Annotated in this window: 59 protein-coding genes (2 of these 59 running past the window's edge); all 59 read right to left on the bottom strand. The window is 34.1% G+C overall.

The annotated features are described in order from the left end of the window. On the bottom strand, positions 1-2,000 hold the 5' portion of the coding sequence (gene infB / locus D8M03_RS02085) for a translation initiation factor IF-2 (RefSeq protein WP_121213022.1). The gene continues 214 nt to the left of window position 1, outside the view; 2,000 of the gene's 2,214 nt are visible here — the first part of the coding sequence; it begins with the start codon at positions 1,998-2,000; the stop codon falls past the left edge of the window. Positions 2,001-2,014: 14 nt separating this feature from the next. Continuing rightward, complete coding sequence (locus D8M03_RS02080) at positions 2,015-2,320, bottom strand: YlxQ family RNA-binding protein (RefSeq protein ID WP_121213021.1); 306 nt, start codon at positions 2,318-2,320, stop codon at positions 2,015-2,017. After that, positions 2,317-2,595 (bottom strand): RNase P modulator RnpM, encoded by a 279-nt coding sequence (gene rnpM / locus D8M03_RS02075; protein ID WP_121213020.1) that lies wholly within the window; start codon positions 2,593-2,595, stop codon positions 2,317-2,319. Before rnpM ends, D8M03_RS02080 begins: the two co-directional genes overlap by 4 nt. 51 nt (positions 2,596-2,646) lie before the next feature. Continuing rightward, a complete protein-coding gene (gene nusA, locus D8M03_RS02070; protein WP_121213019.1) occupies positions 2,647-3,795 on the bottom strand; it encodes a transcription termination factor NusA in 1,149 nt (382 codons plus the stop codon). 26 nt (positions 3,796-3,821) lie between these two features. After that, entirely contained in the window at positions 3,822-4,298 is a 477-nt protein-coding gene (gene rimP / locus D8M03_RS02065; RefSeq protein WP_121213018.1) for a ribosome maturation factor RimP, read from the bottom strand. A 305-nt stretch (positions 4,299-4,603) separates the two neighbouring features. Then, entirely contained in the window at positions 4,604-8,926 is a 4,323-nt protein-coding gene (locus tag D8M03_RS02060; protein WP_121213017.1) for a PolC-type DNA polymerase III, read from the bottom strand. Positions 8,927-8,990: 64 nt separating this feature from the next. Next, the gene (locus D8M03_RS02055) at positions 8,991-10,706 is read right to left on the bottom strand and encodes a proline--tRNA ligase (RefSeq protein ID WP_121213016.1); all 1,716 of its coding nucleotides are present in this window, start codon (positions 10,704-10,706) and stop codon (positions 8,991-8,993) included. Between the two features lie 170 nt (positions 10,707-10,876). Beyond that, a complete protein-coding gene (gene rseP, locus D8M03_RS02050; protein ID WP_121213015.1) occupies positions 10,877-12,136 on the bottom strand; it encodes an RIP metalloprotease RseP in 1,260 nt (419 codons plus the stop codon). A gap of 49 nt (positions 12,137-12,185) precedes the next feature. Then, positions 12,186-13,331 carry a 1-deoxy-D-xylulose-5-phosphate reductoisomerase gene (dxr, locus tag D8M03_RS02045; protein WP_121213014.1) on the bottom strand — a complete coding sequence of 382 codons (1,146 nt, stop codon included), beginning with the start codon at positions 13,329-13,331 and terminating at the stop codon, positions 12,186-12,188. 42 nt (positions 13,332-13,373) lie between these two features. Continuing rightward, positions 13,374-14,165, bottom strand: a complete 792-nt coding sequence (locus D8M03_RS02040) for a phosphatidate cytidylyltransferase (protein ID WP_121213013.1) — start codon at positions 14,163-14,165, stop codon at positions 13,374-13,376. Further along, complete coding sequence (locus tag D8M03_RS02035) at positions 14,162-14,953, bottom strand: isoprenyl transferase (protein WP_121213012.1); 792 nt, start codon at positions 14,951-14,953, stop codon at positions 14,162-14,164. The genes D8M03_RS02040 and D8M03_RS02035 overlap by 4 nt, the downstream gene beginning before the upstream one ends. A gap of 331 nt (positions 14,954-15,284) precedes the next feature. Continuing rightward, a complete protein-coding gene (gene frr / locus D8M03_RS02025) occupies positions 15,285-15,842 on the bottom strand; it encodes a ribosome recycling factor (RefSeq protein WP_121213010.1) in 558 nt (185 codons plus the stop codon). Beyond that, the gene (gene pyrH / locus D8M03_RS02020; RefSeq protein ID WP_121213009.1) at positions 15,842-16,567 is read right to left on the bottom strand and encodes a UMP kinase; all 726 of its coding nucleotides are present in this window, start codon (positions 16,565-16,567) and stop codon (positions 15,842-15,844) included. Before pyrH ends, frr begins: the two co-directional genes overlap by 1 nt. A 121-nt stretch (positions 16,568-16,688) precedes the next feature. Continuing rightward, on the bottom strand, positions 16,689-17,573 hold the full coding sequence (gene tsf / locus D8M03_RS02015; protein ID WP_121213008.1) for a translation elongation factor Ts: 885 nt from the start codon (positions 17,571-17,573) through the stop codon (positions 16,689-16,691). Between the two features lie 208 nt (positions 17,574-17,781). Next, complete coding sequence (gene rpsB / locus D8M03_RS02010; RefSeq protein WP_121213007.1) at positions 17,782-18,504, bottom strand: 30S ribosomal protein S2; 723 nt, start codon at positions 18,502-18,504, stop codon at positions 17,782-17,784. A gap of 157 nt (positions 18,505-18,661) precedes the next feature. Continuing rightward, positions 18,662-19,198 carry a hypothetical protein gene (locus tag D8M03_RS02005; RefSeq protein WP_121213006.1) on the bottom strand — a complete coding sequence of 179 codons (537 nt, stop codon included), beginning with the start codon at positions 19,196-19,198 and terminating at the stop codon, positions 18,662-18,664. Between the two features lie 9 nt (positions 19,199-19,207). Beyond that, entirely contained in the window at positions 19,208-19,513 is a 306-nt protein-coding gene (locus tag D8M03_RS02000) for an RNA polymerase subunit sigma (protein WP_121213005.1), read from the bottom strand. 11 nt (positions 19,514-19,524) lie between these two features. Next, positions 19,525-20,295 (bottom strand): FliA/WhiG family RNA polymerase sigma factor, encoded by a 771-nt coding sequence (locus D8M03_RS01995; RefSeq protein ID WP_121213004.1) that lies wholly within the window; start codon positions 20,293-20,295, stop codon positions 19,525-19,527. A gap of 266 nt (positions 20,296-20,561) precedes the next feature. Next, on the bottom strand, positions 20,562-20,927 hold the full coding sequence (locus tag D8M03_RS01990) for a hypothetical protein (protein WP_245987407.1): 366 nt from the start codon (positions 20,925-20,927) through the stop codon (positions 20,562-20,564). Then, positions 20,924-21,427, bottom strand: coding sequence for a chemotaxis protein CheD (locus tag D8M03_RS01985; RefSeq protein ID WP_121213003.1), 504 nt, complete (start codon positions 21,425-21,427; stop codon positions 20,924-20,926). The genes D8M03_RS01990 and D8M03_RS01985 overlap by 4 nt, the downstream gene beginning before the upstream one ends. Before the next feature lie 2 nt (positions 21,428-21,429). Continuing rightward, positions 21,430-22,062 (bottom strand): chemotaxis protein CheC, encoded by a 633-nt coding sequence (locus tag D8M03_RS01980; protein WP_121213002.1) that lies wholly within the window; start codon positions 22,060-22,062, stop codon positions 21,430-21,432. A 38-nt stretch (positions 22,063-22,100) separates the two neighbouring features. Continuing rightward, positions 22,101-22,544 (bottom strand): chemotaxis protein CheW, encoded by a 444-nt coding sequence (locus D8M03_RS01975; protein WP_121213001.1) that lies wholly within the window; start codon positions 22,542-22,544, stop codon positions 22,101-22,103. A gap of 27 nt (positions 22,545-22,571) precedes the next feature. Further along, a complete protein-coding gene (locus D8M03_RS01970) occupies positions 22,572-24,668 on the bottom strand; it encodes a chemotaxis protein CheA (protein ID WP_121213000.1) in 2,097 nt (698 codons plus the stop codon). Between the two features lie 15 nt (positions 24,669-24,683). Next, positions 24,684-25,841, bottom strand: a complete 1,158-nt coding sequence (locus D8M03_RS01965) for a protein-glutamate methylesterase/protein-glutamine glutaminase (protein ID WP_121212999.1) — start codon at positions 25,839-25,841, stop codon at positions 24,684-24,686. Then, a complete protein-coding gene (locus D8M03_RS01960) occupies positions 25,842-26,717 on the bottom strand; it encodes a MinD/ParA family protein (protein ID WP_121212998.1) in 876 nt (291 codons plus the stop codon). Next, positions 26,714-27,865, bottom strand: a complete 1,152-nt coding sequence (flhF, locus tag D8M03_RS01955) for a flagellar biosynthesis GTPase FlhF (RefSeq protein ID WP_121212997.1) — start codon at positions 27,863-27,865, stop codon at positions 26,714-26,716. The genes D8M03_RS01960 and flhF overlap by 4 nt, the downstream gene beginning before the upstream one ends. Continuing rightward, the gene (gene flhA / locus D8M03_RS01950; RefSeq protein ID WP_121212996.1) at positions 27,862-29,895 is read right to left on the bottom strand and encodes a flagellar biosynthesis protein FlhA; all 2,034 of its coding nucleotides are present in this window, start codon (positions 29,893-29,895) and stop codon (positions 27,862-27,864) included. The genes flhF and flhA overlap by 4 nt, the downstream gene beginning before the upstream one ends. Before the next feature lie 21 nt (positions 29,896-29,916). After that, positions 29,917-31,005 carry a flagellar biosynthesis protein FlhB gene (gene flhB / locus D8M03_RS01945; RefSeq protein WP_121212995.1) on the bottom strand — a complete coding sequence of 363 codons (1,089 nt, stop codon included), beginning with the start codon at positions 31,003-31,005 and terminating at the stop codon, positions 29,917-29,919. A 1-nt stretch (position 31,006) separates the two neighbouring features. Then, positions 31,007-31,783 (bottom strand): flagellar biosynthetic protein FliR, encoded by a 777-nt coding sequence (gene fliR / locus D8M03_RS01940; RefSeq protein ID WP_121212994.1) that lies wholly within the window; start codon positions 31,781-31,783, stop codon positions 31,007-31,009. Between the two features lie 4 nt (positions 31,784-31,787). Next, on the bottom strand, positions 31,788-32,057 hold the full coding sequence (fliQ, locus tag D8M03_RS01935; RefSeq protein WP_121212993.1) for a flagellar biosynthesis protein FliQ: 270 nt from the start codon (positions 32,055-32,057) through the stop codon (positions 31,788-31,790). A 13-nt stretch (positions 32,058-32,070) separates the two neighbouring features. After that, positions 32,071-32,736 (bottom strand): flagellar type III secretion system pore protein FliP, encoded by a 666-nt coding sequence (gene fliP, locus D8M03_RS01930; RefSeq protein ID WP_121212992.1) that lies wholly within the window; start codon positions 32,734-32,736, stop codon positions 32,071-32,073. Continuing rightward, positions 32,736-33,401 (bottom strand): flagellar biosynthetic protein FliO, encoded by a 666-nt coding sequence (locus tag D8M03_RS01925; protein WP_121212991.1) that lies wholly within the window; start codon positions 33,399-33,401, stop codon positions 32,736-32,738. Before D8M03_RS01925 ends, fliP begins: the two co-directional genes overlap by 1 nt. A 4-nt stretch (positions 33,402-33,405) precedes the next feature. Next, positions 33,406-33,768, bottom strand: coding sequence for a response regulator (locus D8M03_RS01920; protein ID WP_121212990.1), 363 nt, complete (start codon positions 33,766-33,768; stop codon positions 33,406-33,408). 22 nt (positions 33,769-33,790) lie between these two features. Then, positions 33,791-35,026, bottom strand: a complete 1,236-nt coding sequence (fliY, locus tag D8M03_RS01915) for a flagellar motor switch phosphatase FliY (RefSeq protein ID WP_121212989.1) — start codon at positions 35,024-35,026, stop codon at positions 33,791-33,793. Continuing rightward, positions 35,019-36,014: a flagellar motor switch protein FliM gene (fliM, locus tag D8M03_RS01910; RefSeq protein ID WP_121212988.1), complete on the bottom strand. Its 996-nt coding sequence runs from the start codon at positions 36,012-36,014 to the stop codon at positions 35,019-35,021. Before fliM ends, fliY begins: the two co-directional genes overlap by 8 nt. A gap of 30 nt (positions 36,015-36,044) precedes the next feature. Beyond that, on the bottom strand, positions 36,045-36,473 hold the full coding sequence (fliL, locus tag D8M03_RS01905) for a flagellar basal body-associated protein FliL (RefSeq protein WP_121212987.1): 429 nt from the start codon (positions 36,471-36,473) through the stop codon (positions 36,045-36,047). Then, the gene (locus tag D8M03_RS01900; RefSeq protein ID WP_121212986.1) at positions 36,460-36,684 is read right to left on the bottom strand and encodes a flagellar FlbD family protein; all 225 of its coding nucleotides are present in this window, start codon (positions 36,682-36,684) and stop codon (positions 36,460-36,462) included. Before D8M03_RS01900 ends, fliL begins: the two co-directional genes overlap by 14 nt. 90 nt (positions 36,685-36,774) lie before the next feature. Continuing rightward, positions 36,775-37,989 (bottom strand): flagellar hook-basal body complex protein, encoded by a 1,215-nt coding sequence (locus tag D8M03_RS01895; RefSeq protein WP_121212985.1) that lies wholly within the window; start codon positions 37,987-37,989, stop codon positions 36,775-36,777. Positions 37,990-38,080: 91 nt separating this feature from the next. Then, a complete protein-coding gene (locus D8M03_RS01890; protein WP_121212984.1) occupies positions 38,081-38,464 on the bottom strand; it encodes a TIGR02530 family flagellar biosynthesis protein in 384 nt (127 codons plus the stop codon). A gap of 15 nt (positions 38,465-38,479) precedes the next feature. Beyond that, positions 38,480-39,145 carry a flagellar hook assembly protein FlgD gene (flgD, locus tag D8M03_RS01885; RefSeq protein ID WP_121212983.1) on the bottom strand — a complete coding sequence of 222 codons (666 nt, stop codon included), beginning with the start codon at positions 39,143-39,145 and terminating at the stop codon, positions 38,480-38,482. Positions 39,146-39,147: 2 nt separating this feature from the next. Beyond that, positions 39,148-40,596: a flagellar hook-length control protein FliK gene (locus D8M03_RS01880; protein ID WP_121212982.1), complete on the bottom strand. Its 1,449-nt coding sequence runs from the start codon at positions 40,594-40,596 to the stop codon at positions 39,148-39,150. A 20-nt stretch (positions 40,597-40,616) separates the two neighbouring features. Continuing rightward, the gene (locus tag D8M03_RS01875) at positions 40,617-41,216 is read right to left on the bottom strand and encodes a MotE family protein (RefSeq protein WP_121212981.1); all 600 of its coding nucleotides are present in this window, start codon (positions 41,214-41,216) and stop codon (positions 40,617-40,619) included. Positions 41,217-41,220: 4 nt separating this feature from the next. Further along, positions 41,221-41,670 carry a flagellar export protein FliJ gene (gene fliJ, locus D8M03_RS01870; RefSeq protein WP_121212980.1) on the bottom strand — a complete coding sequence of 150 codons (450 nt, stop codon included), beginning with the start codon at positions 41,668-41,670 and terminating at the stop codon, positions 41,221-41,223. Next, positions 41,670-42,995 (bottom strand): flagellar protein export ATPase FliI, encoded by a 1,326-nt coding sequence (gene fliI, locus D8M03_RS01865; RefSeq protein WP_121212979.1) that lies wholly within the window; start codon positions 42,993-42,995, stop codon positions 41,670-41,672. Before fliI ends, fliJ begins: the two co-directional genes overlap by 1 nt. 4 nt (positions 42,996-42,999) lie before the next feature. Beyond that, a complete protein-coding gene (fliH, locus tag D8M03_RS01860; protein WP_342768776.1) occupies positions 43,000-43,800 on the bottom strand; it encodes a flagellar assembly protein FliH in 801 nt (266 codons plus the stop codon). Further along, positions 43,784-44,797 carry a flagellar motor switch protein FliG gene (gene fliG, locus D8M03_RS01855; protein WP_121212977.1) on the bottom strand — a complete coding sequence of 338 codons (1,014 nt, stop codon included), beginning with the start codon at positions 44,795-44,797 and terminating at the stop codon, positions 43,784-43,786. Before fliG ends, fliH begins: the two co-directional genes overlap by 17 nt. A gap of 14 nt (positions 44,798-44,811) precedes the next feature. After that, positions 44,812-46,404, bottom strand: coding sequence for a flagellar basal-body MS-ring/collar protein FliF (gene fliF, locus D8M03_RS01850; protein WP_121212976.1), 1,593 nt, complete (start codon positions 46,402-46,404; stop codon positions 44,812-44,814). A gap of 58 nt (positions 46,405-46,462) precedes the next feature. After that, positions 46,463-46,750, bottom strand: a complete 288-nt coding sequence (gene fliE, locus D8M03_RS01845; protein ID WP_211330850.1) for a flagellar hook-basal body complex protein FliE — start codon at positions 46,748-46,750, stop codon at positions 46,463-46,465. A 48-nt stretch (positions 46,751-46,798) separates the two neighbouring features. Further along, positions 46,799-47,254, bottom strand: a complete 456-nt coding sequence (flgC, locus tag D8M03_RS01840; RefSeq protein WP_121212974.1) for a flagellar basal body rod protein FlgC — start codon at positions 47,252-47,254, stop codon at positions 46,799-46,801. Between the two features lie 2 nt (positions 47,255-47,256). Further along, positions 47,257-47,649, bottom strand: coding sequence for a flagellar basal body rod protein FlgB (gene flgB / locus D8M03_RS01835; protein ID WP_121212973.1), 393 nt, complete (start codon positions 47,647-47,649; stop codon positions 47,257-47,259). A 336-nt stretch (positions 47,650-47,985) separates the two neighbouring features. Next, positions 47,986-48,765, bottom strand: a complete 780-nt coding sequence (gene codY, locus D8M03_RS01830) for a GTP-sensing pleiotropic transcriptional regulator CodY (protein ID WP_121212972.1) — start codon at positions 48,763-48,765, stop codon at positions 47,986-47,988. 86 nt (positions 48,766-48,851) lie between these two features. After that, positions 48,852-50,249 carry an ATP-dependent protease ATPase subunit HslU gene (gene hslU / locus D8M03_RS01825; RefSeq protein ID WP_121212971.1) on the bottom strand — a complete coding sequence of 466 codons (1,398 nt, stop codon included), beginning with the start codon at positions 50,247-50,249 and terminating at the stop codon, positions 48,852-48,854. Beyond that, on the bottom strand, positions 50,246-50,791 hold the full coding sequence (gene hslV, locus D8M03_RS01820; RefSeq protein ID WP_121212970.1) for an ATP-dependent protease subunit HslV: 546 nt from the start codon (positions 50,789-50,791) through the stop codon (positions 50,246-50,248). The genes hslU and hslV overlap by 4 nt, the downstream gene beginning before the upstream one ends. A gap of 17 nt (positions 50,792-50,808) precedes the next feature. Next, on the bottom strand, positions 50,809-51,732 hold the full coding sequence (gene xerC / locus D8M03_RS01815; RefSeq protein ID WP_121212969.1) for a tyrosine recombinase XerC: 924 nt from the start codon (positions 51,730-51,732) through the stop codon (positions 50,809-50,811). Positions 51,733-51,980: 248 nt separating this feature from the next. Next, a complete protein-coding gene (gene trmFO, locus D8M03_RS01810; protein WP_121212968.1) occupies positions 51,981-53,294 on the bottom strand; it encodes an FADH(2)-oxidizing methylenetetrahydrofolate--tRNA-(uracil(54)-C(5))-methyltransferase TrmFO in 1,314 nt (437 codons plus the stop codon). Between the two features lie 22 nt (positions 53,295-53,316). Next, positions 53,317-55,395 (bottom strand): type I DNA topoisomerase, encoded by a 2,079-nt coding sequence (topA, locus tag D8M03_RS01805; protein ID WP_121212967.1) that lies wholly within the window; start codon positions 55,393-55,395, stop codon positions 53,317-53,319. A gap of 208 nt (positions 55,396-55,603) precedes the next feature. Then, positions 55,604-56,494 carry a DNA-processing protein DprA gene (gene dprA, locus D8M03_RS01800; RefSeq protein WP_121212966.1) on the bottom strand — a complete coding sequence of 297 codons (891 nt, stop codon included), beginning with the start codon at positions 56,492-56,494 and terminating at the stop codon, positions 55,604-55,606. Between the two features lie 91 nt (positions 56,495-56,585). After that, positions 56,586-57,488: a succinate--CoA ligase subunit alpha gene (gene sucD, locus D8M03_RS01795; RefSeq protein ID WP_121212965.1), complete on the bottom strand. Its 903-nt coding sequence runs from the start codon at positions 57,486-57,488 to the stop codon at positions 56,586-56,588. Between the two features lie 19 nt (positions 57,489-57,507). After that, positions 57,508-57,671, bottom strand: partial view of an ADP-forming succinate--CoA ligase subunit beta gene (gene sucC, locus D8M03_RS01790; protein ID WP_121212964.1) — the end only. Its footprint extends 997 nt past the window's final position; only the last 164 of its 1,161 coding nucleotides appear in the window; its start codon lies beyond the right edge, outside the window — the gene reads right to left on this strand; the stop codon is at positions 57,508-57,510.

Here is a 57,671-nt window from a genome sequence, read left to right as displayed (position 1 = left end):
ACATAAGAACCAGCAATTGTACCAACTTTAGATACTTTAATTGTTTGACGAACTTCCGCTTGACCAATAATTTTTTCTTCATACTCTGGATCAAGCATACCTTTCATAGCAGCTTCGATTTCTTCAATTACTTTATAAATAATACGGTGTAGACGAATATCTACGCCTTCTTCTTCTGCAGCACGTTTTGCATTAGCATCTGGTCGTACGTTAAATCCAATAACGATTGCATTCGATGCAGCAGCTAATGATATATCTGATTCTGTAATTGCACCTGCACCAGTGTGGATAATTTTAACGTTAACGCCTTCTACATCGATTTTCATTAAAGATGCAGCCATTGCTTCTACTGTACCTTGAACATCTGCTTTAACGATTAAGTTTAATTCTTTTACGTCACCTTGAGACATTTGCTCAAATAAGTTATCTAATGTAACACGTTGTTTTTCTGAACGGCTTGCTTGAATCGCTGTCATTGCACGTGATTCACCAACAGAACGAGCTGTTTTTTCATCTTCAAATACAACGAAACGATCGCCCGCTTGAGGTACTTCATTAATTCCCGTAATCTCAACCGGAGTAGCTGGACCCGCTTCTTTAACACGACGACCAATATCATTCACCATTGCGCGGACACGTCCATACGCATGGCCAACAACAATTGGATCTCCAATACGTAAAGTACCATCTTGAACTAGTAATGTTGCAACTGAACCTCTACCTTTATCAAGTTGCGCTTCAATTACAGTACCAATAGCTGAACGCTTAGGACTTGCTTTTAATTCTGCTACTTCAGACACTAATAGTATCATCTCTAATAGCGTATCAATACCTTCACCTTTTAAAGCAGAAATTGGAACAAAAATTGTATCTCCGCCCCAGTCCTCTGGAACTAATCCATGTTCCGTTAGCTCTTGCATTACACGATCAGGGTTTGCTGATGGTTTATCCATTTTATTAACTGCAACGATAATTGGAACTTCAGCGGCTTTAGCATGGTTGATAGCCTCAACAGTTTGTGGCATAACACCATCATCTGCAGCTACAACAATAATTGCTATATCTGTAATACTTGCCCCGCGCGCACGCATTGTTGTAAATGCAGCATGCCCTGGTGTATCTAAGAAAGTAATCTTCTTATCATTTACAACAACTTGGTATGCACCGATATGTTGTGTAATCCCACCTGCTTCACCAGCAGTAACTTTTGTATGACGGATTGAGTCAAGTAAAGTTGTTTTACCATGGTCTACGTGTCCCATAATTGTTACAACAGGAGGACGTTCTTCTAATTCGTCTTCACTAACTTCTGCAGACTGTTCGAAGTAAACATCTAGATCTGTTATATCTACACGTACTTCTTCTTCAACTTCAACACCGTAATCTGCACAAATTAGTTCAATTGCATCTTTATCTAATTCTTGGTTAATTGTTGCCATAACACCAAGCATAAATAATTTCTTAATGATTTCAGATGGTTCGCGATGAAGTTTTTTGGCAAGTTCTGCAACTGTTAAAGATTCATAAAATGTAATTTTTTCTGGTAGTTCTTTCGGTGTTGCAGGAATTGTTGGTTGGTGAGTTTTCGGATGACGTCTTTTCCCACCATGAATTCCTGGTTTTTTACGTTGGTTAAATCCACCTTTTTTATTTTGATCCATATTTTTATTATTTTGGCTCACTTTCTTATTCGATCCTTGAGTAGATTGTTTATTTTCGTTATTTGAGTTATTTGTAGGTTTTTTTTGTTTAGTCATTTGTTGTTCTTTCGATGTATTTTTTGGCTTTGGTGCTACATTTGTAGCAACTTTTTGAGTAGTCTTTGCATTACCTGCATTAGTATTAGAATTAAATACAGTATCTAATTTCGAAACTGCATCACCTTCTAGCATAGACATATGGTTTGTTACATTAATATTTAATTTATTCAGTTCTTCGATAACTTCTTTACTCGATTTATTTACTTTTCTTGCATATTCATGAACTCTGATTTTGGTCATCTGCTCACCCCCGATTATATTTCGTTGAGTAGATTAGACATCTTTCTCGCAAACCCGCTATCTGTAATTGCGATAACGACACGTGCTTCTTTGCCAATAGCATTTCCGAGCTGGTAACGATCACCAAAGACATGATACTCAACGTTGTAAAACGTACACTTATCTTGAATTTTCTTACTTGAATTATGAGCGGCGTCATTAGCTAACAATACAAGTTTTGCATTATTGTTACGTATTTCTTTTACAACTAACTCTTCGCCAGAAATTATTTTTCTTGCTCTTGCAGCGAGACCTAGTAATTGGAGCACTTTTTGACTCATAAAATAGACTCCCTACGAATCAATTTAATAATTTCATCATAGATTTCGTCTGGTATTTTAACTTCTAAATGGCGCTCTAATATATTTTTCTTTCTTGCTAATTCTACAGCTTCTTCAGACTTTGAAATATAAGCACCACGACCTGATTTTTTCCCTGTTTGATCGACTGATACTTCACCTTCTTTAGAGCGAACGATTCGTATCATTGATTTTTTAGGCAAGCTTTCTCCAGTTACGACACATTTTCGTAATGGTACCTTTCTTTGAGTAGCCATGAGAACTTCACCTTCCCTCATAAAACAAAAATCTATAGCGTATGTCGTTTTTTATTCCTCATCGTCTTGATATAGATCGTATTCTACATCTTCATCATATAAAGAATCATTGTCATCTTCTTGTGCTTGAATGAGTCTGCTTGATTCGGAAGGATAAATACCTAACTCACGAGCATCAGTTTCACTTTTAATATCAATTTTCCAACCTGTTAATTTCGCAGCAAGTCTTGCATTCTGACCGCGTTTTCCAATTGCGAGGGATAGTTGGTAGTCTGGCACTACAACAGTTGTAGACTTTTCTTCTTCATTTACTTGTACATCTAAAACTTTAGAAGGACTTAAAGCGTTGGCAACAAAAACAACAGGATCTTCTGACCATTCTACGATATCAATTTTTTCACCATTTAGTTCGTTTACGATTGTTTGTACGCGTGCGCCTTTTGCTCCGACACAAGCACCAACAGCATCAACTTCTTCGTTATGAGCATAAACAGAAATCTTAGAGCGGTCCCCAGCTTCACGAGCAATGGATTTAATTTCAACAATGCCTTCATAAATTTCCGGCACTTCCATTTCGAATAAACGACGAAGTAGACCTGGATGTGTACGAGAAACAATCACTTGCGGTCCGCGAGTAGTACGTTCTACTTTTGTAATATATACACGAATTCTTGATTGTGGTTTATAAACTTCGCCTTGAATTTGTTCATTTACTGGTAATGCAGCTTCTACTTTACCTAAACTAATATAAATGTTTCTAGAATCTTGGCGTTCGATAATACCATTTACGATATCATCAGTACGGTCTACAAATTCCTCAAAGATTAGTCCGCGTTCTGCTTCACGTACTCTTTGTGTAACCACTTGTTTCGCCGTTTGTGCAGCGATTCGGCCGAAATTACGAGGAGTAACTTCTTGTTCTAATACATCCCCAACTTCATAGGCAGGATTAATTTCTTTAGCGTCTTCAACAGATATTTGAAGGCGATCATCTTCAACTTCTTCTACAACATCTTTACGTGAATAAACGATCATTGAGCCATTCTCTAAATTTAAATCAACACGAACATTCTGTGCTTGATTAAAGTTTCGTTTATAAGCTGTTACTAAAGCCGCTTCGATTGCTTCAACTAGTACCTCTCTAGAAATTCCTTTTTGCTGCTCTAGAGCAGTTAAAGCATCAAGTAAATCACTACTCATTTTGTTTTCACTCCTAAATATATGCGTTATGAAGAAAAATCGATGGCAAGTCGTGCTTTTGCGATTTTTTCTTTTTCAATTGTAATATTAATTTTACGTGTTTTTATACGAACTTCTAGCTCTATATCATGTTCATTATATGCTTTTAGATAGCCTTGGAATTCTTTCATATCTTTTATTGGCTCGTATGTTTTTACATAAATAAATTTACCAACTGCTTTTTCAAAATCAGATTCTTTCTTTAACGGTCGTTCTGCACCAGGAGAAGACACTTCTAAATAATAGTTTTGCTCGATAGGGTCTTTTTCATCCAAAACGACACTTAAACGCTCACTAACTATAGCACACTGGTCGATATCTATTCCGCCTTCAGGTGTATCGATATATACTCGAAGGAACCAGTTACGACCTTCTTTCAAAAATTCTATGTCGACTAATTCAAGTTTTAGCTCTTCTAAAATAGGTGTAACAAGCTCTTCAATTACTGACGTTACTTTACTCATAGTATCCTCCCAACGTAATTTGGCGCTTATTAAAATTGAATGTTGCAAGCTTGCTGCAAATATGCAATATTAGCTTCTAACTTTACTATCCCCTATAAACGCAAAATTCCACCATAAATGGTGAAATTAAAATTTGAACACAGTTCAGTGGGATAATTTGGATAATCTTACAAACAGAAAAGAGCGGGAAAATAACCCACTCTTTGCTGTAAAAACTATCAACAAATTATTACAATAACAATAGCATAAACTTTTATTAAATGCAAATTTACACTATTTTGTGTCTTAATTGACATTTACAAAACTTAGAATAATGAGAGTTGGTTAGCATCTGGAAGTCCATCTAAACAACCAAGCGTATCTAAATATTCAATAATTGTTTTAGAAACCCTACCGCGCTGTTGTAAATCTTCCTTCGATAAAAATTCTTTTTCCTCTCTTGCTGCAACGATTGCTTTGGCAACGTTTGTACCAAGTCCAGGGATTGCATCAAATGGAGGAATCAATGAATTTCCATCAATTATAAATTCACTCGCTTTAGAACGGTAAAGATCCACTTTCTTAAAGCTCATTCCACGCTCACACATTTCTAGAGCTAGTTCTAGAACCGTTAATAAGTCTTTTTCCTTTTTCGATGCTTCTAGCCCTTTTGCGTTAATCTCATCAATTCGTGAACGTATCACCGCAGAACCTTGTGTCATTGCTATTAGATCAAAGTCACTTGCACGAACAGTAAAGTAAGCAGCGTAATATAAGATAGGATGATGCACTTTAAACCAAGCTATACGTACTGCCATTAAAACATAAGCAGCTGCATGGGCTTTCGGGAACATGTACTTGATTTTTTTACATGAATCAATGTACCATTCAGGAACTTTTTGTGCACGCATTTCAGCTTCCATTTCTTCTGTTAAGCCTTTCCCCTTACGAACAGATTCCATAATTTTGAAGGCAAAACTTGGCTCTAATCCTTGATAGATTAAATAAACCATAATATCATCACGACAACCGATTACTTCAGATAATACACAAGTTCCGCTATTAATCAGTTCCTGTGCATTTCCAAGCCATACGTCTGTACCGTGTGAAAGTCCAGAAATTTGTACAAGTTCACTAAATGTTGAAGGCTTTGTTTCTTCTAACATTTGGCGAACAAAACGAGTTCCGAATTCCGGTATCCCTAAAGTTCCCGTTTTACAACCAATTTGTTCTTCTGTAACACCTAATGACTCCGGTGTAGAGAAAATTTTCATTACCTCTGGATCATCTGTTGGGACAGTTTTCGGATCAATACCTGATAAATCCTGTAACATCCTAATCACTGTCGGATCATCGTGCCCTAGTATATCAAGTTTTAATACATTATCGTGGATAGAATGGAAATCAAAATGAGTTGTTCTCCACTCCGCATCCTGGGCATCAGCTGGATATTGAACCGGGGTGAAATCGTAAATATCCATATAATCTGGAACAACAATAATACCACCCGGGTGCTGTCCTGTTGTTCTTTTTACCCCTGTACATCCTTGTACAAGTCGATCAACTTCAGCCCCACGATATGTAATATTGTTATCTGTTCCATACCCTTTTACATAACCATATGCTGTTTTCTCTGCAACCGTACCAATCGTTCCTGCACGATACACATAATCTTCACCAAACAACACTTTTGTATAGTTATGGGCATGGGGTTGGTATTCCCCAGAGAAGTTTAAATCAATATCTGGTACTTTATCTCCTTTGAATCCTAAGAAAGTCTCAAACGGGATATCTTGTCCATCTTTCTTATATTGCGCACCACATTTCGGACACTCTTTATTTGGCAAGTCAAAACCACTACCAACTGAACCATCATCAAAGAACTCCGCATTTTTACAGTTTGGACAAATATAGTGCGGTGGCAATGGATTTACTTCGGTAATTTCCATAAACGTTGCCACAAGGGATGAACCAACAGATCCACGAGAACCTACTAAATAACCATCTGATAATGATTTTTTTACGAGTTTAGCAGAAATTAAATAAATAACTCCAAAACCATTACCTAAAATAGATTTTAATTCTTTTTCAATTCTGGCCTTCACAATTTCAGGTAATTCTTCACCATAGATTTTATGTGCCATTTCGTAGGTTAAATTAGTTACCTCTTCATCCGAACCTTCAATTTTAGGTGTATACAATTCATCTTTAATCGGTTTAACATCGCCAACCATATCCGCAATTTTTTGAGTGTTTGTTACGACGATCTCTTTTGCCAGATCTGGTCCTAAAAAATCAAACTCCTTTAACATTTCATCTGTTGTACGGAAATGAACAGCAGGTAATTTATAGCGATTTAATGAATTGGCCCCACCTTGAGAACCAACTAAAATTTGTCTAAATACAGAATCAGTTTCATGTAAATAATGGACGTTACCAGTTGCAACAACAGGTTTCCCCATTTTTTTGCCTAGTTTCACTAATTTACGAATAATATCTTCTAAGTTCCATTCATCATGAATGACTCCACCTTCAATTAATTGGGAGTAAACCGGCTTTGGTTGAACTTCAATGTAATCATAAAACTCTGCTACTTTTTCCGCTTCTTCTGGTGATTTGTTCATCATCGTTTCAAAAAGCTCACCATTACTACAACCAGAACCGATAATCAATCCTTTTCGAAGATTAATTAAATCAGATCGTCGAATTCTCGGAACCCGGTAATACGTTTGTGTATGGGCAATAGAAATAAGCTTAAATAAATTTTTCAATCCATCATTATCAGTAGCTAAAATTGTACAGTGATATGGACGAGATTGTTTGTAACTTTCATTTTTATTAATCTGCTTATTAAATTCATCATGATAATGAATTCCTTGTTCTTTTGCATCCTTCAGTAAATGTAGCATTAATTCACCGGTTGCTTCTGTATCATAGATAGCGCGGTGATGTTGAGTTAATTCTATACCATAACGTTTACAAAGCGTATTTAAACGATGACTTTTCAACGTAGGATTTAAAAAACGAGACAATTCTAACGTATCGATAACAGGGTGTACAACGCCTGTAATGCCCGCTTTTTCATATGCCGTATATAAGAAGCCAATATCAAAAGATGCATTGTGGGCTACTACAATAGCGTCTCCGATAAATTCTTTAAACTCTGTTACAACTTGATCCACTTCTGGTGCATCTCGAAGCATATCATCTGTAATATGTGTTAATTCGATAATTTTCGCAGATAAAGGTCTATGTGGGTTAGCAAATCGTTCGAATCGTTCAATAACTTTTCCCTCTTTAATTTTTACTGCTGCAAGCTCTATGATTGTATCGTATGCAGTTGAAAGACCAGTTGTTTCAACATCAAATACAACAAATGTTGCATCATCTAAATTAATATGCTGTTCGGCATAAGCAATGGGTGACCCATCATCCACTAAGTTTGCTTCCACACCATAAATAATTTTAATGCCATGTTTTTTCCCAGCAGAATATGCTTCTGGGAATGCCTGTGCTACTGCATGATCAGTAATAGCGATGGCAGGGTGCCCCCATTTTGCAGCTTGGCCAACCAGCTGATCAACAGGAGTAACTGCATCCATTTGACTCATTGGAGTATGAAGATGTAGCTCAACTCGTTTTTCTCCTTCTGGTGCTAAATCCTTTCTCGACTCCTTATGAATCTCGTTAATATCATTCGCCATAATTACTAAGTCACGAACAAATGTATCGTTTTGAACAGATCCACGAACTTTAATCCACATACCCTTTTTCAATTTATTCATCATTTCAGGATCTTCTTTATCCCTAGAAAACATTTTAACTAAAATGGAATCGGTATAATCTGTCATTTTAAGTTCTAATAATGAACGACCACTCTTTAATTCTTTTATTTCAACCGCAAACACATAACCTTCAATGACTACACGACGCTCTTCTTCAATAATACTTCGAATTTCTCGAATTTCAGTATCTTTAATATGTTGACCAAGTTGGAACGGCCCAGTTGGTACAGCTTCAGGTGTATCATTTTTAACTTGTTCTCTATTTTGGAAATCTTCCATTGCTTGTCTAGCAAGTGCTTCCTCTTCTAATTGTCTTTGTTCCATATATAAGGCTTGAGCTTCTTTCATTTCATCTGTTGCCTCTATTAATTGAACATCAACAGACAGAGGAGGAAACCCAACACTTTGAAAAGCTTCAGAAATCTTTTGCGTATATTTTGATTTCAACGTTAACTGTTCCATTTCTAACATACATGTCACAATTAATTTATTACCGTTCCATGTGGGAATTTGTGAAATTAATCGTTCCTTAATCGGTGGAGAAGCATCTAGATGTTCAAGGGATGTTAACCAATAGTCAGTAACTAACTGTTCATTGATTTCTGGATTTCGTGCTTCAATTTTAAACTGCACTTGTGCTATATGAGAGAATTGTTCATTTAATCTAGTTCGAAAAAGTTGATAAAGTTGAAAAGGTAATATATTTTCGAGTTTAATGTGGAAACACCAATTTCTCTTTTTCTGATGAACAGTGAGTCGAGTGAGTTCTCCATGTTCAAAATAGGACATATAGACGTCTTCCGTTAATTGTAATTGTTGTAATAAGGTTAAAAATCTATCTCTAGCTTCTTTAACTTCTGACAAGAAACTCACCTCTTCTTTTTAAATAATTATAGAAAGGAAGTACAAGGTTGTACTTCCTGAAAGTTTAGTTATATGAATTCGTTCGGAAGAATTCATTTAATCGGTCAATCAATTCTTCTTTTGCCCATTCGAAAGTTTCACCTGTCGAACGTATTTTAACTTCTACAATACCTTCGTTCGCTCTTTTGCCAATCATGACTCTTACTGGAAGACCAATTAAATCAGCATCTGTAAACTTTACCCCCGGACTTTCATGTCGATCGTCAAAGAGTACATCAAAATGATATGAACTTAAAATATTGTATAGCTCAGTTGATAAGTTCCATTGAACTTCATCTTCGCGGTTAATCGGAATTAGATGAATATCATATGGAGATAAATGGGTTGGCCACACAAAACCATTATCATCTTGGTATTTTTCAGCCAAAATAGCAAGTAACCTAGAAACACCTAATTGGTAGCTCCCCATTAAAATTGGATTTGAATTATCATTTTCATCAACAAAGTTCGCATTAAACTTTTCTGAAAAGAATGTTCCTAATTTTATTACACGTCCAATTTCATGTCCATATATATATTGTGTAATTCCAACCCCGTCTGGTGAAATTTCACCTTCTTTAATATATCGTAAATCTGCGTAGGTATTAATGGCAAAATCACGCTCTGGGTTTACATTCATATAATGATAGCCTTCTTCATTTGCTCCTGTTACTGCATTGTTTAATGTTTGGATTGCAAAATCTGCATACACTTTTATGTTAATTGGCAGCTTGATTGGGCCAATTGAACCCGGTGAACAATCAAGAAGCTTAATAATTTCATCTTCAGTTGCTAAGCGCAAAAATGTTGCATTATGAACTTTTTTTAATTTAAATTCATTTACTTGATGATCTCCCCGTACTAAAACAACAACAAACTCATCATCTATTACATATACAAGCATTTTAATACAACTTTCAGGTGAGATATTAAAGTATAAACAAAGATCTTTAATAGTTTTTACTTCAGGTGTAGAAACTTTTTCTAATGATTTCTGTACTTCTTTTATCTCATCCGTATTTTGAGTCACTTTTGCAACTTCAATATTTGCTACGTAATTTGATTCATTTGATTTTACAATTATGGTATCACCAAACTCAGAAGGGATAATAAATTCCTGCGATTGAATTTCTCCTTTAATTCCTGAATCAGCATCTACAATGTGGTAGTTTAATCTTAATCGATTTAAAATATTTGTATAAGCTTGTAATATTCGTTCATAGGTTGCACTTAAACTTTCTTCATTCTCATGGAAGGAATATATATCATTTATATAAAATTCACGACTTCTTAATAAACCAGTTCGTGATTTTTTTTCATCACGATATGCCATTTGAATTTGATATAGAATCAATGGTAATTTTTTATATGTTTTAATTTCATCACGAACTAACATCGTTACTACTTCTTCGTGGGATGGTGCAAGTAAAAGATCACGTTTATCTTTGTCCGTTAATGTGAATAACTCATCTTTAAAATGATGGATTCTTTCAGATAGTTCCCAAATGTCATGGGATTGAAGTGTTGAAAGGGAGATTTCAATCGCCCCTAAAGCTTCAATTTCCTCTCGAACAATATTTTCAATTTTTGTGAGCAACCGTTTAGCTAAAGGTAAGTACGAATATACCCCATATGTACTTGGTTTTAAAAACCCTGCACGAAGTAACATTTTATAGGATTTCACTTCAATGTCGGATGGTACTTCACGCATGGTTGGAATTAGCGTTAAACTTTGTTTCATAAGTGCTCCACCTTTTTTCCTCACTTATTTACACCCATTAGTTCTTAAGAAATATGCATTACACTCGTTAATGGAAAATGATTATTTTATATATGTTGATAAAAAAGATAAACCTTATTCATTTGGATTTTACCATAAATGAATAAGGTTTAGTTATAGATTCGTGCTAATTAGAAGAAGAACAGCTTAATATCTTTCCAAGTTACAATGACCATTAAAATCATAAGCAATACAATACCGACAAAGTGTACAAGTCCTTCTTTTTGTCGATCAACAGGTTTTCCTCGTAATGCTTCGATACCGAAGAATAATAGTCGGCCACCATCTAATGCAGGCAATGGTAATAAGTTCATAATTCCAAGATTAATACTTAATACTGCAGCCCAATTCATTAAATTGTAGATTCCATACTGAGCAACTTCTTCTGTTGCCTTATAGATTCCCACTGGACCAGATAGTGCATCAATGTCAAAATTAACAACGATTAAATCGTATAACAATGTAAAGATTAATGTTGAAAATTCCACAGTTTGTTTAGCACCAAATACAATGGCGTCTAATATATTCGCATCTTTTATCGGACTATAAACACCAATTTGGCCAATAGTTTGTCCATCTTCTGTTTCAAATGGTTTAGGAGTTATATTCAGTTCTTTAGCTTGTCCATCTCGATCAATTTCAAATGACAAAGCTTTTCCTGGATTTTGTTGGACAATACCAACTAAATCATCCCAACTCGAAACTGATTTACCATTAATTTCTTTAACGACGTCACCATCTTGTAATCCTGCCACTTCAGCAGGAGATCCATCAACCACATTTTTGATAACAGGATCTGAAATTGGGATTCCTGTTAAAAGTGCAAGAGCAATAAAAATAACAAATGCAAGGATGAAATTAAATAAAGGTCCGGCAAAAATGGCCATTGCCCTTTGCCCAACAGTTTTAGAATTAAATTGACGATCAAGTGGAGCAATAATTGTTTCAGTTCCATTTTCAACAATAATCGCTTCTCTTGAAACATCAATTCTCACTAAATTATCCTCTTCATCATAACCTTCTATCCATAAACCATCTTCTAAATCTGAACGTTCAACTTCTAAAAATAAAACATTGGGATTTTGAACTTTTTGATTCAAATAGATTTTTTCTGCAACATTATCTCTATTTAATATTAGGCCAACACGATACCCTGGCTGAAGTTCAATTTTATCTACATCTTCTCCAGCCATTCGTACATAACCACCAATGGGTAATAAACGAATGGTATACATCGTTTCACCCTTCATCATTCCAAAAATTTTTGGACCCATTCCTATTGCAAACTCTCGTACTAATATTCCCGCTCGTTTGGCAAATATAAAGTGACCGAGTTCATGGAAAAATACTAGTGATCCAAAAACGATGATAAATGCTATAACGGTTTGCATACTATCCCACCTTTAAAGAGCAAGTTTACATATTCTATGCTCACTCTATCTATTTTACCATGCTTTCTACTGTTTTTCTTGTTTCTCTATCTACGTGTAAAATCGTTTCTAAATCTGGTTGTAAGATATTATGATGGTCATTCATAATTTGTTCTATCATTTCGTCTATCTGTAAGAATGTTATTTTCTCTTGTAAAAATAACGCGACAGCAGCTTCATTGGCCGCATTCATAGCAGTTAAGATTGTACCTCCTGCTCGTCCAGCATCATAAGCAAGCTTTAATGCACGGTAACGGTCAAAATCAACTTCTCTAAAATGCAATTGTCCAATTTCAGCTAAATTTAATCTTTTTCCACCTACTAAAGGTAAACGGTCTGGATAACTTAAAGCGTATTGAATTGGAACACGCATATCTGGTGTACCAAGTTGAGCAATCACACTTGTATCATGATACTCAACTAATGAGTGAATAATACTTTCTCTATGTAATAAAACGTCAATTTTTTCAAATGGAAGATCGAACAAAACGTGGGCTTCGATAACTTCTAGCCCTTTATTCATCATTGTTGCAGAATCAATTGTAATTTTAGCCCCCATCGACCAATTTGGATGGTTTAATGCATCTTTTACTGTTACATTTTTAAGTTCTTCACGTGTTTTGTCGCGGAATGAACCTCCTGATGCAGTTAATATAATACGTTCAACTTGTTTCGGATTTTCACCATTCATTGATTGGAAAATAGCTGAGTGCTCACTATCAACAGGCAAAATTGGTACATTATATTTTTTAGCCTCTGCCATTACAAGGTGACCTGCTGTAACTAAAGTCTCTTTATTCGCAATCGCTATTGTTTTTCCCATACGAATTGCTGCAAGGGTTGATTCTAAACCTACACTACCTAAGACCGCATTAACCAACACTTGTGATTCTGGATGAGTAGCTACTTCTACTAATCCCTTTGATCCATAAGTGAAATGTATTTGTGGAAACTCTTTTTGTAATGTTCTCGCATCTACTTCATCCTGAACAGATACTAGTTCTGGATTTAAACGATTAATAATTGAACGTGTTTTTTCGATGTTTTTCCCAGCAGAAAATGCAACAAGTTTGAACTCATCTGGGTGACTACATAAAATATCAAATGTTTGCCATCCAATCGAACCTGTTGCACCTAAAAGGCTAATTTTTTTCAAAATCTTTCTTCCTTTCAACACTGACATTCGTGCAGTAATTATTTATACAAATTGTAAAAAATGCAACAATGGTAGTACAAAGATTAAGCTATCAAAGCGATCTAGTATTCCACCGTGTCCAGGTAATATTTTTCCTGAATCTTTTACATCATAATGTCTTTTAATTGCAGACTCTACTAAGTCGCCTAACTGACCAAATATTGAGGCAAAAATCGTAATAACAATTAATGCAATCCAAGAATCAGTTAATGGATAGATAAACTGCATGGCACAAGCAAATACAACAGCTACAATAATACCACCTAAAAACCCTTCGATTGTTTTATTTGGAGAGATTTCAGGCCATAGTTTCTTTTTGCCTAATTTACGACCAATAAAATACGCTCCTGAATCTGTAGTCCATACAATAAGTAACGCAAATATAATGAATTGTAATCCTGCATTACGTGTCTCAATTAAATAATAAAAACCTATTCCAACATATAGAGCACTAAGTAAAATAAACCCTACTTCATCAAATGTAAAATGATTTTTAACAACAACTGTGTAAATTAATAGTAGTACAACAGCAATCATTAAAAACTCTAATTTAGAATATGATGTCAAATCCATTAATTTAATTGTGTATTTTTCAGGTAATAAAATTGAAAATACAGTCAGAAGGCCAATAATGCCTGGTATGGATACAATCGGAATTTCCTTCATCCTTAAAAGTTCATATAAACCAACAGCTGCAATAACATAAACTAAAATTGTAAAAGGTAAGTTACCATAAATTACAAATGGTATAAATAATGCTGCAGCTATAATTGCTGTGATAATACGTTGCTTCAATTAATTTCTTCCCCTTTCAACCCACCGTAGCGACGATTACGCTTTTGAAAGGCGTGAATTGCTTCCATTAGAGTTTCCTCATTAAAATCAGGCCAAAGCGTATCAGTAAACCAAAACTCCGTATAGGCGAGTTGCCATAACATAAAATTACTAAGTCGAACTTCACCACTAGTACGAATAAGCAAATCTGGTTCAGGTAACTGCGATGTCATTAAATAATTAGTAATAGTACTTTCATCTATTGAGTCGACATTTAGATTTCCCTTACTCACTTCTACCATTATATCCTTCATTGCACGTACTATTTCAGCTCGACTACCATAATTCATAGCAAAATTTAAAATTAATCCACTGTTATTTTTCGTTCTTTCCATCGCTTCATTTAAAACTGTTTGGGTACTTGTAGGTAATGCCTCTTTTTCACCCATCATTTGCACTCGAATATTTCGTTCCATTATTTCCGGCATAAATGATTTTAAAAACTTTTCAGGTAACCCCATAAGATAGTCTACCTCGGATTTAGGACGTTTCCAGTTCTCCGTTGAAAACGCGTAAAGTGTTAACACTTTAATCCCTAAATCATCTGCGCATCGAGCAATTTTACGAACGGTTTTCATACCTTCATGGTGCCCAGCAACTCTAGGTAGCGCTCTTTTTTTAGCCCAACGTCCATTTCCGTCCATAATGATTGCGATATGAGATGGGATTAAGTCATTATTAGAAAGATTTTGTTGTTCCTTCAAAGATTTCTTTTCTTTTTTGGACTTTCCAAATATATTTTTGAGCATTCTATTCCCCCACCTGCCAACATTTTGGACGTATTCTTAATAATCATATCAAAAACAAATGTTTGTGTCGCTTTTTTCTTATAAAACATTACGTAAAAATGTACGAATTGGTTTATATGTATGAAAAATTTAAAACTTGTATAACAAAACAAATATTTAAAGTTATGGTTCATTTTATACTTTTTACAAATTGGATATTGTGACATTTGATTCGTTTTCTTAACCAAGAAAAAGACGTCCTAATAGAAAGGACGTCCTCATCTAAAAATTGTTCACTTTAAGTCCTGCTCTACACCTAAAAAGGTATAGAGAGATTTATCCTATTAAGAATTTATACTGACAAAATTTCTTTTTCTTTTTCTTTAGTTAATTGATCAACTTTTACAATGTAATCGTCTGTCAATTTCTGAATATCGTCGCCATAGCCACGTAAATCATCTTCTGTAATTTCGCCATTTTTCTCTAATTTTTTCAAATCATCATTAGCATCACGACGAACATTACGAACTGCAATTTTCGCATCTTCTGCTTCTTTTTTAACAACTTTTACAAGTTCTTTACGGCGTTCCTCTGTTAATGCTGGAATCGCTAGACGAATCACATTACCATCGTTCGTTGGTGTAATTCCGATATCAGATTTCATAATTGCTTTTTCGATTTCACCTAAAATTGATTTATCATAAGGTGTAATTACAAGTAAACGTGCTTCTGGAGTAGCAACACCAGCCAATTGATTGATTGGAGTAGGAGCTCCGTAGTAATCAACTGAAATGCGATCTAAAAGTGATGCGTTTGCACGACCTGCTCGAATTGAAGCTAATTCACGACTAAATGCAGCAATTGATTTTTCCATTTTTTCTTTTGCTTGTGCTAATACTTGTTTAGGCATTAAACATTCCTCCTAACCACTGTACCAATTTTATCACCTAGTACGGCGCGTTTAATATTTCCTTTATCCATAATAGAGAATACTATTAAAGGTATGTCGTTGTCCATACATAATGTGGATGCTGTGGAATCCATTACTTGTAATCCTTGTTGAATTACCTCTAAATATGTGAGTGTGTCATACTTAACAGCAGTACTATCTGTTTTAGGATCAGCAGAATATACACCATCTACATTATTTTTTGCCATTAAAATTGCGTCCGCATCGATTTCAGCAGCACGTAAAGCAGCTGTTGTATCAGTTGAGAAGAATGGGTTTCCAGTACCTGCAGCAAAAATGACAACACGTTTCTTTTCTAAATGACGTACAGCTTTTCGACGAATATAAGGTTCTGCAACTTGTGTCATAACGATAGAAGATTGTACGCGCGTTTCTATGTTTAGTTTCTCTAACGAATCTTGTAATGCTAATGAGTTCATAACTGTTGCAAGCATACCCATATAATCAGCAGAAGCACGGTCCATACCCATTTCGCTTCCGACCTTACCTCTCCATATATTACCGCCGCCAACAACTACTGCAACTTCTACACCTAATTCAACTACTTCTTTAATATCTTCAGCAACAGATTTGATTATTTTTGGTGATAAACCAAAGCCTGCTTCACCTGCTAATGCTTCACCGCTAATTTTAATTACTACTCGTTTATATTGTGGCACACTCATAGGAAACCTCCGTTAACTCTAATTTAAAATTCGACCAAAATCTAACAATATCTTGAAAAATAGGGAACACGAAAAATGTGCTCCCTATTTCTTTTGTGCTAAAACACAATATTAGATTGGATTAGTTACCTTTAACTTGGTTCATTACTTCTTCAGCGAAGTTATCTTCACGTTTTTCGATACCTTCACCAACAGCATAACGAACGAATGATGTTACGTTTCCGCCAGTTGTTTTTACGAAATCACGAACTTTTTGGTCAGAATTTTTAACGAAAGTTTGGTCTAATAAGCAAATTTCTTCGAAGTATTTACCAAGACGACCTTCTACCATTTTTGCAACGATATTTTCAGGTTTTCCTTCGTTTAATGCTTGCTCTGTTAAAATTTTACGTTCGTGAGCGATTTCTTCTTCAGAAACTTCATCACGTGAAACATATTTAGGATTAATTGCAGCGATGTGCATAGCAACATCTTTAGCAGCAGCTTCATCAGTAGAACCTTCAAGAACTACTAATACACCAATTCTTCCGCCCATGTGTAGGTAAGAACCAAATGCATCGCTGTCGTTTTTAGTTTTGATTTCGAAACGACGAAGAGTAATTTTTTCTCCGATTGTAGCAACTGCTGTAGAAATTTGGTCAGCAATTTTTACACCCTCTGCATTTTTAACTTCTAATGCAGCTTCTACAGATTCTGGTTTAGCAGCTAAAATTTGTTGAGCTAATTCAGAAACTAATGTTTGGAATTTATCATTTTTAGCAACGAAGTCAGTTTCAGCGTTTACTTCAAGAATAACTGCTTCATTACCTTCTGATAAGATATAAGTAGTTCCTTCAGCAGCGATACGGTCAGCTTTTTTAGCAGCTGAAGAAAGACCTTTTTCACGTAATAAATCGATAGCAGCTTCGATGTTACCGTCAGTTTCTACTAAAGCTTTTTTGCAGTCCATCATACCTGCGCCAGTTTTTTCACGTAGTTCTTTTACTAATTGTGCAGTAATTGCCATTTGAAGTATCCTCCTTGAGTTAGATAAAGATTAAATATAGTATTAGCAAATATTTCTAGTTTATTACTTTAAAAAAAGGTGATAAGGGTTTCATCCACTTATCACCTTTTGTAGGCATCTAAAGAAGTTTAATACTTCCTAAGATGCTTATTGCAGCTAAGGCTTATCATAAGAAACTTAGGCGTAAAGCCAAGTTTCTAGTAGTGAATTACTCAGCAACTACTACTTCTTCAGCTGGAGCTTCAGATTCACCTTGTTTTGACTCAATAAGAGCATCAGCCATTTTTGCAGTTAATAATTTAACAGCGCGGATAGCATCGTCGTTTGCAGGGATTACGTAGTCGATTTCATCTGGATCACAGTTTGTATCAACAATACCTACGATAGGAATATTTAATTTACGTGCTTCAGCAACAGCGATACGCTCTTTACGTGGGTCAACCACGAACATAACATCAGGAATATCAGTCATATCACGAATACCGCCTAAGAATTTAACAAGACGTTCGTGTTCTTTTTTAAGTTGAATAACTTCTTTTTTAGGAAGGACTTCAAAAGTACCGTCTTCTTCCATTCTTTCGATTTCTTTCATACGAGCAACACGTTTTTGGATAGTACCGAAGTTTGTTAAAGTACCACCTAACCAACGTTGGTTGATATAGTAGTTACCAGAACGTTCTGCTTCTTCTTGGATAGCTTCTTGAGCTTGTTTTTTAGTACCAACGAAAAGTACTTTACCGCCATCTTGTCCAACTTGGCGCATGAAGTCATAAGCTTCCTCTAATTTTTTAACTGTTTTTTGTAAATCGATAATGTAGATTCCGTTACGCTCAACAAAAATGTATTTTTTCATTTTTGGGTTCCAACGGCGAGTTTGGTGTCCAAAGTGTACACCAGCTTCAAGTAATTGTTTCATTGAAATTACTGACATGAATTTTTCCTCCTAATAGTTTGGTTATTTTCCTCCGCATTTTTCATTTGCAACAAGCTACTTTTTAATCAAAAAGCACCACTTACTGCATCAAAATGCGTGTGTAATTAACACCAATTGATAATATAACATACAACTTTATTCACTGCAACAATTTTTATGAATGGAATTTTAATAACAGTTCTATTTCAGTTTTTCCTTTGTTTGTTTCCTTTGCAATTTCCTCAATTGTTTTACCTGTTTTATATAGCTCTAGCACTTTATTTTCAAAGGTATCTGCAATAGTATCCTGTTTTATAGTTTCTTTTTGATGGGTAGAATCAATATTTTTTTGTTGTTGATATGCTTTCTTTGCTATATTGGGTAATATTGTTTTAGGTTGCACTAATACATCTTTAGATGGTGTAGAAATGATATCTATTGAATTAGAACGCTCCAAACTTTCTTTCAATTCAAAATTGGAGTTTTTTGATGATGGTTCTTCTTGGTTTACTTTTGATAATTCTTTAATTAAGCGATCATTTTCTTCACGCATTTCAATTAAATAAACACTAATCGCATCATCCATTTCTCTAATCAACTGTTCTTGTCTTACCTCTAAATCTTTAAATTTTGCAATTTTTGCATTTAATAAAATTATTAAATAAAATGAGATAAGTTGTGAAATGATGAGTATGATAATTAAAAAAAACATTCTTTTCTCCTATCCGCTAAAATCAATAAAATTTCCTTTATAAGGATGTTGGGCTTTTGGTTCTTTCTCTTTTGAATGTTTCTTGTTCTTCCCATTCCCATCATCATTATGATTACTACCATTCTCCTCATCAGTTATTTGATCTGTTTTTTCCGTATCTAAAACAGTAAATTGTTTTTTTTCAATTTCTTTCTTTAGTGCTTCATTCGCATTATGTTGTTGTTGAATGACATTTTGCTGATGTTGTTCTTGAACCTTACCGGCATCAAAAGTTTTAGGTATTGCAATTTGTAATTCAACCCCTTTTAAACTCATGAAATTCCTCCCTATGTATTTAACATTTCATTTGAAAGAAGTTTCCTTAGTTTCAATAACGCCTTTGAGTGAATCTGTGATATTCGTGAAGTAGATAATTCTAGTAGCTCACCAATTTCAGTAAGGGTCATTTCTTCTGTGTAAAATAAACTTAGTACAAGTTGTTCCTTGTCGTTAAGTTTCTTAATATTTTCTGCAAGATCATCGATTAATTCAGAATGGATTGCTACTTGTTCAGGAGTTTTCGTTTGATCATCTCTAATTACAAAAGCTTTGCCTTCTACCTCTTCTTGATCCTGTTGTTCATTGATTGATAAAACATTTGAAAAGAAATGTTCTTGAACGGTTTGATAAATTTCTTCAACTGGTAAATTCATATGTTCTGCAAGTTCTTCTGGCGTTGCGTGTCGCATTAGTTTTTGTTCTAGCAACTCTATTTGTGCTTCTAATTTTTTTGATTTTTCCCGAGCTGATCGTGGTAACCAATCTTCCTTTCTTAATCCGTCTATAATTGCTCCACGGACACGGAAAGAAGCATATGTATCAAATTTTAAATCACGATTTATGTCAAATTTATTTAATGCATCAAAAAGCCCCATCATACCTAGGCTCAGCAAATCATCACGGGAAACATTTTTAGGAAGGCCTACACCAATACGTTGAACATGATATGTTACAAGCGGTTTATACTTTTTTATCAGTAAATCTCCCGCATGAGGATCTCGATTATTTATCCAGCTATTCCAAAGTTTTTGCTCATCATCTAGCTTTAGTTGTACCATCTAAATCCCCCTCACTTTTAGCGATTTTCTACCAATTTATTATATCAAATCTGGTAAAAAAAACACACGCTTCTATAAGACTAAATAATTTCCCTGAGAATCCTATATTTTCATAATTGTAGTAAGCTAGTATCACATTTTTATGATTATTAGAAAAAATGGAGAACTATAAGTTAAAGAATTGTAACATTTTAATCTTCATTGGATCTTAGTAGAATTAAGAAGCGTGAAAAATATACAAAAAAAGAGCTGTTATTTCAGCTCTTTTAATTTTGTACAGGTAGATCTTGATTCATCATTGTTCGTACAACTTTTGCAATTTCTTCTGAATTTTCATCACTAAATTCTACTATTGTTGTATTGTCCAAATTGTCTATATTTTCACTATTTTGTTCTTGGATTTTATTAAGCTCTTCTTGAAACTCTTCAAAAATCCCTTCTTCAGGAGTATAAAGAATGTAATATAAGAAATATCGAACAGGGAACATCATAATAAAAATAACAATAGCAACGATAAATGAACCTATCAAAATATGTGTTGGTGAATATGAGTTTAATAGAGTTACAAAGAAATAGATAGAAAATGCAATTAAGGAAGCCCAACAATTATAAAATATTGAACCAAACATCATATTACACACACTCCTTGATTCACTGTTCGAATACTTAGTTTGCAAGTTTCTGGATCAAATTCAATTGTTCTACCACTACTGCCTCCTGTATCTTCAGCTACAAGAGGTATTCCATTTCTTCGAAGTTCATTTTTCACTGCTTCAACATTACGTGGTCCAATTCGCATTGAATCCTTATCTGATGCAAATTTAAACATTTGAGCCCCACCAGCAATTTTTGCCTTTAATCTAAATACTTGTACACCTTCAAGTTTTAGCAGGTCGATTAATCCTTTAATACCTGTATCAGCAAACTTGGCAGCATTTATCGAATCCGTTCTTCCTAAACTAGAATCTGGTAACATGACATGCACCATACCAGCAATTTTTTTCATTTCATCATATAAAACGACCCCTACACAAGACCCTAATCCAGAAGTGCGAATTGTGTTTGGTATTTTTACTACATCCATTTGTGCAATTCCAACTTTAATAACATTGTTACTGATAAACGGTACCATCTCTACGATACTCCCAGAGCTTTAAATATAGTTTCAAACGAATCAGGGTCAGGTAGTAAAAAGAAATGACCCTTTAATTCATTTGAATCTTCCATACCGTCTTCAAAAATGGATGTATTTATTACAATAACATGATCACTAACTTGCGAGATTTCAATTAAACCAATACTTATGATTGCTCCAAACATATCAACGCTTAAGCCTGGAACAGTAGGATAAATTTTTAAACCTGTAAAATCAGACAAGGCTGATAAGTATGAACCAGATAGGATATTCCCCATCTCTTGCATTGCGGAAAGTCCTATTTCGGAAATTTGGCTATCTCTAAGGCTGAATGAATCATCACAAATTAGTCGACGTATAAACTGATTTGCCTGCTCGATTGGTAAAATAAAGAACATGCTACCTTCTACGTCCCCTTCAATCCGGAGAAAAATACCAACAACTGCTTTTTCAGCACCACCAGCAAATTCCATCATGTCATTAAATGAAACCATTTCCACCTTTGGAACTCGCATATCAATTTTTTTATTCAATAAATCTGAAAGTGCTGTGGCAGCATGAGCAGCACCTATATTTCCAATTTCTTTTAGTACATCTAGATGTAACGAAGTAATTTTTTGACCTTGATTCATTAATTTATCCCTACTTTAATCAATCTCCATAAAGTTGTTTAGTCTGCTGGATTTAAGACTTTATCTAAATGCAATAATATTAATAATCGGTTATCTAATTTTGCAACTCCTGAAATAAAATCTTCTTCGTTTGACCCGACAACTTCTGGCTGTTGTTCAATAGAATTTACAGGAATATCAATTACATCATTTGCAGAATCTACAACAAATCCAACTTCCATCTCATCTAGAGTAATAATTATTATTCTTGTTGATTCTTCATTTTCTGAAATTGGAATACTGAAACGCTCCCGTAAATCAATAATTGGTGTAACTACTCCACGTAAATTAATAACACCTTTAACGTATTTTGCTGTTTTAGGTACACGTGTAATATGCATTAACTTTTCAATTCCTTGAACATTGGAAACAGGAATTGCATATTCTTTGTCGGCTAATTGAAAAACAATTACCTTTAAATATTCTTGTTCAAGCGCGTTCATCCACTACACCTCTTCCATTCACCTTTATTACTTCATTAACGCATTACAATCGACAATAAGTGCCACTTTACCATTTCCTAAAATCGTTGCTCCGGAAATTGCAAAGATATTTGTTAAATAATTTCCTAGTGATTTAAGTACAATTTCTTGTTGCCCAATAAATGAATCTACTACTAATCCAGCAAGTTTTTCACCTTTACGAACAATAACTACTGAATGGAATTCATCATCAATAGGTTGTTTTCTAGGCACTTCAAAAATTTCCTCTAAGAATATTAACGGAACGACTTTTCCACGGAAATCTATCACTTTTTGATTGTGTGCGTTTAAAATATCAGTATTTTTAATAATAGAAGTTTCAATAATTGATGATAGAGGTATTGCATAAATTTCTTGCTCAATTTCTACTAACATTACAGAAATAATTGTTAATGTTAATGGTAATTGAATAGAGAAAATTGATCCTACACCTTCTGTTGAATCAATTGAAATACTTCCACCTAATGATTCAATTGTTGTTTTTACAACATCTAGACCTACACCACGACCTGAAATATCTGAAACTACGTCAGCTGTTGAGAAACCAGATGCTAATATTAGCTCATTGATTTGCTTATCCGATAAAGATAACGCCGATTCTTTCGTTACAATACCTTTTGAAATAGCTTTTTTCAATACTTTATCGCGGTTAATACCAGCACCATCATCTTCAATTTCGATAAACACATAGTTTCCACTGTGATATGCACGTAATATGACATTACCTTCCTCAGGTTTACCGTTTGCTCGACGAACTTCCGGACTTTCAATACCGTGGTCAACTGAGTTACGAATTAAATGAACAAGTGGATCCCCAATTTCATCGATTACTGTACGGTCAAGCTCAGTTTCAGCCCCAATGATTTCGAGGTTTATTTTTTTCTTTAAGTCTCTTGATAACGTTCGAACCATTTTTGGGAAGCGATTAAATACTGTTTCGATAGGAATCATTCGCATTGTTAATACGATATTTTGAAGATCGCCCATCGTACGACTCATTCTCTCAACAGTTTCATTTAATTCACCATGGTTTACTTCAGATGCAATTGATTGAAGTCTTCCTCGATCAATTACAAGTTCTTCAAATAAGTTCATTAAAATATCTAATCGATCAATACTAACTCGAATTGTTTTACTTGCTGCATGAGTATTTTGTTTTGAAGAAGATGATGACGAAGCTGGAGTTGATTTTTTAGCTGTATCCTCTACTGATTTTTCTTCAATTTTAGGTGTAATTGAATGTTGAACTGGTTCTATTGCAGCTGAAATAGGTTTGACAGTTTCTTCAGTTGTTGATTGTATTAACAATTCCTTTAAAATTGGTGTAACTGTGACATTTGCAATCTCAGAAACTTTCACTATCTTACTTCTAAGTTCTTCTGCAGTAGTTTTAGTTATATAAGCAATTTGGAATGTCTGATCAAATTGTTCTTCTTCTAATCTCTCTACTGGTGGAGACGCCTTCACAACATCTCCATTTTTCTCTAATATATCAAAAACCATATAAACACGAGCAGCTTTCAATAAGCAATCATCACGTAAAGTTACAGAAATTTCAAAAGCATTAAAGCCTTGTTCTGTTGATTGAAGTAGAACAGTTTTTTCAAAATCATCGTAATCTAAATTTGAAACTACAGTTGCAACATCAGAAACCGCTACTTCTTGAGCTGCAGTCGTCATTTCATTAACTATTGCTTGAATAGATTCTCCAGATTCAATGCGTTTTAATTTTTCTACAGTTTTTGATACATCTTTTTTTCCATCTCCACCATCAGCAATATCCATTACCATTTCTTCAAGATGGTCAACGGATTCAAACACGATATCTAAAATTTCAGGTGTTACATGTATTTTTTCATTACGGATAGCGTCTAGTACATTTTCCATCTTATGAGTTAAGTCTGCTAAATCCTCATATCCCATTGTTGCAGACATTCCTTTTAACGTATGGGCAGACCTAAATATTTCATTTACAATCCCTAAATCATTAGGATTTTTTTCAAGTTCAAGTAAATTATCACTGCAGCTTTGTAAATGTTCTTTACTTTCCTCAATGAACATTTCTAAGTATTGGTTCACTTCCATACGACAACACTCCTTTTAAGGCAAATATTTCATAATTGTTTGCGCTATGTCGTCAACATCTACTATCTCATCTACAAGTTGAGTTTCAACAGCGGCTTTAGGCATTCCATATACGATACAAGTGTCAGCTGACTCCGCAATAGCGATGGTATTTCCTTTTTGTTTTAATTCAATTAATCCTTTTGAACCGTCATATCCCATACCGGTCATAATCACAGCGATTTTATCAAATTCACTAAATTGACTAACATTTTCGAACATGACATCAACTGCAGGGCGATGGCCAGAGCGAGGAGGCTCATTTTGGTCTAGTATTATTTGAAACTGAGAATTCAGTTTTTTAATTTTCAGATGACTTCCCCCGGGTGCAATGTACGCTTTTCCATTTATTAATACATCCCCATGTTCTGCCTCTTTTACCTCTATATTACTTAGTTGATTTAAACGTTCTGCAAGTGATTTCGTAAATCCCGGCGGCATATGTTGAACAATTAAAATAGGTGCATTTATTGATTTTGGTAGTTTTGTAATAACTTCCTGTAAAGCTCTTGGACCGCCTGTTGAAGTCCCAATTAAGACAATTTTTTTAGAATTATTACTCCATTGATTTTTTCTTGTAGAGGCATTAACTTCTTTTGCAATCTTATAGTTTTTAGTAGTTGTTGAGTTCTTCATAGGAGTTATTTCTCTTTTTTTAATAATATCATTTGCAAACTTAGTAGAAATATTTTTGTGACCAATTGGTTTTTTTAGTTTTGCAACAGAAACATGGGCTGCATGTTCAACTTTATGTACTAACTCTTCCTTGATTTTATGTAAATCAAGAGAAATTGTACCACTAGGTTTTGCAACAAAATCAACAGCCCCATTTTCCATTGCATTCAATGTATTTTTAGCTCCGTTAATCGTAGTACTTGAAAGCATTATGACAGGTACCGGACATTTTTCCATAATTACTTTTAATGCATCCAAGCCATTCATTTCGGGCATCTCAACATCCATTGTTACAACATCAGGTTTAAGCTGTTGAATTTTGTTGATTGCATCTACACCATTTCTTGCTGTTCCAATCACTTCAATTTTTAAATTCCCATCAAAAAAGTCACTAATAAGCTTTCTCATAAAAGCAGAGTCATCTACTATTAAAAGCTTGCTTTTATTTGAGAATCCCAATTAAACACGCCCTTTCGAAAAAATACTCCGTAATTTGGATAAAAATGAATTCGATTGAACAGGAGCATGAATCACTTTTATTTCATCATTATTAATAAATTGAATAACAATTTCTTTTAGTGTTTTCGCTATAGGTGAATCAGGATATGCAATTGAAAAAGGAACTTGTTCACGTACGGCTTTCCTTACAACTGGGTCTTCAGGTAATGAACCTAAAATCGTTACTTCCTTGTTTAGAAATTTTGCCATAGTATTCTGCAGTCGTTGTAATGTTTCTTGACCTTCTTCTTTTGAATATGCTCTGTTACATAATAAGTAGAACTTTTTACTTTGATCTTTTAAGTGTATAAATTTCATCATCGAATAAGCATCTGTAATTGATGTTGGTTCAGCAGTCGAGATGACAATAATTTCATCTATAGATGTAAGTAGATCTAGAGACCAATTTGCTGCACCTGCACCCATATCAAATAAAATATAATCAAAGGATTTCTGTAATTCTTCAAATGCAATGATTAATGAATCAAACATTTGCTTTGTCCATTCCATAACAGATGTAAGTCCAGAACCTCCAGGAATGTATTTCAAATTACTAGGTCCTTCGTACATTACTTCATTTAAAGTGGCTTCACCCATTAAATAATCCTTAAAACTAAATTGAGTAGTTTTTCCTATAAGAATATGAACATTTCCCATCCCAATATCCATATCTAAGATAACTACTTTTTTTCCTTGTAGGCTTAGGTTAATAGCGAAATTCGTTGAAAAGTTGCTCTTTCCAACGCCTCCTTTTCCACTAACAACGGCAATAGACCTACCTAACGATCCTTGGCTTTGTAACATTTTCATTCTTAGTTTTTCAGCTTGATCTCTCATTGAAATTCTCCTTGAAAGAACAATTCAATCAATTTGTCTATATTTGCCTCTTCTATATCTTCTGGTACTTCTTGTCCATTTGTATAGTAAGCAAGTCCTTTATTATATTTAATCATTAAATTATACATGGTGCCAATAGAATTTGTTTCATCAATCTTTGTAAAAATGAATTTTTCAATGGGAAATTCATGAAATTGTTGAATTATTGCTTCCATATCCTGTTCTTTAGAAGTTAAAGATAGTACTAAATATGATTCAACATCATCTTCAAAATTTATTATTTTTTTCAAGTCGTCAACATACTTTGCTTCTTTATAATTTCTCCCAGCTGTATCAATGAAAACTAAATCTAAATTTTCCATTTTCTCAATAGCAGTCTTATAATCATTTGCGTTATATACGATTTCAACAGGGGCATGTAAAAGGTTCGCATAAGTTTTCAATTGTTCAATCGCTGCAATTCGATATGTATCAGTAGTAATGAAACCAATCTTTTTCTTCTTTTCTAATACAGACCGTGCTGCTATTTTGGCTATTGTTGTTGTCTTACCTACCCCTGTAGGACCTAAAACATTTATATATTTTTTTTCAAACGATAATCCACCAATAGGCAATTGTATTAGATATTTTTTCAAGACATCTTTTGTAATACTTTTAATTTCGTCAATATTGATATTTTCAGCTTTTTTATAATACACAAAAAGCTCATCACTTATTGCTGTGATAAGCTCTTCGTTCAGCTCTTGACGTTTTAAAAAGGCAATCATAGGCAAAATTTCTTCAGGAATGTCTGAATGAGTTGTTTGCTTTTGTATTGATTGTAATATTGACTTTAGATCAGCTATTTCGCTTTTTAATTCAGTTGTTAGTTTTAAATCAGTATTTTGTAACTCTTTTTCTGAAATAGTATCTATTTGTGTATTTGATACGTTACGAGGCTGCATGTCAAGTAAGTGTGAAGGCAAATTAACTGACTCCACACTGTCTACACCTGCAAGTACTTCAAAATTTTTGTGTTTAATTAATCCGAAAAATTTTTTTGTTATAACGACTTTCGAATTAATGATAACTGCATCATCACCAAGTTCTGTACGAATTTGTTTCATAGCCTCTGAAATGGAAGGAGCTACATATTTTTTCATCTTCATTCTACATTCACCACCCCAACACTTTGAATTTCAACATTAGCATCTAATTCATTATAGGATAAAATTGGTATTTGCGGGAAATAACGTTCTGTTAATTGTCTTAAATACATACGGATTCCAGGTGAGCAAAGTATAATTGGCGATTGTTCCATAAATGATACTCTCTCAACTTCTTTAGCAATTGCCTCTAAGACAGATTGTGAATCTTGAGGATCCATTGCTAAGTAATTTCCATGGTCGGTTTGTTGTACACTGTCTGCTATTATCTTTTCCAACTTACCAGGAATCGTAATCACTTTTAATGAAGGTCCTCCTGAAACATATTGTGATGTAATTTGTCTTGCTAAAGCTTGTCTTACATATTCAGTAAGGATTTCTGGATCACTAGTTAGTTTTGAATAATCCGCTAATGTTTCAAAGATAATTGGTAAGTTTCGAATAGAGACATTTTCTTTAAGTAGTCTTGTTAAAACTTTTTGTATTTCACCAATTGAAAGTGGTGTTGGTGTTAGTTCATCAACCAAAATAGGATAATTTTCCCGTAAATGATCAATTAATTGTTTTGTTTCTTGACGTCCTAATAGTTCGTGAGCATTTGCTCGAATAATTTCTGTTAAATGAGTTGATACAACACTTGGTGGGTCAACTACCGTATAACCAAGCATTTCTGCTTCTTCTTTTGCTCTTTCTGTTATCCATTTTGCAGGTAATCCGAAAGAAGGTTCAATTGTATCAATTCCATCTATTGAATCATCGTCACCAGGGCTCATTGCTAAGTAATGATCAAGTAACAGTTCCCCACGAGCCATTTCGTTCCCTTTTATCTTTATACGATATTCATTTGGTTGAAGTTGGATATTATCTCTAATTCTAACGACAGGTATAACTAATCCAAGCTCTAATGCTAATTGACGGCGTATCATTACAACACGATCTAATAAATCTCCGCCTTGGGCAGCATCAACAAGAGGGATTAAACCATAACCAAATTCAAATTCTATTGGATCAACATTTAATAATGTTACAACATTTTCAGGGCTCTTCATTGTGTCAGTTGCCACTTCTTCTTCAATTTCAAGTAATTCTTCAGGATCTTCATCTTTTTTGCGGCTTGTCATATATGCACCACCGACTAATACCAATGCAATAGGAATTGTTATCCATTCAGGAATTGGTGTAAATAAACCTAATAAAAAGATTGTTCCGCCAGCAATATACAATAACTTTGCTTGGGCGAATAGTTGTCTCGTTATATCTTCACCTAAATTACCATCAGAAGCTGCTCTAGTAACAACTAAACCAGTAGCAGTAGATACTAATAATGCTGGAATTTGAGCAACTAAACCATCACCAACTGTTAACTTAGAGAAATGCGTAGCTGCATCAGCCATTTCATACCCAAGTTGTAACATCCCAATGATGATACCAAATAATAGATTAATAAATACCATGATAATTGAAGCAATGGCATCACCTTTAACGAATTTAGTAGCACCATCCATTGCTCCATAAAAATCAGATTCCTTGGATACCTTATCACGGCGTTCACGAGCTTCTTTTTCTGAAATCATGCCTGCATTTAAATCCGCATCGATACTCATTTGCTTACCTGGCATTGCATCCAAAGTGAAGCGAGCTGCTACTTCAGCCACACGTTCAGAACCTTTTGTAATAACTATAAAGTTAACAATTACTAATAACATGAAAATAACTAATCCGACTAAAATGTTGCCACCAGTAACAAATTCCCCAAAAGTTTCTACAACATCACCAGCATCACCGTTTGCTAGAATTGCACGGGTTGTAGAAATACTCAAACCTAATCGAAATAACGTGAGTAAAAGAATGATTGAAGGGAATATGGCAAAGTCAAGAGCTTCTCTCATATTCATTGATACTAATAAAACAATTAGTGACAATGTAATATTAATAATAATTAAAAAGCTTAGTAACCATGTCGGTAGAGGGATAATGAGCATCGCCACAATCATAATTACTGCAGCTAAAACCCCTAAATCTCGAATTTTCATGTTTCCCCTCCTACTAATGGTCTAAATTTTACGTTTAATGCGATATACATAAGCTAAAATTTCTGCTACCGCTTTAAAAAATTCTTCTGGAACTTGTTGACCAATTTCGACTTGATCATACATCGCTCTTGCTAACGGTCGATTTTCAACCATCACAATATCATTTTCTTTTGCAATTAATTTTATTTTTTGGGCAATAAAATCTGTTCCCTTTGCAACAACAGTTGGTGCTTCCATACTTTGATCATCATATTTCAATGCAATTGCATAGTGAGTTGGGTTCGTTATTACAACGTCTGCATTAGGAATTTCCTGCATCATCCGCCTCATGGCCATCTCACGTTGCTTTTGCTTAATCTTCCCTTTTATTTTCGGGTCACCTTCAGAATTTTTGTATTCATCTTTAATGTCTTGTTTTGACATCTTTAATTGTTTTTCATACTCATACTTTTCATATATGTAATCCAAAAGTGCGATAAATACTAGCGTAAGTGATGCGGCAATTCCCATAATACCTACTAATTTTGCAACTGTTGTTAGTGTATCCCATGGGCTTTGGAATGAAAGCGAAAGAACTTCCTCAATATTCGTCCATACAACCACAGTTGTAACAGTACCAATAAATGTAATCTTCAATAAAGATTTTAGTAAATTTACAATCGCTCGGACTGAAATTATTTTTTTTATACCCTTTATTGGGTCCATTTTCTTCAAATCAATTTTCATTGTTTCTGTTGTAAAAAGAAACCCAAATTGCATAAAGTTAGCTCCTACACCAGCAACAACAGCTAATAACATAATGGGCAATATCATTTTTGCCATCTCTTTAAGTGAATCTGTATACATGGTCATTACAGTATCAGGAGTTAAAGTTTCAATTAAAATATTCTTTTGAAATGCTTGGATTAAAAAAGTGAACAATACTTCTTGTATAATTGGTGCAAATAAAAATAAAAACATAAAGAGAGCTAAAAGAACTAATGCTGCTGAAACATCCTGACTTTTTAATACTTGTCCCTTTTTTCTAGCATCTGTTCTCTTTTTGGGTGTCGCTTTTTCTGTCTTTTCCCCAGAGAAAAATTGGAGATCAAGTGGTAGAAGTAACTTCATATTAAGCACCACCCAATAATTGCATTAAATCTCTCATTGCTAAAATCGTGAGTTCAATCAATTTTTCCATTACTTCAATCATTACACCCATAGAAATAATTAAAACCAAGAAGCCAATCGCTATTTTAACCGGAAAACCTATAACAAATATATTTAATTGAGGAACTGTTTTTGCTGTAATACCTAATGCGAGAGTTACTAAAAACAAAGTAGCAACTATTGGAGCTGACATTTGAAAGGCAATCGCAAACACTGTACCAAATAATTTAATAATAAATTCTACAGTGTCGGCATCACCGAACATAGGAAAAAATTGATTCATGGGCAAAAATTCATAACTATAAAAAATACCATCTAAAATTAAGTGGTGTCCATTTGTAGCTAGCAAAACAAATAACAGTAAAAAGTTAAAAAATTGTCCCATTAAGGGTGTCTGTGCTCCAGTTTGAGGATCAATAATATTAGCCATTGCAAAACCCATTTCAAAGTCAATAAATCCTCCAGCTATTTGCACTGCTGAAAAAACAATATTAGCTGCAATACCAATCATTAATCCAATAATTAATTCTTTTAAAACTAGCAATATGTAATTTCCATCAATTGGAATAGCATCTACATCTAATGAGTAATACATTATCCAAGACAGTATAAACGCTAATGCTATCTTCAATTGCGGCGGTATGGTACGATATGAAAATAATGGGATTGATACAAAAAATGCAGAAACTCTAACTAAAATCAATAATAAAACAGATGCTTTTGGAATAAGTTCAGCCATTTAATCACCCGATAAACCGAGTCAAATTACTTAGAATATCTGATACATAATCAATCAATTGTGAAATCATAAACGGCGCGAAAAAGATAAGCGCAACAAAAACTGCGATTATTTTCGGTACAAATGCCAATGTTTGTTCTTGAATGGAAGTCGTTGCTTGAAATATACTGACTAAAAGACCTGTTACAAGAGCAACAAGTAGTAATGGCCCTGAAACAATCAGAACAATCCAAACTGCTCTTTCTGCGATTGAAATAACCATTTCTTGGCTCATTTTGTATCATCCCCTAAAAACTTTGAAGTAATGATTTTATTACTAAATACCATCCATCAACTAATACAAATAATAATATTTTAAACGGTAAAGACACCATTACTGGAGGCAACATCATCATACCCATCGACATTAGTACACTTGCAACAACCATATCAATTATTAAGAATGGAATAAAAATCATAAATCCCATTTGGAAGGCTGTTTTAATTTCGCTTAATGCAAAAGCAGGTACAAGCATTGTTAATGGAATTTCTTCTATTGATGCCGGTCTTTCGGCTTGGTTGTAATTGATAAATAACTCTAAATCCTTTTGTCTCGTATGTTGTGCCATAAATTCTTTAAATGGTTTTGCTGCCCGATCATACGCTTCCTCTAAACCTATTTCCTCATCGAATAGTGGTTGTAAAGCTTTTTCATTTACCTGTTGAAAAGTTGGTGCCATAATAAAAAAAGTTAAAAATAAAGCTAGTCCAATAATAACCTGATTTGGAGGCATCTGATTTGTTGCAAGAGCTGTCCTTGTAAAAGACAAAACGATAACAATTCTTGCAAAGCATGTCATTAGAATTAAAATACTTGGTGCCAATGAAAGTACTGTTAATAATAAAAGTAACTTAACAGAAGTGGAAACATTGGTAGGATCATTTTGAGAAAAGAGTGAGATAAAATCTTCCATTAATTATCCCTCTCCTTTTCTTTCCATTTTTCCAATTCATTTTTTCTGTCATTTTTTATATCCGAAATTCTTTTATTTAGCATTTCTCCAAATTCTGTTTTACTTTCATTTTTCTCCACTACTGATGTTTTTGAACTGAATTTTTTAAATACATCAAATATATAAGGAGTAGTATTTACAGAAGCTTGGTTATCATTGTACTGTTCAAGCAATTGTTGGACTTCATCTGGATCATTAACTTCTTTTAATAATTGAACATTTTCTCCAACGCCTACAATATATAATGTATCTCCGACATGAAGAATTTGTACAGATTTTTGAGATCCAACTGTAATTCCACCTATATTTCGCACAAGAAGATTCTGTTGATAGCTACTACTTCTTTTATTTAGAAACTTTAAAACAATGATTAGAAGTGCTAACACGAATAATAGGGAAAACAACATTTTTATATAATCCCACATATTTAATCCAACCGCTGCCGATTGTTCACTGTCAGCAGCAGGTTGGATATCTTCGCAATCACTCGGATTCTCCAAACACTCATTCGAGATCATTTGGTTATTATTTGAAGTTGCATTAACAAATTTCATAGGTGCAATGCAAAGAAGCGCAACCAAACAAGCAATAATAAACCGAAACCTTGCAAATTTTTTAATTTTCATTTTATCAACCTAATGCTTTTTGAATAGCTTCAATTACTCGGTCAGCTTGGAATGGTTTTACGATAAAATCTTTAGCTCCAGCTTGAATTGCATCAATCACCATTGCTTGTTGTCCCATTGCAGAACACATAATAACAGTAGCGCTAGGGTCAGTAGATTTAATAGCTTTTAACGCTGCAATACCATCCATTTCAGGCATTGTAATATCCATTGTCACTAAATCAGGTCGTAATTCACTGTATTTTTCCACAGCTTGTAACCCATCTGCAGCTTCTCCTACAACATCGTAACCATTTTTTGTAAGTATATCTTTAATCATCATGCGCATAAAAGCAGCATCGTCTACTATTAAAATTCTTCTCGACATGGTAGATTCCCCCAATTAAATACTATTGTAAATTATTTAAACGTTCAGCTTTACTGATAATATCGGTAATACGAACACCAAAATTTTCATCGATTACAACAACCTCACCCTTTGCAATCAGTCGACTATTTACTAAAATATCAACTGGTTCGCCGGCAAGTTTATCCAATTCTATTATAGAACCTGATGCTAGTTGTAAAATCTCTTTTACTGAATGTTTAGTTCTGCCTAGCTCTACAGTTACCTGCAATGGTATATCAAGTAACATATTTAAATTTCGTGCTTCTGATTGAGAAATATTAGTTGACTCAAAGGAAGCAAATTGAGCCTGTTGCACATTAACAGGTGGTGGCGGTGTCTGATATTGCGGCATTGCAAATATTGGTGGTTCCGCATACGTTGTTGCAGCCTGTTGTTGATATACCGGTTGCTGTTGAACTTGTTGTATTGGTTGCTGATGTACAGGCTGTTGCACAGTTTGTTGCACTGGTGGTATTGCTGTTGCCGGTTGACTAGGTGCTACTGGTTGAGCTTGTGATGATGGAGTAACATCAGACTCTCCTAGTAATGATTTAACAATCTTTTTACCAAACTCCAATGGTAATAATTGCATTATTGTAGAATCGATTAACTCTCCAATTTTTAATCTAAATGAAACCTTTACTAATAAATCATCATTAGGAATACTATCTTTACCTTCGTTTTGAGAAATATTTAGTAAATCAATTGAAGGTGGTGAAATATCTACTTTTTTATTGAAAATTGTTGACATTGAAGTTGCAGCTGAACCCATCATTTGGTTCATTGCTTCTTGAACTGCACTAAGATGAATCTCACCTAAATCAGGATTGGGATTTAAACCGTCTCCACCGAGCATTAAATCCGCAATAATCGCTGCATCAGTTTGCTTAATAACAAGTAAATTTACCCCGGATAAACCAGTTGTATATTCAACTTGAATTGCAACATAAGGCTGAGGAAATTCCTCTTCTAATTTATTTCGATTAATCATTGATACTACAGGTGTCGTAATATCTACTTTCTGACCTAAAAGAGCAGAAAGGGCAGTAGCTGAACTACCAAATGAAATATTTCCTACCTCACCTAAAGCATCTTGTTCCATTGGGTCAAGATAATCTTCTACTCGTGGTTCTTCATCGTTATTTGAGTTGTTTTCTAATTGGTTGATCTTATCATCCAACGTCTCGCCCCTTAATAGAGCTTCAATTTCTTCTTGGGAGAGCATATCATCACTCATCTTCGTCTCCTCCTTTCAAAGGGTCGATAATCTGGATTGCCATTTTTTTATTAAGCTTTCCAGGTTGAACAGTAAATTTAGGCAATCCACCAACTTTCAAAATAAGTGGATCATCAATTTTTTTGTCTAATTGAATAACATCCCCTACAGATAAATAAAGGAAATCTTCAATTGTAATATCAGTCGTTCCTAGTTCAGCAATTACTGGCAATTGAGCTTGTTTTACTTTTGTTTCTAATGCTTTTGATTGTTCAGGAGTTGCTTCTTTTGTATTTGATTGCATCCAATATTGAACAGATAAATTATGAATAATTGGCTCAAGAACAACATGAGGTATACAAATATTGATCATACCAGTTGTATCTCCAATTATTGTATTCAGTGAAATAACTACAACTGTTTCATTTGGAGAAATCATTTGTAAAAATTGAGGATTAACTTCCAGTTCTACTAACATCGGATCAATCTCTGCAATTGTATCCCATGCTTCTCTGAGATTATCGAATGATCTTTCAAACAAATTCGTCATAATTTTTTGTTCAATTTCTGTTAAATTATCAACATTATTATAACTTGCTCCACTACCACCCATTAATCGGTCTAACATCGAGTATGCGATATTAGGATTAATCTCCATTAAAATATTACCATCTAACGGTGGTACTTCAAATACATTTATTAATGTCATATTAGGAATTGATCGTACAAATTCTTCAAAAGGAATTTGATCTACTGATGCCACTGTAATCTGCACATAAGTCCTTAGTTGTGCTGAGAAGAATGTTGTTAGTAATCTAGCAAAATTTTCGTGTATACGGGTCAAACTTCGGATTTGATCCTTTGAAAAGCGAAGAGCACGTTTAAAGTCATAAACTTTTACTTTCTTCGTTTCATCTTCCTTTTTCATGTCATCTGCGGACATTTCCCCTGTTGATATCGCTGAAAGCAGCGCATCAATTTCGGATTGGGACAAAACATCTCCAGCCATTTGCCCACCTCCCATTTCAAGATGTTTCGTTTATTGAATGATGTAGGAGGTTATGTAAACTTGTTGTACTTCACCCTCTTGCATCAATTCATTTAATTTTGATTTGATTGTTGATTCAAATAAAATCTTTCCTTGCTTTCCTTGTAAATCTTCTTCTGTCATTTCAGAAAGTTCTTGGATTACAATATTATTTGTTTGGAAATCACGTTTTGTTAACTCTTCTGCAGCTTTTTTACTATCAGTTTGAATTTTTAATGTAAGTTTAACAAAGTTATTGTCTGCTAAGTTAGTTGTAATTTCCGGAACATCGACCGATGCTTCAATAATTTCATCAATTGTTGGTTTAAGAGATGAACTTTGTTTATTAAACTGAGTTAATAGTACAAAAATCACAACGCCTATTAGTGTAATTGTAATTAAAATAATAAGCATAATAGTTAATAGTTTATTCTTCTTCATTTTGATCACCTCGAATGTGCGGGTTTGACAAAACATGTATACTTTTATAAAAAAGAGCAACCTTATTACGAACTTCTTCTTCACTTTCTAACACAATAAATTTCCGACCATTCGTTAAAGTGATCGTTGTGTCCGGAAAAGATTCTACGGTTTCTATGTATAATGCGTTTAATGAAAATGGTTTGCCATTTAAACGTGTTAACTCAATCATTGAAATAGGGCCGGGTCATATATACGAGAGCCGGCCCGACCCTCCTTTACAATGAATTTATTAATCTATTACACTACACTAATAATAAAATTAACGTTTTAAATTTACAAGTTCTTCTAAAATTTGGTCAGATGTTGTAATAATTCGGGAATTCGCCTGGAAACCACGTTGTGCAACAATCATTTCAGTAAATTCTTCAGAAAGATCGACATTAGACATTTCTAAGAATCCAGATTCTATTGAACCAATACCAGATTCAGTTGCAAAACCAAACACCGGTTCTCCAGAATTGGCTGTTTTTTGGTAATAATTACTTCCTATCTTTTCAAGACCACCAGTATTCGGGAATTTAGCTAACTGTATTTTACCTGCTGAAAGTAAAACTCCATCTTTATCTACAAAGTTTATTGAACCATCCTGTCCAATCGACATACTTTGAGCAGTAGTAGGAATTTTTATAGGTTTTAATTCGGTTAATGCTGATTCAAATGTTACCTTACCTTCTGGTGATATTATTTTTTTAAATACTGTATCAAATTGAGCAGGTGTAAACGTTACTTTATCAGTTACAGCTTGACCATTTTCGTCAACAATATCACCAGTGGCAGTATCAGTTATAGTATAACTTTTACCATTATCATCTTTAAATGTTAGAGAACCTGTCGCGAGATTAATTTCCACATCAGAATTTTTAGTTTTATATGTAACTTGTACACTCTTAGCGGGATTACCTACAACCAATTTCCCCTCTTCTATTCTCCAAGCTGCATTTAGCTCTTCTTGTGTAGGTGGAGTAGTCGCATTAATATCTAATTCTGTCCCATCTTCTTTCAACCGTTTTCCACCACTTAACAAAAATGTATCTGCATCATAACCTACAAGATACTTGCCATCAGAATTTACTAAATATCCATTGGCATCCATATAGAAGTTTCCTGCACGTGTATATTGAGTATTCGAAAAGCCTAATTTTGATTCATCAGCGCTATCTGCGACCTGGAAGAATCCATCACCTGAAATTGCTAAATCGAGGGTACGAGATGTAGTTTGTAGTGCTCCTGTTCCGTGAATTGTATCTATTGCTGCCATTTGTGAACCTAAACCAATTTGTTTGGAATTAATACCACCACGATTTTCAGTTGAACCTGATGCACCAGAAATTGATTGAGATATTAAATCTTTAAAAACTACACGACTTTTTTTGAAACCGTAAGTATTTACGTTTGATATGTTGTTACCAATTACGTCTAATTTTGTTTGATGATTTTTTAAGCCTGAAATACCTGAATACATTGAACGTAACATTGTTATGTTCTCCCTTCACTATAGAAATTTTATTGTAATTACGTGTTACTTCATTCATTCCGCAACACCAGGCATCCAAAAATGGTCCTGCCTATAGCACAATGGTGCCATCAATATTTGTGAAAATTTGTTCTTTAGCCTCAGTGCGTTCCATCGCTGTAATTACTGTTGAATTTTTGGCACTTATAATCAAAGCTACTTGATCCATCAAGACTAACGGTTGATTGACTCCTTTAGAACGAGCTTCATTTACCTTATCCGTTACCATTTGCCATTCCTGCTCTGAGATAGTGATTTTTCGCTCAAGTAATCGTTCATTTGCGTGTTTACTAATCTTTAATTGAGGATCGTTTGTTGCCCTTTGCAATTGTTCTGTAAATGATTGTTTGAGAGTTAAATCTAATTGATTAGGCTTAACCTTCGTTTGTATTGCTTTAGGTTGAAATGGCACGTGCTGAATTCCTATTCTATACATGTGTATACACCAACCTTATTCACTGACTAATGCAAATTGATCTTTCGTTAATGTTGTTAATCCATCACTCAGAATATACTCTATTAAAGCATTATTTATTTTAACAGATTGAATAAAACCTTGTATTATCTTCCCATCAGATTCATATTCTACTTTCTGTCCGATTAACTTACTCGCTGTCACAATTGGATTTTCAGTAGCTATATCACTTGATGAAGTTGAACCATCTAGTACGGATGATATATTCCCAGGTTTAAGTTCCTTTCCATCTTCAAGTATAAATACAGGTTCTCCATCTACAAACTTCAATTCTTTTATTTTTCCAGTACCTTCATTTACGATAGGTTTACCTTTTTCATCCAATTTTTCAGTTAGCTCGTGCCATTTTACTTCTTTACCAATAAATGAAGTATAATTCATTAATTGTGTTTGTTGTTGTGACTCTAATAATTTCTCCATTGCTGTTGTCATATTTTGCATCTGTTCTAAAGAAGAGAATTGAGCCATCTGTGAAATAAATTCTTTATCATCCATTGGTTGTGTTGGATCTTGATTTTGTAACTGAGTAATTAAAATTTGTAAAAAGGCATCTTTCCCCAGTTCATTTGTACCTGTCTTTTTCTCTGCTTTTTTGTAGTTTGATAAATAATAATCACTAGGAATCCCGTTGGTACTAGTCATCTTTACACCTCCTCATTTAATAAATAATCCTCGAAGGACATAGAATCTTCTTGTTTATTTTCCTCTTGTTCATTATCTTCTTGACTTGATTGTTGTTGCTTAAACATGTTACCAAATAAACTTTGATCACGAGAATTTCGGTCTGTTTCCTGTAAACTTTGAGCGATATCAATGCGGTCCATTTGAATATTTTGTTGGGCAAAAGTTGTTTTTAATTGTTGTATTTGGCTATCTAATAACTCTTTTGCTTGAGATGTTGAAGCTAGTAATCTGGCAGAAAGCATTCCATCTTTCTGTAGGATTTCTATACGGATTGATCCTAAATTTTCAGGATATAGCTTAACTAAAAGCTTCATTGTACCTTGTGAGTTAGACAATTGTGTTCGATTTATTAAACTTTGAAACTCTTTTACAAATGCATCTGCTTGAGCAGACTTTTCAACAGGTAATGTGATTGTAACCGTTTTAGAACTTATCATTGTTGATGGTGTTGGTGTTATCATATTACTTGTATTTTCTTCATTTTGTTCATTAGTTACTACCATTTGATTAACGGGTGAAGTTATTACCTTTTCAGTATTCGTGGTCTGATTTTGACTAAACAACACTTCATTTAGTTTTACACTATTAATAGTAATTCCATTAGCTCGTTCGCTCTGTTGTTTGATATTTACTACTTTTTTAAAGAATAAGTTATTATTTGTCTTGTTTTTATCTTGACTGTTTTTCACTTCTAAATCTTTAGAAATTACTTGAAGCATTTCTTTCAAGTTTAGTATTTGATTTTGTTGCTCTTTTGGTAGATTAGAATTAGCACCAACTGTTTCAATTACTTTTAATACATGCAATAATTGTTGAACCGTTTGTGGAGATAAATTTTGTTCCCCATTTAAGCCTTTAATAAAACTATTACTTATCGATTCATGCGGTTGATTATTAACAAAATTAATTAAATCCCAAATTTCACTTAATATAATTTGATCTACACCAAATAGTTCTTCAAAAGCATTAATAATTTCCTCATAATTGATTTGTAAAACGTTTAAAAGATTATCAATATTCAACAATTCATTAATTTCAATTAATTCAACATTTTCAGATGCACTTATACTATGTAACCCGTAATCTTGAGCTATTTCCTCTAATACTTTTTCAAGATTACTAGAGTCCATTACATCACTAATTAAAGTTTCGTTAAAACCCATACCATCTTGATGTGAAATATCCAGTTTATTAAGTACTTCCTCAATAGTAGTTGAATTTAATAAATCTTCTAATTTTTCAAGATTTACAAATTCCTCATTCTCAGGATTTTTTTGAAGAACCTCTTCCTTTTTAGCAATTTGACTAAAGATATCACCAAAATTACCGCTATTAGATGGTTGCTTTGAAATGGTTGATGATTGCGCATTTGTACTAATATTCGATAATTGCAAAATTCCGACGTTCATTTTTTCACCTCCTTTTCATATTACTGTGAAATCAACTCGGTATAGCGAGCAGCTTCTTTAGGTTCCATTTTGGAGAGTATTGCAGATAAAGTTTCTGGATCCATATTTGATAATATTTTTATAGCTTTATCATCACTCATTTCCATGATAATCGGAGCAGCTGTTTTTGCAGACATTTGCTTAAATGTTGATAAAATTTCATTGAATTCTTTCTTTGATTCACTTTGTTGCTTTTCAAGAGACTCAATTTGATTTTGTAATTGTTGTTGTTTTGCTAAGTTATTTTCAGCTTCTAAATTAGCTTTATCCAATTGCGATTTTAGTTGATCAATCTCTGCTTCTTTTTCTTTAATTTCAGCTTCAAGTTCTACAATCTTTTCATCGAAATCTAAAGAAAATTCCTCGCTTTTTTTATCAGAAGCAAATGGTAATGAATTAGTTAATTCAGAGGCTTTTTCAAATACATTAAAATTTGTAAATGAAGCTATTACTAGTAAAATAGCCACAACGAAAAGTAATGGAATTAAAACTAAATAAAATAGTTTTTGAAAAATTCCCGGTGATTTTTCTTCTTTTATTTCTTCAATTTTCAATTGTTCTTTTATTCGATTTTTCGCCATCAAATCACCTGAATTCTTTTTTGTTATACATCAGTGAAGAGAGCTCGTCTAAATACAACATTTCACTTCGTTCTTGTTCTTCTTTAAATATTTGGTAATCTTTTTCTTTCATTTTTTCAAACTTGCGCACTTCTATGTTTTTTTCTATCATTTTCTGTTCGTACCAATTCATTTTTGTTCTAGCTTGCATCACCTTTGTTTGCAATTCGGCAATAGATTTTTCAAGACTATTAATAAAAGAAGAAAAATGATGAATTTTGTCAATTGTAGCACCGATAGATAATCGTTCATTTTGATAAGCTATTAAATCTTCTTTTTTCTTTAATGCTTCATAAAGCCTAGTTGCCACTTCCTCAAAGTCACGAACAGATTCTTTATAGGCTATTTCTGTTTCTTGTTTCTCTTGCTCACGAATTGTCAGGATTTTTTCGAAACGATATGTATATTGAACCATTATTTTCCACCACCATTTGATAATGCAATTAATTCATTAACAGTATCTTGTAATGAGACTTTATCTTTAAATCCTTGTTTTAAGAAATTTGTTATTAGAGGTTCAAATTGAATTGCCTCATCTATTTCCTTTGACGTCCCTCTTTTATATGCACCAATATTGATTAAATCCTCAGATTTTGAATAAGTGTAATACAACTCTCGAAGTTTTTGTGCAGCTTTTACGTGCTCTGGTGTTGATATATGATTCATTAAACGACTTACACTTTTTAGCACATTAATCGCAGGATATTGTCCTTTATTTGCAAGTGTCCGGTCTAACACAATATGGCCATCTAAGATACCTCGAACTGCATCTGCAATAGGTTCATTCATATCGTCACCATCTACTAAAACTGTATAGAATGCTGTAATTGAACCTTTCGTACTTGTTCCAGTCCGTTCCAACAATCTCGGTAATATAGCGAATACAGATGGAGTATATCCTTTTTGTGCTGGTGGTTCTCCTGTTGCTAATCCAATTTCTCGTTGAGCCATTGCGACACGAGTGACAGAGTCCATCATTAACATTACATTTAAGCCACGATCACGGAAATACTCAGCAATTGCAGTTGCAGTGAAAGCACCTTTTATACGCATTAATGCAGGTTGATCACCTGTAGCTGCTACTACTATTGAGCGACTTAATCCTTCTGGTCCCAAATCCCGCTGAATAAACTCTAATACTTCACGTCCACGCTCACCAATTAAGGCGATTACGTTAAGATCTGCTTTTGTATTACGAGCAATCATTCCGAGTAATGTACTTTTCCCTACACCCGATCCAGCAAATATTCCGACACGTTGGCCATTCCCTACTGTAAGCATCCCGTCTATTGCTTTTACTCCAACTTCAAGTTGCTCACTAATTGGTGGTCTTTTTAATGGATTCGGTGGCTCTTTCTCTGTTTGAACCGTGACTAAACCTCTTGGTAAAGAAGAACCATCAAATGGATTCCCCATTGAATCTAATACTTTACCTATTAACTCAGGTCCAACCTTCACTTCTAATGGTTTACCAGTTCCTTCTACTAAACAACCAATTGATATTTCTCTAATAGAAGTAAATGGCATTAATACGACATATTCATTGTTAAAACCTACTACTTCAGCAAGAATCTCTTGGTGACCATTTTTCGGGGAGTTAACATGAATTTTACAAACATCACCAATGGAACTTTCAGGACCTTGCGACTCAATCATTAAGCCTACTACTCGATTGACTTTACCATATTTTTTCAACGTTTCAATCTGCGGGATTTTATCAATTAATTGAGTCGCTTTCATTTGATCAGTCCTTACTATTTAATAGTTCATTTAGCTTTAATCGCAATTCATGTAACTGTTCATCAATCGAAATAACAATTCTTCCATGATTTGTTTCAATATAACTTTCGGTAGAGCTTAAATCTTCATTAACGAAAATTAATAACGGTACATCTATTGGAAACATTTCGACTAATTCAGCACGATTGTTCGAAACTACATTATGATATTGAGGAGAAACATAGATTTTAATTTCTTTCATTTCTCTAGCTTCTTTTAATCCTCTCTTCACAATAGAAACAAACAATTCATCATTTCGGTCTAATGTTGCACCTATTATTCTTTCAGCAGCAGTTAATGAAAGTTCAAGAATTACTCGTTCTTGTTCTTCTATATAAGCTGCAGCATTTTGTTTTGAGGTTTCAATAACTTCGTTGGCAGTCTTTAAACTTTCAGCCATATCAGCATTAGCTTTCTTTATGCCTTCTTCATAGCCTTGCTGGAAACCTGTATCATATGCTTGTTGCTCAAGAACTAGCTTTTCCTCTTCCCATAATTGTTTTAATTGTTCTATCATCTCTAGTTGTTCATTGCGGTATTTTTCAAATTCGACCTTTTGTTCCTCTATTTCACGATGCGCTTCTACCAAAATTCGATCACGTTCAGCATAGATATCTTCTTTTGTAATAGCTTCTTCTTCAGGTTCATCGCATTCGTCACCACTAAATTGTTGCGTAAATAAATTTTTCAATTGAATTTCAACTTTTTTATCATCTTCTAATTGTTTTGTATAGCTTGAGCGGATAATTCTAGACAATGACGTCATCCCCTCCGCCACGTGCAATAATGATTTCACCAGCATCTTCTAAGCGGCGAATAACTGCCACAATTCTTGATTGGGCTTCTTCAACATCACGTAAGCGAACTGGTCCCATAATTTCCATTTCTTCTTTAAATGTATCAGCCATACGTTGCGACATATTTCTAAATATAATTTCCTTAACTTCTTCACTACTTACTTTCATTGAAAGTAATAAGTCTTCGTTTTCGCAATCACGAATAACACGCTGAATTGAGCGGTTGTCCAAAGTAACAATGTCTTCGAATACAAACATTCGTTTTTTAATCTCTTCTGCAAGTTCCGGATCTTGAATTTCAAGAGCGTCAAGAATTGTCTTCTCAGTTTGACGATCAACACCATTTAACACTTCAACTACTGCATCAACGCCACCTGTTTCAGTATAATCTTGAGTTACTGTAGATGAAAGTTTTCTTTCAAGTACAGACTCAATCTCACTAATTACCTCAGGTGAAGTAGAATCCATTACTGCGATACGTTTTGCTATATCAGCTTGGACCTCTTGTGGAAGTGAAGATAAAATTACTCCTGCTTGACTTGGATCCAAATAAGATAATATTAGAGCAATTGTTTGTGGGTGTTCATTTTGAATAAAGTTAAATATTTGAGCAGGGTCTGCTTTTCGAGCAAAATCAAAAGGTCGCACCTGTAACGATGAAGTTAAACGATTAATAATTGCTTGTGCTTGTTCTTGTCCCAATGCTTTTTCAAGGACAGTTTTTGCATACCCAATCCCACCTTGTGAAATATAGTCTTGAGCAAGCGCTATATTGTGAAATTCTTCTATAATGTCCTCTTTTATATTTGGCTCTACTTTTTTTACACTTGAAATTTCTAACGTAAGACGTTCAATTTCTTCTTCATTTAAATGTTTATATACGGAAGCTGAAACTTCAGGTCCTAGTGAAATTAACAGTAAAGCTGCCTTTTGTTTTCCTGTCAATTCTTTTTCTTTCTTGGACACTTTCGAACCCCCCATTAATCTTCAGTAATCCAACTTCGCAATAGTTTTGCAAAGTCTTCTGGCTTTTCTCTAGCCATTTTTTCAAGCTGTTTACGTCGCACAGTATTTTCTGTCTCTTTTTCATCATTAATATCATCAACAAACAGTTCTTCTTGTTCTTCAATGATAGCAAATTCTTCTTCTTTTTCTTTGCTTCTATTTGAACGAATAATAAAGAATACTAGTAATAGAATTACTGCAAGCAGTATTCCTCCAACTACCCAAATCCACCATGGTACAACAGGCTTTTCTTCAGGAGTTGCTACATCATTTCCATAAAACGGTACAACCGATACAACGATTTTTTCGTTAACCTGTTCTTCTGTTAATTGTCCTGCAGCTTCTTTATCGATAGATGTTCTCACAATTGTCCCTAAAATTCGTTCAATATCTGTTTGTACATCTTCTGATAACGAAGTAGGATCATCTGCTACTGGCGGTTCAACCATTACCTGAATACCAATATCACGGATTTTATAAGGGCTTTCTTCTATATTCCTTTTAATGCGGTTTACATCTTTATTTACAGTTTCCTCCACACGTTCAAATTCGCCATCACCATTTGCACCTTGTTGATAATCAATGAAATTATCCGTAACATTCTCTGCTTCTGGTGTTCCTGTTGCAGCATCTGTACCTGTGTATGTTTCTGTAATTCGTTGAGCACTAATTTCGATACCTTCCATATTTTCAGTATTTACTGGCTCAACTAAATTTTCTTCACGATTTTCCTGTTTAAAATCAATATCTGTCGTTACAGATACAACGACTTTATCTTTACCCATCATCGTACCTAACATTTGTTGTACTTGACGTTGAAGATCACGCTCAATGGATTTCTTAACTTGCATTTGACCATCTACTGAATCAATTGAATTAGAATTAGATGATGCAGATTCAAGATCGTAGTATTCTGAGTATTGATTAGAAATCACTATATTTTCAGTACTTAAATTTGGAATACTTTTAGAAACGAGATTATATAAAGTTTTAATTTGTTCGTCCGTAAACTTATGACCCGGTTCAGTGTCTAAGATTATTGCTGCGCTTGCTTCTTGTGCTGCATCATTAATAAAAACACCTTGTTCAGGCATCGTTATCATTACATTTGCATTTTTGACGCCATCAATTGTTTTAATTAGGTTTGCTAATTCAGTTTGAGTTGCTGCTAATTTAATTACATTAAATTCATTATCTGTCATACCAAACCCAGCATTTGATGTGAAAAATGAGTTATTTATCTCTCCTGATTGTGGATAACCTTGTGATGCAAGGGATATTTTTAAAGAATCTACTTGTTCTTCAGGCACTAATATATTTGTTCCACCTGGAGCAAGTTCATATGTAACACCTTGTGCACTTAATACTTCAGCAATTTCACCTGCTTCTTTTGCAGATAATTCGGTAAAAAGTGGCACCATAGTAGTTCTAGTTAAAAAATATGTAAGTATACCAGCAAGAGCAATTACCCCTATCAACGTTCCTATCATTGCCCCTTTTTGTCCTTTTGTTCGACTCTTCCAAAAATTCATAGAGTCCGTTTTCACTTTTGTTAATCTTTCATTCATTATGTGTCCCCCGATTATAGTGGATACACAACACTTTATAGTTGTGCCAAACCGTTAGTTATACACTCATGCGCATTATTTCTTGGTATGCTTCTATCACTTTATTTCGAACTTCCATTGTTGCATTCAACGTAATACTTGCTTTTTGTGATTGAATCATCACTTCATGTAACTGCACATCTTCACCATTAATAAGCTTTTCTGTTAATTTATCTGAATTAATTTGTTGTTCGTTAACAGAGGAAATCGCATTTTTTAAAGTGTCAGCAAAAGATTGTTGTGCTTCGTATGGAGTCGTTTGAACTAAAATTTTGTTTGGCTCGTTTACGATTTGATTAGGCATCATTAAAGATATTGGATTCACCGCCACATTAATTCATCCTTTCTATGAAATTTATTTTCCTATTTCTAGCGCTTTTGTTAACATTGATTTACTTGCATTAAATACAGTCACATTCGCTTCATAAGATCGTGTTGCAGAGATTAAATCAACCATCTCTGTTAAGACATCCACATTTGGCATTTCTACATACCCATCTTCATTTGCATCTGGATGTGTCGGGTTATAAACAAGTTTAAATGGTGTTTGATTATCTTCACGGATTGATGTTACTTTCACACCATTCCCAGTATTTTCTTTCTTGTTCATTGCTTTATTTAGAAAACTAGAAAATTGACCATTATCCTCAGTTAGAGTTACTGATTTCCTTCTATATGGTTCCCATTCCCCATTCACTTGTTTAGCTCTTGTTGTATCAACATTTGCAATATTTGATGAGATTACATCCATTCGTAATCGTTGCGCTGTTAGAGCAGATGCAGTTGTATTCATACTAGAGAAAATAGACATTCTTATTTTCCTCCTTTAATAACTGTATTAAGAGTATTGAATTTACCAGAAATACGTTCAACCAATGCATTATAGTAAATTGTATTTTCTGCTAAACTCGCTTGCTCTGCATCCATATCAACACCATTACCATTACTGCGATATTTAAAATTCTCATAACTAAATACACCAGGCGTTTTTTGTTGAATAGAAAATTCATAATGCCTGATGTCCGTTTTATTGGCTTTTAAACTTTTCAATTTTTCCTCTTCCAGCATTTTCTGAAAGCTTACATCTTTCGCCTTATAATTCGGTGTATCTACATTTGCTATGTTTTGAGCAATCGTTTTATTTTTTAATGAAGCATAATTTAGTCCATTTTCTAGGTTACTGATTGTTCCACTAAATAAGTTCAAACCATTCACCTCTACATATTAAATTTTTATAACATTTTATTTCAAATAATAATTTAATTTTAAAGTATGTTAACGTTCAGTGTCTATCTACTTTTAGCCTTTTTTAGTAGTCTATTGTTACCAATTTTTATATGGTGCAGATTCATTTTAGTCACAATTTCTTTATCTATTCTCCTATTTCGACAGGTTTTTCATGAGGAAAACTATATTAAAAAGAACTTACAAGATAAAAGTATCACGAAATTAGTAATTTATGTATTTTTATTCAATTAACAAAAAAATAGGTACCATCTTCATATGTCGATGGAACCTATTTTAAAATACATTACTTTTCAATTATTTCATTTTTATTTCAGCAAGTGCTGTTAAAAACTTATCATTTAATACTTTGATATAAGTACCTTTCATTCCTAGTGAACGAGACTCAATTACTCCAGCAGATTCTAATTTACGTAATGCATTTACGATTACTGAACGTGTAATTCCAACACGATCTGCAATTTTTGATGCAACTAGTAACCCTTCATTACCATCTAGTTCTTCAAAAATATGTTCAATTGCTTCTAATTCACTGTAAGATAAAGAATTGATTGCCATTTGAACAACCGCTTTACTACGTGCCTCTTCTTCAATTTCTTCAGATTTTTCACGTAATATTTCCATACCTACTACAGTCGCACCGTATTCAGCTAAAATTAAATCTTCATCTTCAAATTTTTCAGATAGGCGACCTAAAATTAATGTACCTAAGCGTTCTCCACCACCGATAATCGGAACAATTGTCGTTAAACCATTTTTAAATAAATCTTTATTTTCAATAGGGAAAATTGTATGTTCACTATCGATATCAATATTTGGTGAAGTTTCAGTAATGTCAAATAAATGTTGTGTATAATCTTCTGGGAATTGACGTTCTTCAAACATTTTATTCATACGAGGATTTTCAATTTTTTGATGAATTGAAATACCTAGTAATTTCCCTTTACGGCTTACAATAAAAACATTGCTATCTATAATCTCACCAAGTGTATCTGCCATTTCTTTAAAGTTTACTGGTTTACCTGCTGATGCTTGTAACATTGAGTTAATCTTTCGTGTTTTCGATAATAAATTCATTTTCAAAAAATCCTCCTAATAAGGCTATGTTAATTTACTTAATATTCTAAAGGTTTCAACAATTATTTGTAAGTAATTTGCTCAATTTATAGAATAAATTGTGATAAATCTTTGTTTTTTGATATTTCACCAAGTTTTTTGTCAACATATGACGGTGTAATTTCAATATGCGCTGGTGCTATTTCAGAAGCTTCAAAAGAAAGTTCCTCAAGTAAGCGCTCTAAAATAGTATGAAGTCTTCTAGCACCAATATTATCTGTTTCACGATTTACTTCAGTAGCAATTTCTGCAAGTCGATCAATTGCTTTATCAGTAAAGTTAATCGTTACTCCTTCTGTTTCTAATAAAGCTTTATATTGCAATATTAATGATTGGTCCGGTTCTTTCAAGATGCGCACAAAATCGTCTTTTGTTAATTTATCTAACTCAACTCGAATTGGGAATCTTCCCTGTAATTCTGGGATTAAATCACTCGGCTTTGACATATGAAAAGCGCCCGCTGCGATAAATAGCATAAAGTCAGTTTTTACAGGTCCATATTTCGTAGTAACAGTGGAACCTTCAACGATCGGTAAAATATCTCTTTGTACACCTTCTCGTGAAACATCTGCTGATGCACTGTTACGACTAGCGATTTTATCGATTTCATCAATAAAAATAATTCCTGATTGTTCAGCGCGTCGAATTGCTTCAGCTGCCAATTCATCTGAGTCAATTAGTTTGTTAGCTTCTTCAATTGTTAAAACGCGACGTGCATCTTTCACTTTCATTTTGCGTTTTTTTACTTTTTTAGGCATTAAATTTGATAGCATATCAGACATACCAGAAGAACCAAGGTCCATCCCCATTCCAGGCATAAGTTCCATGAATGGAGTGTTTTGCTCTGTTACTTCTACTGTTACCCACTCATCTTCAAGTTTTCCCATTTTTAAATCTTGAGCAACTTGTGAACGTCTAGAGCGAATTTCAACTTCCTCGCGATTCGAATCATCATCTTGCTTATCATTTTTTTGACCGCCAAACAGCATTTCAAAAGGATTTTGAGTCATTTTAGATTTGATTTTTGAAGGCACAAGAAGCTTTACAAGAGCTTCATTCGCATTTTGTTCTGCCTGCTCTTTAACGGCTTCAGTCATTTCATCTTTTACAAGTCTTCTAGATGCTTCAACTAAATCACGAACCATCGACTCTACATCTCTACCTACATACCCTACTTCTGTGAATTTTGTTGCCTCCACCTTAATAAATGGAGCATTGGTAAGCTTTGCAATACGACGGGCAATTTCTGTTTTACCTACCCCAGTTGGCCCAATCATAAGGATATTCTTTGGAATAATTTCGTTTTTCAATTCCTCACTTAAAAGTGAACGGCGATATCTATTACGCAATGCAATGGCGACAGCACGCTTTGCATTATTTTGTCCAACAATGTATCGATTTAACTGTTCAGTTATTTGTCTAGGCGTTAAATTTAATTGTGTCATTCTTCAAGCGCCTCCACGATAATATTATGGTTTGTATACACACAAATATCTGCTGCAATCGTTAATGCTGCTTTTGCAATCTCACTAGCAGATAGTTGACTAGAATGTTGTTTTAATGCACGACCAGCAGCTAATGCATAGTTACCGCCAGATCCAATTGCTAATATACCATCGTCCGGCTCAATTACTTCCCCTGTACCGGATACTAATAATAGAGTCGATTGATCCATTACTAGCAATAGTGCTTCAAGTTGTCGCAACATCTTATCACCGCGCCACTGTTTCGCAACCTCTACAGCAGCTCTTTGTAAATTCCCACCAAACTCATTCAATTTCGATTCAAACATTTCAAATAACGTAAATGCATCAGCTACTGAACCAGCAAATCCTGCTAATACTTTCCCGTTAAACAAACGTCTTACTTTTCTTGCCGTATGCTTCATCACCACAGAGTTTCCGAGTGTAACTTGACCATCTCCAGCCATAGCACATTTCCCATTATGATGAATTGCAAAGATGGTCGTTGCATGAAATTGTTCCATTAATTTCCCTCCTCAAATTAAGCCCTAGGATGCGCATTGATATAAGTACTTCGAAGGTGTTCTTTCGTAACATGTGTGTACTTTTGTGTAGAAGATAGACTCGCATGCCCTAATAATTCTTGAACAGTTCGAATATCTGCTCCATTGTTTAATAGGTGTGTTGCAAATGTATGCCTTAACATATGAGGATAAATTTTTGTATTCATCGCAGCTTTATTTATCATTTCTTCTAAAATATAACTTACACCACGCGAAGTTAGCTCTCCCCCACGCATATTAACAAATAATTTGCGATGACTGTTATTTTTTATCAATTTAGGACGAACATCTTCAATATATTTTAGTAATGCTTCATGGGCAAATTGTCCAAATGGAATAATTCTTTCTTTTCGACCTTTACCCATTACTCGAATAATAGAATATTGAAAATCAATATCCTCCAGCTCAATGGATGTACATTCACTAACACGTATTCCAGTGGCATACAGTAATTCTAGTAAAGCTATATTACGAATAGATTTAGAATCTTCTCCCAAATTTTTTTCAAATAGCTGCGAAAGCTCTTCTTCGTAAAAGAAATGCGGAAGGCGTTTCTCTTTTTTCGGATGGTAAAGAGATCGAAATGCTGCATCATTGATATTAAATTCTCGATTCAAAAATCTGAAAAATGACCTTATTGATGAAATTTTTCTGGAGATAGATGTTCTAGCCAATTTATTATCATATAATTTGGTGACATAGTTTCTAGCATGGAGATATTCAACTTCTTTTAAATCTGTTATCCCTTCTGAAACTAAAAATGACAGAAATTCTGTTATATCATATTCATATTCCCGAACAGTATGGACAGAGAAGTTTCTTTCTAGTTGTATATAACGAATAAATTGATCAAGAACAATTTTCGATTCAACTTGCAACGTAATACACCTCCTATGCCCCATGTACTACTTGTAATTTGAAGTTTGTCTGTAATGCATTTACTTGTTGCTTAACCAATTAAAAAACATCCATATCGACACTAATCCTATTTTAAAAATATCGCAAGCATTTAGTCGTATTTTTTGTCATTATTGGGTATATAATTAACAATTTCGTGACTAAAAAAATAGATTATTATCTACTTTCGATTTAGGTTAAATAACAAAGAAAAAGCCTCATAAATTATAACAATTTATGAGGGCTTAATCAATTAAATTGCACGAGTATTCACAAAATTTCGAATTGTTGTTAAAGCACGTTCAGCATGGCGCTCTGCACGTTCTTGCTTAGATCTAATTCTTTCACCTAGTTCTGGGAAAATACCAAAATTCACATTCATCGGTTGGAAGTTTTTCGAATCAGCCTCTGTAATATAACGTGCCATACTGCCAAGTGCTGTCTCAACCGGAAACTCAATCGGTTCTTGTCCTAAAGCTAACCTTGCAGCATTAACACCAGCAATCAATCCACTTCCAGCAGATTCTACATATCCTTCAACACCAGTCATTTGTCCTGCAAAGAAAATATTTGAATTTGCTCTTAATTGATATGTTTTAGTTAATACAGTAGGTGAATTAATAAATGTGTTACGATGCATAACACCATATCGCACAATTTCTACATTTTCAAGACCTGGAATCATCGAAAATACACGTTTTTGCTCTCCCCATTTTAAATGAGTTTGGAAGCCTACAATATTATATAGTGTACCAGCTGCATCGTCTTGGCGCAATTGAACTACAGCATATGGACGCTTACCAGTTTTTGGATCTTCTAATCCAACCGGCTTCATCGGTCCAAACAACATTGTCTTTTCGCCGCGCGATGCCATCACTTCAATTGGCATACATCCTTCAAAATACTTCTCTTTTTCAAATTCTTTTAAAGGTGCACATTCTGCAGTGATTAATGCTTCACGGAATGCATCAAATTCTTCTTTTGTCATCGGACAGTTTAAATATGCAGCTTCTCCTTTATCATAACGAGATTTTAAATAAACTTTATCCATATTAATACTGTCTTTTTCAACGATTGGAGCCGCAGCATCATAGAAATATAAATATTCTTGACCTGTCAGATTTTTAATTTTATCTGCTAATGCTGGAGAAGTCAGTGGCCCTGTTGCAATGACAGTAATCCCTTCAGGAATTTCTGTTACTTCCTCATTAATAACTTCAACAAGCGGATGGTTCTTTACAGTTTCCGTAACATAACCTGCAAATTCATGACGATCTACTGCAAGTGCACCACCAGCAGGAACTGATGCATTGTCAGCTGCTTTAATTATTACTGAATCTAAAATACGCATCTCTTCTTTAATAACACCGACTGCATTAGTTAAAGAATTTGCTCGTAATGAATTAGAACATACTAACTCAGCAAATTTATCTGTATGATGTGCAGGTGTTTGTTTTACTGGACGCATTTCATAAAGCCTTACCTTTACGCCTCGTTTCGCAATTTGCCAAGCAGCTTCACTACCCGCAAGTCCTGCACCAATTACATTAACAATTTGTTCTGCCATTTATCAATACCATCTTTCTAAATCATTGTGTTGGTGCTTCCTCATAGTCACATTTTGTACATTGAATTTGAACACCTTTTTTAATTTTCTTCTCTATTAATAATGCATTACATTTCGGACAAGGTCTACTAATCGGCTTATCCCAAGATACAAAATCACACTCTGGGTAAGTATTACAACCATAAAATGTTCGTTTTGTTTTACTTTTCCGTTCTACTATTTCACCAGTTTCACAACTTGGACATTTTACACCAATTAGTTTCATAATAGCTTTTGTATTGCGACAATCTGGAAAATTGGAACACGCCATAAATTTACCATATCTACCCAGCTTATATACCATTGGTGAACCACATTTTTCACAATCCTCACCAGCTGGCTCGTCTTTTATTTCTATTTTTTCCATTACTTCATCAGCATGTTTTACATGTTTTTCAAAGTCCTTATAAAACTCATCGATAATCTTCACCCAGTTAATTTGAGCTTCTTCGATTTTATCCAAATCTTGTTCCATCTTTGCTGTGAATTCAATATTAATAATTTCAGGGAAAAACTCCATCATAAACTGGTGCACAATTTCCCCTAACTCAGTAGGCACAAACCTTTTTGTATCCAATTGTACATAGCCTCGTTTTTGGATAACATCAAGTGTTGGTGCATAAGTAGATGGTCGACCAATCCCTAATTCTTCCAACTCTTTTACTAAACGTGCTTCCGTATAGCGTGGAGGTGGTTGTGTAAAATGCTGATTCGGTTCAATTTCAACTGATTTAACAATATCCCCAACTTCCATTTCTGGGAGTAGTTTTGTCGTTTCTTCCGTTTGATCATCAGTACCTTCAATATATAATTTCATGAAACCAGGAAATTTTACATGGGAGCCATTTGCACGGAATTGTACTTCCCCATTATTTAAATCGACTGTTACAGTATCTAAAATAGCTGGGGCCATCTGACTTGCAATAAAACGTTCCCAAATTAGGCGATATAAGCGAAGTTGGTCTCGACTCAAAACTTCTTTTAACTCATCTGGAGTACGCATAACACTCGTTGGACGAATCGCCTCGTGGGCATCTTGTGCATTTGTTGACTTTTTGGTTTTCTTCTCTTCGCTAACTAAATATTCTTTACCATATTTATTATTTATATAGTCAACTGCTTCTGCTTTTGCAGTTTCAGAAATACGAGTTGAGTCTGTTCGCATATAGGTAATTAACCCAACTGTACCTTCTTTTTTCCCAATATCAATACCTTCGTATAATTGTTGGGCTAACATCATTGTTTTTTTCGCACGGAAATTTAATTTTCTTGCTGCTTCCTGTTGTAGGGATGAAGTTGTAAATGCAGGAGCTGCATTACGTTTTCTTTCTTTTTTCACGACATTTGTAACAACAAATTCATCCCCTTTAATGTCACTTAAAATGGATTTTACCTGTTCTTCATTTGAAAGTTTTAATTTTTCTTTCCCTACACCATAGAACAGTGTATCAAATTGTTTTTTTCCCTTTTCGAATAATCCTTTAATCGTCCAATATTCTTCAGGAACGAAATTTTTTATTTCTTCCTCACGATCGATAATTAAACGTAGTGCAACTGATTGTACACGCCCTGCTGACAATCCTTTTTTTACTTTTTTCCATAATATCGGACTAATATTATAACCAACAAGTCTATCTAAAATTCTACGTGCTTGTTGGGCATCTACTAAATTCATATTAATTGGACGAGGATTTTTAAAAGAATCTAGTATCGCATCTTTAGTAATTTCATTAAATACAACACGACATTCTGAATTGATATCAATATTTAATGCAGTCGCTAAATGCCAAGCAATTGCTTCTCCTTCGCGATCGGGGTCGGCTGCGAGATAAACTTTTTTCGCCTTTTTTGCAGCTGTTTTTAATTCTTGTAAAACAGGGCCTTTTCCACGAATCGTAATATACTTTGGTTGGTAATTGTTTTCTGTATCAATCCCTGTTTGGCTACGAGGTAAATCTCGTACGTGACCAATCGAAGCTTTTACTTTATATTTTTTTCCTAGATATCTTTCAATTGTTTTTGCTTTTGCTGGTGATTCTACAATCACTAAGTAATCTGCCATCTATACTTCCCCCTTGTAGAGGTAAATTATTATATTTAATAAATTAAATTCTCTTCAATAGTAAAATAAATACCTGTTGCAAAATGTATAACAGTTTTTAGGATAATGCAACTTTTTTTCAATATTTACCTTAGAAAAATACGATTTTTCCCTTAATCTAAGCTAAACTGTTTCGAATTTCTTCTAACTAAATCAATGTTTTATTATTTTATCCGCGTAAAAATAAATTTAATTCATCAAGAATTTGATGACCAACCCAAATAGGGATTGCACCTTCTTTTAATAGACTATTGGTTCCCTTTGAAAGTTCTGAATGAATTGGACCAGGAACTACAAAAACATCTTTTCCATGTTCTAATGCATGTTCAGTTGTGATTAGTGTTCCACTTTTTAAAGAAGCTTCCGTTACCACGATAGCACTACTAATACCGCTAATAATACGATTTCTGTTAGGAAAATGCCATTTTTGAACACCAACATAGGGTGGATATTCTGTTAACAACAAATGATTTCTTGCAATTTCTTCAGCAAGACGTTGATTTTCTTTAGGGTAAATATGAAAAAAGCCGTGTCCTAATATAGCAATCGTTCTACCACCATATTTTAGCGTTGCATGATGAGCAAAACTGTCCGCACCTTTTGCTAATCCACTAACAATTATTGCATCATTATCTACAAGAGCCGGAATGATATAATCCATTGCAATTTTAGAATAGTCGGTAGCCTTCCTAGAACCAATAACAGCTATTTTCAAAGGTCTAGTTAATAACGAAATATCCCCTTTTGCATATAAAACCGTCGGGGGATCAATTAATTCTTTTAATTGTTTGGGATAATATTCATGATAAAAAGGAATTGCATGTATATTAGCAGAATTATATGCCTCTATCAAATTCGTATTTAGGATTCTTTTATATTGAAATAAAATTTTTTCTGCATTTTTTGTTGAAATTGATAGACTACTGGACAATTTTGTCGATGATACATTGATTAAATTATTGATAGAACCAATATGCTGTTGTAGTTTTTGGAATTTTTTAAAAGTGAGAGGATAAACGTAATGGAGAGTAAGTATTTCTTTTAAATAATCCAACTTCATCACCCCTCATATTTTATAGAAGAAATGTAAAACGAGACGTGACCGCATTGAATAAAAAAAGTGTAACGCAAAGAAGCGTCACACCTTTATTTTAATGTGTCTTACATTTTTCGTATAGACCTTTTTCTTTTATAACTTTAATTAATGTTTCACCAATAACTGAAGGTGTTTCAGCAACTTCAATTCCTGCTTCATTCATTGCTTTAATTTTTTCTTTAGCAGTACCTTTACCACCAGAAATAATCGCTCCAGCATGTCCCATTCGTTTTCCAGGAGGTGCTGTTTGTCCACCGATAAAGCCTACGACAGGTTTTGTCATATTTGCTTTAATCCATTCTGCTGCTTCTTCTTCAGCTGTACCACCAATTTCCCCAATCATTACTACTGCATAAGTTTCTGGGTCATTATTAAATTCTTTTAATACATCGATAAAGTTTGTACCGTTTACAGGGTCTCCACCAATCCCTACTGCAGTAGATTGTCCGATACCAGCTTGTGTTAATTGATGGACTGCTTCATAAGTAAGCGTTCCAGAGCGTGACACTACTCCAACATGCCCTTTTTTATGGATATAACCAGGCATGATACCGATTTTACATTCATCAGCAGTAATTACTCCTGGACAGTTAGGACCAACTAATCGTGTTTTCTTACCTTCCATATAACGTTTTACTTTTACCATATCTAAAACCGGAATATGCTCAGTAATACAAATTGTAAGATCTAGTTCAGCGTCTACTGCTTCAATAATCGCATCTGCTGCAAATGGAGCTGGAACATAGATAACAGAAACATTTGCTCCTGTTTCTTGCACTGCTTCTTGCACTGTATTAAAGACCGGTACACCTTCAATCACTTGTCCACCTTTACCAGGTGTTACGCCAGCAACAATTTTTGTACCGTATTCTAGCATTTGTTTTGTATGGAAAAGGGCTGTTTCACCTGTAATACCCTGTACAATTACCTTTGTATCTGCATTAATATAAACACTCATGAAATGTCCTCCGCCTTCCTTAGCCTACAAGTTTCACTATTTTTTCGGCACCATCTGCCATTGAATCTGCTGCAACAATATTTAATCCAGATGCATTTAATAATTCTTTACCACGTTCTACATTTGTACCTTCTAAACGTACAACTAGAGGCACTTCTAACCCAACTTGTTTCGCTGCTGCAA

Source organism: Ureibacillus endophyticus (assembly GCF_003628435.1).
GTDB classification, from domain to species: Bacteria; Bacillota; Bacilli; order Bacillales_A; family Planococcaceae; genus Ureibacillus; species Ureibacillus endophyticus.
The sequence above is the reverse complement of the archived record's forward strand: the minus strand, read 5'-3'. Positions and strand labels throughout refer to the sequence as shown.

What these genes read in the sequence shown, in the direction of transcription:
- D8M03_RS02080 (WP_121213021.1), bottom strand. Translation starts at nt 2,320, where the DNA reads ATGAGTCAAAAAGTGCTCCAATTACTAGGTCTCGCTGCAAGAGCAAGA.
- rnpM (WP_121213020.1), bottom strand. Translation starts at nt 2,595, where the DNA reads ATGGCTACTCAAAGAAAGGTACCATTACGAAAATGTGTCGTAACTGGA.
- nusA (WP_121213019.1), bottom strand. Translation starts at nt 3,795, where the DNA reads ATGAGTAGTGATTTACTTGATGCTTTAACTGCTCTAGAGCAGCAAAAA.
- rimP (WP_121213018.1), bottom strand. Translation starts at nt 4,298, where the DNA reads ATGAGTAAAGTAACGTCAGTAATTGAAGAGCTTGTTACACCTATTTTA.
- D8M03_RS02055 (WP_121213016.1), bottom strand. Translation starts at nt 10,706, where the DNA reads ATGAAACAAAGTTTAACGCTAATTCCAACCATGCGTGAAGTACCATCC.
- rseP (WP_121213015.1), bottom strand. Translation starts at nt 12,136, where the DNA reads ATGCAAACCGTTATAGCATTTATCATCGTTTTTGGATCACTAGTATTT.
- D8M03_RS02035 (WP_121213012.1), bottom strand. Translation starts at nt 14,953, where the DNA reads ATGCTCAAAAATATATTTGGAAAGTCCAAAAAAGAAAAGAAATCTTTG.
- frr (WP_121213010.1), bottom strand. Translation starts at nt 15,842, where the DNA reads ATGCCTAAACAAGTATTAGCACAAGCAAAAGAAAAAATGGAAAAATCA.
- pyrH (WP_121213009.1), bottom strand. Translation starts at nt 16,567, where the DNA reads ATGAGTGTGCCACAATATAAACGAGTAGTAATTAAAATTAGCGGTGAA.
- tsf (WP_121213008.1), bottom strand. Translation starts at nt 17,573, where the DNA reads ATGGCAATTACTGCACAATTAGTAAAAGAACTACGTGAAAAAACTGGC.
- rpsB (WP_121213007.1), bottom strand. Translation starts at nt 18,504, where the DNA reads ATGTCAGTAATTTCAATGAAACAATTACTTGAAGCTGGTGTACACTTT.
- D8M03_RS02005 (WP_121213006.1), bottom strand. Translation starts at nt 19,198, where the DNA reads ATGTTTTTTTTAATTATCATACTCATCATTTCACAACTTATCTCATTT.
- D8M03_RS02000 (WP_121213005.1), bottom strand. Translation starts at nt 19,513, where the DNA reads ATGAGTTTAAAAGGGGTTGAATTACAAATTGCAATACCTAAAACTTTT.
- D8M03_RS01995 (WP_121213004.1), bottom strand. Translation starts at nt 20,295, where the DNA reads ATGGTACAACTAAAGCTAGATGATGAGCAAAAACTTTGGAATAGCTGG.
- D8M03_RS01990 (WP_245987407.1), bottom strand. Translation starts at nt 20,927, where the DNA reads ATGATGTTTGGTTCAATATTTTATAATTGTTGGGCTTCCTTAATTGCA.
- D8M03_RS01985 (WP_121213003.1), bottom strand. Translation starts at nt 21,427, where the DNA reads ATGGTACCGTTTATCAGTAACAATGTTATTAAAGTTGGAATTGCACAA.
- D8M03_RS01980 (WP_121213002.1), bottom strand. Translation starts at nt 22,062, where the DNA reads ATGAATCAAGGTCAAAAAATTACTTCGTTACATCTAGATGTACTAAAA.
- D8M03_RS01975 (WP_121213001.1), bottom strand. Translation starts at nt 22,544, where the DNA reads ATGAACGCGCTTGAACAAGAATATTTAAAGGTAATTGTTTTTCAATTA.
- D8M03_RS01970 (WP_121213000.1), bottom strand. Translation starts at nt 24,668, where the DNA reads ATGGAAGTGAACCAATACTTAGAAATGTTCATTGAGGAAAGTAAAGAA.
- D8M03_RS01960 (WP_121212998.1), bottom strand. Translation starts at nt 26,717, where the DNA reads ATGAGAGATCAAGCTGAAAAACTAAGAATGAAAATGTTACAAAGCCAA.
- flhF (WP_121212997.1), bottom strand. Translation starts at nt 27,865, where the DNA reads ATGAAGATGAAAAAATATGTAGCTCCTTCCATTTCAGAGGCTATGAAA.
- flhA (WP_121212996.1), bottom strand. Translation starts at nt 29,895, where the DNA reads ATGAAAATTCGAGATTTAGGGGTTTTAGCTGCAGTAATTATGATTGTG.
- flhB (WP_121212995.1), bottom strand. Translation starts at nt 31,005, where the DNA reads ATGAAGTTACTTCTACCACTTGATCTCCAATTTTTCTCTGGGGAAAAG.
- fliR (WP_121212994.1), bottom strand. Translation starts at nt 31,783, where the DNA reads ATGGCTGAACTTATTCCAAAAGCATCTGTTTTATTATTGATTTTAGTT.
- fliQ (WP_121212993.1), bottom strand. Translation starts at nt 32,057, where the DNA reads ATGAGCCAAGAAATGGTTATTTCAATCGCAGAAAGAGCAGTTTGGATT.
- fliP (WP_121212992.1), bottom strand. Translation starts at nt 32,736, where the DNA reads ATGGAAGATTTTATCTCACTCTTTTCTCAAAATGATCCTACCAATGTT.
- D8M03_RS01925 (WP_121212991.1), bottom strand. Translation starts at nt 33,401, where the DNA reads ATGAAAATTAAAAAATTTGCAAGGTTTCGGTTTATTATTGCTTGTTTG.
- D8M03_RS01920 (WP_121212990.1), bottom strand. Translation starts at nt 33,768, where the DNA reads ATGTCGAGAAGAATTTTAATAGTAGACGATGCTGCTTTTATGCGCATG.
- fliY (WP_121212989.1), bottom strand. Translation starts at nt 35,026, where the DNA reads ATGAGTGATGATATGCTCTCCCAAGAAGAAATTGAAGCTCTATTAAGG.
- fliM (WP_121212988.1), bottom strand. Translation starts at nt 36,014, where the DNA reads ATGGCTGGAGATGTTTTGTCCCAATCCGAAATTGATGCGCTGCTTTCA.
- fliL (WP_121212987.1), bottom strand. Translation starts at nt 36,473, where the DNA reads ATGAAGAAGAATAAACTATTAACTATTATGCTTATTATTTTAATTACA.
- D8M03_RS01900 (WP_121212986.1), bottom strand. Translation starts at nt 36,684, where the DNA reads ATGATTGAGTTAACACGTTTAAATGGCAAACCATTTTCATTAAACGCA.
- D8M03_RS01895 (WP_121212985.1), bottom strand. Translation starts at nt 37,989, where the DNA reads ATGTTACGTTCAATGTATTCAGGTATTTCAGGCTTAAAAAATCATCAA.
- D8M03_RS01890 (WP_121212984.1), bottom strand. Translation starts at nt 38,464, where the DNA reads ATGTATAGAATAGGAATTCAGCACGTGCCATTTCAACCTAAAGCAATA.
- flgD (WP_121212983.1), bottom strand. Translation starts at nt 39,145, where the DNA reads ATGACTAGTACCAACGGGATTCCTAGTGATTATTATTTATCAAACTAC.
- D8M03_RS01880 (WP_121212982.1), bottom strand. Translation starts at nt 40,596, where the DNA reads ATGAACGTCGGAATTTTGCAATTATCGAATATTAGTACAAATGCGCAA.
- D8M03_RS01875 (WP_121212981.1), bottom strand. Translation starts at nt 41,216, where the DNA reads ATGGCGAAAAATCGAATAAAAGAACAATTGAAAATTGAAGAAATAAAA.
- fliJ (WP_121212980.1), bottom strand. Translation starts at nt 41,670, where the DNA reads ATGGTTCAATATACATATCGTTTCGAAAAAATCCTGACAATTCGTGAG.
- fliI (WP_121212979.1), bottom strand. Translation starts at nt 42,995, where the DNA reads ATGAAAGCGACTCAATTAATTGATAAAATCCCGCAGATTGAAACGTTG.
- fliH (WP_342768776.1), bottom strand. Translation starts at nt 43,800, where the DNA reads ATGACGTCATTGTCTAGAATTATCCGCTCAAGCTATACAAAACAATTA.
- fliF (WP_121212976.1), bottom strand. Translation starts at nt 46,404, where the DNA reads ATGAATGAAAGATTAACAAAAGTGAAAACGGACTCTATGAATTTTTGG.
- fliE (WP_211330850.1), bottom strand. Translation starts at nt 46,750, where the DNA reads ATGATGCCTAATCAAATCGTAAACGAGCCAAACAAAATTTTAGTTCAA.
- flgC (WP_121212974.1), bottom strand. Translation starts at nt 47,254, where the DNA reads ATGTCTATTTTCTCTAGTATGAATACAACTGCATCTGCTCTAACAGCG.
- codY (WP_121212972.1), bottom strand. Translation starts at nt 48,765, where the DNA reads ATGAATTTATTATCGAAAACACGAAAGATTAACTCAATGTTACAAGCA.
- hslU (WP_121212971.1), bottom strand. Translation starts at nt 50,249, where the DNA reads ATGACACAATTAAATTTAACGCCTAGACAAATAACTGAACAGTTAAAT.
- hslV (WP_121212970.1), bottom strand. Translation starts at nt 50,791, where the DNA reads ATGGAACAATTTCATGCAACGACCATCTTTGCAATTCATCATAATGGG.
- xerC (WP_121212969.1), bottom strand. Translation starts at nt 51,732, where the DNA reads ATGGGGCATAGGAGGTGTATTACGTTGCAAGTTGAATCGAAAATTGTT.
- trmFO (WP_121212968.1), bottom strand. Translation starts at nt 53,294, where the DNA reads ATGGCAGAACAAATTGTTAATGTAATTGGTGCAGGACTTGCGGGTAGT.
- topA (WP_121212967.1), bottom strand. Translation starts at nt 55,395, where the DNA reads ATGGCAGATTACTTAGTGATTGTAGAATCACCAGCAAAAGCAAAAACA.
- dprA (WP_121212966.1), bottom strand. Translation starts at nt 56,494, where the DNA reads ATGAAGTTGGATTATTTAAAAGAAATACTTACTCTCCATTACGTTTAT.
- sucD (WP_121212965.1), bottom strand. Translation starts at nt 57,488, where the DNA reads ATGAGTGTTTATATTAATGCAGATACAAAGGTAATTGTACAGGGTATT.